Annotated in this window: 52 protein-coding genes and 1 other RNA gene (1 of these 53 cut by a window edge); 39 read left to right on the top strand and 14 right to left on the bottom strand. The window is 61.2% G+C overall.

What is annotated here, in order from left to right; translation table 11 throughout:
• Window positions 1-796 carry the 3' portion of a phospholipase D-like domain-containing protein gene (locus ACKVY0_RS02440; protein WP_409213202.1) on the top strand. Its footprint begins 470 nt before the window's first position, so the window shows 796 of its 1,266 coding nt (coding positions 471-1,266); its start codon lies beyond the left edge, outside the window; its stop codon occupies window positions 794-796.
• A gap of 289 nt (window positions 797-1,085) precedes the next feature.
• Entirely contained in the window at window positions 1,086-1,340 is a 255-nt protein-coding gene (locus ACKVY0_RS02435) for a hypothetical protein (protein WP_409213196.1), read from the top strand.
• 192 nt (window positions 1,341-1,532) lie between these two features.
• Here ACKVY0_RS02435 and ACKVY0_RS02430 read toward each other — a convergent pair whose 3' ends face one another.
• The 4 genes from ACKVY0_RS02430 to ACKVY0_RS02415 all read right to left on the bottom strand — a co-directional run bounded on the left by ACKVY0_RS02430 (window position 1,533) and on the right by ACKVY0_RS02415 (window position 6,945).
• Window positions 1,533-2,480: an alpha/beta hydrolase fold domain-containing protein gene (locus ACKVY0_RS02430; RefSeq protein WP_409213195.1), complete on the bottom strand. Its 948-nt coding sequence runs from the start codon at window positions 2,478-2,480 to the stop codon at window positions 1,533-1,535.
• A 274-nt stretch (window positions 2,481-2,754) separates the two neighbouring features.
• Entirely contained in the window at window positions 2,755-4,581 is a 1,827-nt protein-coding gene (locus ACKVY0_RS02425) for a phosphoenolpyruvate carboxykinase (GTP) (RefSeq protein ID WP_409213194.1), read from the bottom strand.
• Window positions 4,582-4,651: 70 nt separating this feature from the next.
• A complete protein-coding gene (locus ACKVY0_RS02420) occupies window positions 4,652-6,229 on the bottom strand; it encodes a GDSL-type esterase/lipase family protein (protein ID WP_409213193.1) in 1,578 nt (525 codons plus the stop codon).
• 2 nt (window positions 6,230-6,231) lie between these two features.
• Complete coding sequence (locus tag ACKVY0_RS02415; protein ID WP_409213192.1) at window positions 6,232-6,945, bottom strand: SGNH/GDSL hydrolase family protein; 714 nt, start codon at window positions 6,943-6,945, stop codon at window positions 6,232-6,234.
• A 109-nt stretch (window positions 6,946-7,054) separates the two neighbouring features.
• Here ACKVY0_RS02415 and ACKVY0_RS02410 point away from each other — a divergent pair, with 109 nt between their 5' ends.
• A complete protein-coding gene (locus tag ACKVY0_RS02410; RefSeq protein ID WP_409213191.1) occupies window positions 7,055-7,690 on the top strand; it encodes a DUF1080 domain-containing protein in 636 nt (211 codons plus the stop codon).
• Window positions 7,691-7,778: 88 nt separating this feature from the next.
• Window positions 7,779-8,939 carry a M48 family metalloprotease gene (locus tag ACKVY0_RS02405; protein WP_409213190.1) on the top strand — a complete coding sequence of 387 codons (1,161 nt, stop codon included), beginning with the start codon at window positions 7,779-7,781 and terminating at the stop codon, window positions 8,937-8,939.
• Window positions 8,940-8,946: 7 nt separating this feature from the next.
• Here ACKVY0_RS02405 and ACKVY0_RS02400 read toward each other — a convergent pair whose 3' ends face one another.
• Window positions 8,947-10,770: an ATP-binding cassette domain-containing protein gene (locus tag ACKVY0_RS02400; RefSeq protein WP_409213189.1), complete on the bottom strand. Its 1,824-nt coding sequence runs from the start codon at window positions 10,768-10,770 to the stop codon at window positions 8,947-8,949.
• A 76-nt stretch (window positions 10,771-10,846) separates the two neighbouring features.
• On the opposite strand from ACKVY0_RS02400, the gene ACKVY0_RS02395 reads away from it, so the two are divergent.
• The gene (locus tag ACKVY0_RS02395) at window positions 10,847-12,388 is read left to right on the top strand and encodes a hypothetical protein (RefSeq protein ID WP_409213188.1); all 1,542 of its coding nucleotides are present in this window, start codon (window positions 10,847-10,849) and stop codon (window positions 12,386-12,388) included.
• 40 nt (window positions 12,389-12,428) lie between these two features.
• Window positions 12,429-12,845 carry a phosphoribosyl-AMP cyclohydrolase gene (hisI, locus tag ACKVY0_RS02390; protein WP_409213187.1) on the top strand — a complete coding sequence of 139 codons (417 nt, stop codon included), beginning with the start codon at window positions 12,429-12,431 and terminating at the stop codon, window positions 12,843-12,845.
• Between the two features lie 23 nt (window positions 12,846-12,868).
• Here hisI and ACKVY0_RS02385 read toward each other — a convergent pair whose 3' ends face one another.
• Genes ACKVY0_RS02385 through ACKVY0_RS02375 form a run of 3 tightly spaced genes read right to left on the bottom strand, consistent with a single transcriptional unit; the run spans window position 12,869 to window position 15,069 of the window.
• Complete coding sequence (locus tag ACKVY0_RS02385) at window positions 12,869-13,066, bottom strand: hypothetical protein (RefSeq protein ID WP_409213186.1); 198 nt, start codon at window positions 13,064-13,066, stop codon at window positions 12,869-12,871.
• Between the two features lie 24 nt (window positions 13,067-13,090).
• Window positions 13,091-13,879: a hypothetical protein gene (locus ACKVY0_RS02380; RefSeq protein ID WP_409213185.1), complete on the bottom strand. Its 789-nt coding sequence runs from the start codon at window positions 13,877-13,879 to the stop codon at window positions 13,091-13,093.
• A 50-nt stretch (window positions 13,880-13,929) separates the two neighbouring features.
• Entirely contained in the window at window positions 13,930-15,069 is a 1,140-nt protein-coding gene (locus ACKVY0_RS02375) for a hypothetical protein (protein ID WP_409213184.1), read from the bottom strand.
• A gap of 135 nt (window positions 15,070-15,204) precedes the next feature.
• Between ACKVY0_RS02375 and ffs the strand changes: the two genes are divergently transcribed.
• The 16 genes from ffs (at window position 15,205) to ACKVY0_RS02295 (ending at window position 35,280) form a co-directional block, all read left to right on the top strand.
• Window positions 15,205-15,299, top strand: an RNA gene (ffs, locus tag ACKVY0_RS02370) — signal recognition particle sRNA small type.
• Window positions 15,300-15,378: 79 nt separating this feature from the next.
• Window positions 15,379-16,173: an indole-3-glycerol phosphate synthase TrpC gene (trpC, locus tag ACKVY0_RS02365; RefSeq protein ID WP_409213183.1), complete on the top strand. Its 795-nt coding sequence runs from the start codon at window positions 15,379-15,381 to the stop codon at window positions 16,171-16,173.
• 183 nt (window positions 16,174-16,356) lie between these two features.
• Window positions 16,357-17,049: a 30S ribosomal protein S2 gene (rpsB, locus tag ACKVY0_RS02360; protein WP_409213182.1), complete on the top strand. Its 693-nt coding sequence runs from the start codon at window positions 16,357-16,359 to the stop codon at window positions 17,047-17,049.
• 22 nt (window positions 17,050-17,071) lie between these two features.
• Window positions 17,072-17,668 (top strand): translation elongation factor Ts, encoded by a 597-nt coding sequence (gene tsf, locus ACKVY0_RS02355; protein WP_409213181.1) that lies wholly within the window; start codon window positions 17,072-17,074, stop codon window positions 17,666-17,668.
• Window positions 17,669-17,746: 78 nt separating this feature from the next.
• Window positions 17,747-18,475 carry an RNA polymerase sigma factor gene (locus tag ACKVY0_RS02350; RefSeq protein ID WP_409213180.1) on the top strand — a complete coding sequence of 243 codons (729 nt, stop codon included), beginning with the start codon at window positions 17,747-17,749 and terminating at the stop codon, window positions 18,473-18,475.
• A gap of 27 nt (window positions 18,476-18,502) precedes the next feature.
• A complete protein-coding gene (locus ACKVY0_RS02345; protein ID WP_409213179.1) occupies window positions 18,503-22,159 on the top strand; it encodes a protein kinase domain-containing protein in 3,657 nt (1,218 codons plus the stop codon).
• A 115-nt stretch (window positions 22,160-22,274) separates the two neighbouring features.
• Entirely contained in the window at window positions 22,275-23,678 is a 1,404-nt protein-coding gene (locus tag ACKVY0_RS02340; protein ID WP_409213178.1) for a right-handed parallel beta-helix repeat-containing protein, read from the top strand.
• An 18-nt stretch (window positions 23,679-23,696) separates the two neighbouring features.
• Window positions 23,697-25,757: an RCC1 domain-containing protein gene (locus ACKVY0_RS02335; protein ID WP_409213177.1), complete on the top strand. Its 2,061-nt coding sequence runs from the start codon at window positions 23,697-23,699 to the stop codon at window positions 25,755-25,757.
• A gap of 505 nt (window positions 25,758-26,262) precedes the next feature.
• Window positions 26,263-27,327: a 3-deoxy-7-phosphoheptulonate synthase gene (locus tag ACKVY0_RS02330; RefSeq protein WP_409213176.1), complete on the top strand. Its 1,065-nt coding sequence runs from the start codon at window positions 26,263-26,265 to the stop codon at window positions 27,325-27,327.
• Complete coding sequence (locus tag ACKVY0_RS02325; RefSeq protein ID WP_409213175.1) at window positions 27,324-28,313, top strand: bifunctional heptose 7-phosphate kinase/heptose 1-phosphate adenyltransferase; 990 nt, start codon at window positions 27,324-27,326, stop codon at window positions 28,311-28,313. The genes ACKVY0_RS02330 and ACKVY0_RS02325 overlap by 4 nt, the downstream gene beginning before the upstream one ends.
• A gap of 1 nt (window position 28,314) precedes the next feature.
• Window positions 28,315-28,902 carry a D-sedoheptulose 7-phosphate isomerase gene (locus ACKVY0_RS02320; protein ID WP_409213174.1) on the top strand — a complete coding sequence of 196 codons (588 nt, stop codon included), beginning with the start codon at window positions 28,315-28,317 and terminating at the stop codon, window positions 28,900-28,902.
• A gap of 21 nt (window positions 28,903-28,923) precedes the next feature.
• Window positions 28,924-30,276: a flippase gene (locus tag ACKVY0_RS02315; protein WP_409213173.1), complete on the top strand. Its 1,353-nt coding sequence runs from the start codon at window positions 28,924-28,926 to the stop codon at window positions 30,274-30,276.
• A gap of 221 nt (window positions 30,277-30,497) precedes the next feature.
• The gene (locus tag ACKVY0_RS02310) at window positions 30,498-32,057 is read left to right on the top strand and encodes a hypothetical protein (RefSeq protein ID WP_409213172.1); all 1,560 of its coding nucleotides are present in this window, start codon (window positions 30,498-30,500) and stop codon (window positions 32,055-32,057) included.
• A complete protein-coding gene (locus ACKVY0_RS02305; protein WP_409213171.1) occupies window positions 32,050-33,174 on the top strand; it encodes a glycosyltransferase in 1,125 nt (374 codons plus the stop codon). The genes ACKVY0_RS02310 and ACKVY0_RS02305 overlap by 8 nt, the downstream gene beginning before the upstream one ends.
• Window positions 33,175-33,201: 27 nt before the next feature.
• On the top strand, window positions 33,202-34,365 hold the full coding sequence (locus ACKVY0_RS02300; protein ID WP_409213170.1) for a glycosyltransferase: 1,164 nt from the start codon (window positions 33,202-33,204) through the stop codon (window positions 34,363-34,365).
• A gap of 180 nt (window positions 34,366-34,545) precedes the next feature.
• Window positions 34,546-35,280, top strand: coding sequence for a class I SAM-dependent DNA methyltransferase (locus ACKVY0_RS02295; protein WP_409213169.1), 735 nt, complete (start codon window positions 34,546-34,548; stop codon window positions 35,278-35,280).
• A 130-nt stretch (window positions 35,281-35,410) separates the two neighbouring features.
• On the opposite strand, the gene ACKVY0_RS02290 is transcribed toward ACKVY0_RS02295, so the two are convergent.
• Complete coding sequence (locus ACKVY0_RS02290; RefSeq protein ID WP_409213168.1) at window positions 35,411-36,382, bottom strand: glycosyltransferase family 9 protein; 972 nt, start codon at window positions 36,380-36,382, stop codon at window positions 35,411-35,413.
• A 50-nt stretch (window positions 36,383-36,432) separates the two neighbouring features.
• Between ACKVY0_RS02290 and ACKVY0_RS02285 the strand changes: the two genes are divergently transcribed.
• From ACKVY0_RS02285 to ACKVY0_RS02235, 11 genes are all read left to right on the top strand, one after another.
• Window positions 36,433-37,227: a class I SAM-dependent methyltransferase gene (locus tag ACKVY0_RS02285; protein ID WP_409213167.1), complete on the top strand. Its 795-nt coding sequence runs from the start codon at window positions 36,433-36,435 to the stop codon at window positions 37,225-37,227.
• Window positions 37,224-38,189: an exosortase/archaeosortase family protein gene (locus ACKVY0_RS02280; RefSeq protein ID WP_409213166.1), complete on the top strand. Its 966-nt coding sequence runs from the start codon at window positions 37,224-37,226 to the stop codon at window positions 38,187-38,189. The genes ACKVY0_RS02285 and ACKVY0_RS02280 overlap by 4 nt, the downstream gene beginning before the upstream one ends.
• Window positions 38,186-38,899 (top strand): exosortase-associated EpsI family protein, encoded by a 714-nt coding sequence (locus ACKVY0_RS02275; protein ID WP_409213165.1) that lies wholly within the window; start codon window positions 38,186-38,188, stop codon window positions 38,897-38,899. The genes ACKVY0_RS02280 and ACKVY0_RS02275 overlap by 4 nt, the downstream gene beginning before the upstream one ends.
• Window positions 38,896-39,693 (top strand): ATP-dependent sacrificial sulfur transferase LarE, encoded by a 798-nt coding sequence (gene larE / locus ACKVY0_RS02270; protein WP_409213164.1) that lies wholly within the window; start codon window positions 38,896-38,898, stop codon window positions 39,691-39,693. Before ACKVY0_RS02275 ends, larE begins: the two co-directional genes overlap by 4 nt.
• Window positions 39,694-39,765: 72 nt before the next feature.
• Window positions 39,766-40,554 (top strand): nickel pincer cofactor biosynthesis protein LarB, encoded by a 789-nt coding sequence (larB, locus tag ACKVY0_RS02265; RefSeq protein ID WP_409213163.1) that lies wholly within the window; start codon window positions 39,766-39,768, stop codon window positions 40,552-40,554.
• A gap of 81 nt (window positions 40,555-40,635) precedes the next feature.
• Window positions 40,636-41,088: an IS200/IS605 family transposase gene (gene tnpA / locus ACKVY0_RS02260; protein WP_409213162.1), complete on the top strand. Its 453-nt coding sequence runs from the start codon at window positions 40,636-40,638 to the stop codon at window positions 41,086-41,088.
• 264 nt (window positions 41,089-41,352) lie between these two features.
• Entirely contained in the window at window positions 41,353-42,783 is a 1,431-nt protein-coding gene (locus ACKVY0_RS02255; protein WP_409213161.1) for a phenylacetate--CoA ligase family protein, read from the top strand.
• Between the two features lie 26 nt (window positions 42,784-42,809).
• Entirely contained in the window at window positions 42,810-43,055 is a 246-nt protein-coding gene (locus ACKVY0_RS02250) for a hypothetical protein (RefSeq protein WP_409213160.1), read from the top strand.
• Window positions 43,056-43,071: 16 nt separating this feature from the next.
• Window positions 43,072-43,512, top strand: a complete 441-nt coding sequence (locus tag ACKVY0_RS02245; RefSeq protein WP_409213159.1) for an aspartyl protease family protein — start codon at window positions 43,072-43,074, stop codon at window positions 43,510-43,512.
• A 2-nt stretch (window positions 43,513-43,514) separates the two neighbouring features.
• Window positions 43,515-45,653 carry a bi-domain-containing oxidoreductase gene (locus ACKVY0_RS02240; RefSeq protein ID WP_409213158.1) on the top strand — a complete coding sequence of 713 codons (2,139 nt, stop codon included), beginning with the start codon at window positions 43,515-43,517 and terminating at the stop codon, window positions 45,651-45,653.
• A complete protein-coding gene (locus tag ACKVY0_RS02235) occupies window positions 45,653-47,485 on the top strand; it encodes a heparinase II/III family protein (RefSeq protein ID WP_409213157.1) in 1,833 nt (610 codons plus the stop codon). The genes ACKVY0_RS02240 and ACKVY0_RS02235 overlap by 1 nt, the downstream gene beginning before the upstream one ends.
• Before the next feature lie 68 nt (window positions 47,486-47,553).
• Here the strand turns inward: ACKVY0_RS02235 and ACKVY0_RS02230 are convergent, their stop codons facing one another.
• The 5 genes from ACKVY0_RS02230 to ACKVY0_RS02210 form a co-directional block, all read right to left on the bottom strand.
• On the bottom strand, window positions 47,554-49,182 hold the full coding sequence (locus tag ACKVY0_RS02230; protein WP_409213156.1) for a peptide ABC transporter substrate-binding protein: 1,629 nt from the start codon (window positions 49,180-49,182) through the stop codon (window positions 47,554-47,556).
• Between the two features lie 198 nt (window positions 49,183-49,380).
• The gene (locus ACKVY0_RS02225) at window positions 49,381-49,719 is read right to left on the bottom strand and encodes a hypothetical protein (RefSeq protein ID WP_409213155.1); all 339 of its coding nucleotides are present in this window, start codon (window positions 49,717-49,719) and stop codon (window positions 49,381-49,383) included.
• 80 nt (window positions 49,720-49,799) lie between these two features.
• On the bottom strand, window positions 49,800-50,654 hold the full coding sequence (locus tag ACKVY0_RS02220) for an ABC transporter permease (RefSeq protein ID WP_409213154.1): 855 nt from the start codon (window positions 50,652-50,654) through the stop codon (window positions 49,800-49,802).
• Window positions 50,651-51,571: an ABC transporter permease gene (locus ACKVY0_RS02215; protein WP_409213153.1), complete on the bottom strand. Its 921-nt coding sequence runs from the start codon at window positions 51,569-51,571 to the stop codon at window positions 50,651-50,653. The genes ACKVY0_RS02220 and ACKVY0_RS02215 overlap by 4 nt, the downstream gene beginning before the upstream one ends.
• Window positions 51,568-52,344, bottom strand: a complete 777-nt coding sequence (locus tag ACKVY0_RS02210) for a creatininase family protein (protein WP_409213152.1) — start codon at window positions 52,342-52,344, stop codon at window positions 51,568-51,570. The genes ACKVY0_RS02215 and ACKVY0_RS02210 overlap by 4 nt, the downstream gene beginning before the upstream one ends.
• Before the next feature lie 75 nt (window positions 52,345-52,419).
• Here ACKVY0_RS02210 and ACKVY0_RS02205 point away from each other — a divergent pair, with 75 nt between their 5' ends.
• From ACKVY0_RS02205 to ACKVY0_RS02180, 6 genes are read left to right on the top strand one after another with little or no spacing between them, the layout of a single operon-like run.
• Window positions 52,420-53,745, top strand: coding sequence for a c-type cytochrome domain-containing protein (locus ACKVY0_RS02205; protein ID WP_409213151.1), 1,326 nt, complete (start codon window positions 52,420-52,422; stop codon window positions 53,743-53,745).
• A gap of 5 nt (window positions 53,746-53,750) precedes the next feature.
• On the top strand, window positions 53,751-54,107 hold the full coding sequence (locus tag ACKVY0_RS02200) for a hypothetical protein (protein ID WP_409213150.1): 357 nt from the start codon (window positions 53,751-53,753) through the stop codon (window positions 54,105-54,107).
• Window positions 54,104-54,472 (top strand): CoA-binding protein, encoded by a 369-nt coding sequence (locus ACKVY0_RS02195; RefSeq protein ID WP_409213149.1) that lies wholly within the window; start codon window positions 54,104-54,106, stop codon window positions 54,470-54,472. Before ACKVY0_RS02200 ends, ACKVY0_RS02195 begins: the two co-directional genes overlap by 4 nt.
• A gap of 38 nt (window positions 54,473-54,510) precedes the next feature.
• Entirely contained in the window at window positions 54,511-54,705 is a 195-nt protein-coding gene (locus ACKVY0_RS02190; protein WP_409213148.1) for a hypothetical protein, read from the top strand.
• A gap of 52 nt (window positions 54,706-54,757) precedes the next feature.
• On the top strand, window positions 54,758-56,029 hold the full coding sequence (gene dgt, locus ACKVY0_RS02185) for a dGTP triphosphohydrolase (RefSeq protein WP_409213147.1): 1,272 nt from the start codon (window positions 54,758-54,760) through the stop codon (window positions 56,027-56,029).
• Between the two features lie 54 nt (window positions 56,030-56,083).
• Window positions 56,084-56,785, top strand: coding sequence for a hypothetical protein (locus ACKVY0_RS02180; protein ID WP_409213146.1), 702 nt, complete (start codon window positions 56,084-56,086; stop codon window positions 56,783-56,785).
• Window positions 56,786-56,938: the final 153 nt, after the last annotated feature.

Below are 56,938 nucleotides of genomic sequence, written 5' to 3'. Positions count from 1 at the left end.
CAACAACCGCACACACCGCAAACTGCTCGTGGTGGATGGCCGGATCGGATTCACCGGGGGCGTGGGCATCGCCGATCAATGGACTGGAAACGCGGAGTCGCAGGACCATTGGCGTGACTCTCATTATCAACTTGAAGGCCCGGCGGTGGCACAGATGCAGGCGGCCTTCGGCGATAATTGGATCAAGACCCGGGCCAAGGTTCTCCTGGGTCCAGACTACTATCCGCCTTTGCAGCCCATTGGGGATTCACTGGCGCAAGTGTTCAAGAGTTCGCGTGGCGAAGGCAGCGAAAGCGTGCGCCTGATGTATCTGCTGTCCATCGCATCAGCGGCCAAAACCATCCGCCTCCAAGCCGCCTACTTCGTGCCGGACGACCTGGCCATTCAGACTTTTATCAGCGCACGCAGGCGCGATGTGAAGATTGAAATCATCGTGCCCGGCCCGCACACGGACGAGCGCATCGTCCAGAGCGCCTCCCGCTCCCGCTGGAACAATCTGCTGGATGCCGGGATCGCAATCTACGAATACCAGCCCACAATGTACCACTGCAAGGTCATCATCGTGGATGATGTGTGGGTTTCGGTCGGCTCGACCAATTTTGACGATCGCTCCTTCCGCCTAAACGACGAGGCAAACCTGAACATCTACGATGCCGCATTCGCCGCCGAGCAGGTCAAAATTTTCGAAACAGACAAGCTCAAGTCGCGCCTGATGACGCGCTCGGAGTTCAAGAACCGGTCCGCAATCGGGAAGTTTTTCGACGAGATCGCAGGAACGCTGCGCCGCCAGCTTTAACCGGCGCCGCCGGTGCGCGCCCACCGTAACGATTTGAAAGCAAGGCCGCCGAGTGGGTGAACACCCCATTGTGACCACCCAGGGTCGCTCGCCTATACTCAGCGATGAACAACCACTCGGGACCATCGGATTCAGCCTGGATGGCAACGTCGGTGCCCGCACTTGCCGAACACGAACAGGCCGATGTCTGTGCCGTGAGCGCAGGCATCGCAGGACTGACGACCGCCCAATTGGAGCATTCGCAACACCACCTAACTAAATGAAACCAAAACAGCCCCCCGCCCCAACCGTGAAAAACCAAACACCGAAAGAGACGGTGCCTGCCCTGCCAAAAACAACCGCGAAAAACCTAACACGCAAAGACGTGGCCAAGGTTTCAGCGGGCAATATCCAGCCGTTGGATACACATGCGCATCCCATGGCCCGGGACTCAAAGGGCCTGGGGTCGCGCACCGAAATCCGCGCGCAGGTGCCGCGTGTTCCTGCACCGCGCCAATCCCTCCGCCCCGTGGAAAGAAGTGGCCAGAAGCGGTCGCACCAGTGATGCGGATCAGGCGGGAGAATATATACCTCGCATCATCAAGATTTGGGAGTCCCGGGCCTTTGGAGTGATGGCGGGATGGAGTTCTGCATTCCAGCACTCCACGACTCCACGACTCCACGACTCCGCAGTAAAGATTCACCAATCATGGTGACGTTGGGTATATCAATGTTACACGCCAGATTTCAGGGAGAGTCACTTCCTCAGCGTCGTGATCAAGAACTCCGCGATGTTCTTGTGCTTCACGTTTGGGGCACCGGGAAAAGTAAGTTCGCATTCGGTGCCGAGGGCCTGGCAGTGCTCCTGGAGTTTGACGCCGTAGTTGGCGGTGTGGGTGGGGTCTTTTTGCTCCTGGCCGATGGCGGGGGCCGATGAGTAGTAGAGATAGACCGGCGGATCGTCCTTGGAGACGAGTTCATAAGGCGAGTACATCTTGATCCACTTCAGCACGGACTCGCGCTTCTCCAAGAACTCGGCGAAGCGGGTGTCGCGGGTCTTGCGTTCGTTCGGGTCCATGAAACCGAAGGCGTGGCCGCCATAGCGGCTGTTCGGCGTCCATTCCTTGAGCTGTTTCGGGTCGAGCGAGGTCTGTGCGCCACTCACCGCCGCACACCAGAGGCGGGTGGATTCGCGGGCAATGAGATCGCTGCTCTTGGGATCGGCCATATCGTCGTGGAAGGCGAGGTAGAGGCTGCTGCACGCGCCTGCGCTGCCACCGCTGGCACCAATGCGCTGTTTGTCGATGTTCCACTCGCCCGCCTTGCTGCGCACGAACTGCAAGGCACGCGCTGCATCCTCCAGCGGCCACTGCACCGGCGGCATCACACCGGCAAGCTGCGCCTGCCAGGAGTAGCGGTAGTTGATGGAGACGACGGAAATGCCAGCGGCGAGACAGGCTGCGAGTTCGCCAGGATTGGCCTTGTCGCCCGCCACCCAGCCACCGCCGTGAATGAAGAACAGCAGCGGTGTCGGCTTACTGGACTCCGCCTTGTAGAAGTCGAGCACCTGCCGCTCATGCGTGCCGTAGGCCACATTCGCCTGCGTGGGCGCACGTTTTGGCGCGGGAGCCGGTTTAACCGCTGGAGCGGCGGTTTGTGCCTGCAATGAGGCGGCGAGGAGGAACGGAAGGAAGGCGAGTTTCATAATTGGGAGGACCATCAAACGTGAACTCTGGGCCATTTATACCAGACGGCTTGAAAGCGAGCACACCTCCGCGTTCTGGCGAACGCGGCCACCGTAGCCACGCTCGCCAGAGCGTGGATGGTGCGTGTTTTGCGAGGGCGCGGCCTCCATTCTCTGGCGAGAATGGCCACAGGCTGCTGCACGCGGCCACGGGCGTAGCCACGCTCGCCAGAGCGTGGATGGTGGCTGTTTTGCGAGTGCGCAGCCTCCAATCTCTGGCGAGATTGGCTACGATTCACATCCGGCAGATTAGCAACTCGCGCTCGTAGATCAGCTCTTTGGGGAGATGAGACTTCAAATCGAGGAAAAGCTCTTCGTGGGAGAGGATCTCGGCACGCCAGGCGGCGCGGTCGAAGCGTTGCAGCTCCTCGAACTTCTCTTTGGGGAAATCGAGGCCCTTCCAGTCGATGTCGGCGTAGTTCGGCACCCAACCGATGGGCGTTTCCTTCGATTTACCGTGGCCGTTCGAGCGATCGACGATCCATTTGAGCACACGCATGTTTTCACTGAAGCCGGGCCAGAGGAATTTGCCGTCGGCGTCTTTGCGGAACCAGTTCACATGGAAGACACGCGGCGTTTCGCTCAGCGTGCGCTGCATGCTGATCCAGTGGCGGAAGTAGTCGCCCATGTGGTAGCCGCAGAACGGCAGCATGGCCATCGGGTCGCGGCGCACCTTGCCGATGGTGCCGGCGGCGGCGGCGGTCATCTCACTGCCCATCGTGGCGCCGATGTACACACCGAAGCTCCAATTGAAGGCCTGAAACACCAGCGGCATCGTGGTGGCACGACGTCCGCCGAAAATGATCGCGCTGATGGGAACGCCTTCCGGCTTTTCCCAATCAGGATCAATCGTGGGGCACTGCGAGGCTGGTGCGGTGAAGCGCGAGTTCGCGTGCGCAGCCTTGACACCTTTCTCCTTCGCGATTTCGGGCGTCCACAGGTTGCCCTGCCAGTCGGTACATTTGGCAGGCGATTCATCCGTCATGCCTTCCCACCACACGCCGCCATCGGGCGTGAGGGCCACGTTGGTGAAGATGGTGTTCTTCCGCAGCGAGGCCATCGCGTTGGGATTCGTCTTATCGCTCGTGCCCGGAGCAACGCCGAAAAAGCCAGCTTCAGGATTAATCGCATGCAGACGGCCATCCGCGCCGGGTTTGATCCACGCGATGTCATCGCCCACGGTCCAGATCTTCCAGCCTTTCTCGATGAAGTACTGCGGCGGGATGAGCATGGCGAAATTCGTCTTGCCGCAGGCGCTCGGAAACGCGGCGGCGACATACGTTTTCTTCCCCTTCGGATCTTCGACGCCGAGGATCAGCATGTGCTCGGCCATCCAGCCTTCATCGCGCGCCATGGCTGAGGCGATCCGCAGCGCGAAACATTTCTTGCCCAGCAAGGCATTGCCGCCATAACCGGAGCCGTAGCTCCAGATCTCACGCAACTCGGGGAAGTGAACGATGTACTTCTCCTTGTTGCACGGCCAGGGCACATCCTTCTGCCCTTTTCTGAGCGGCGCACCGACACTGTGCATGCACGGCACCACGCGCTTCTTCGATTTATCAATCATCTCAAACACCTTCTTCCCGATGCGCGCCATGATGCGCATGTTCACCACCACATACGGCGAATCGGTCAGTTGCACACCAATCTGAGCCATCGGCGAATCAATCGGACCCATGCTGAAGGCCAGCACATACATGGTGCGGCCCTTCATGCAGCCGTTGAAGAGCTTGCGCAGCTTCTCCTTCATCTCAAACGGGTCCATCCAGTTGTTCGTCGGGCCAGCACCACCTTTGGAGTTGCTGCAAATGAACGTGCGCTCCTCCACGCGTGCCACATCACTCGGATCAGACTTCGCGTAGAAGCAGCCGGGCCACTGCTTCTCGTTCAGCCGGGTGAAAGTGCCTGCATCCACCATTTCATTGCACAGGCGGTCGTACTCAGCCTTAGAGCCGTCCACCCAGTGAATTTTATCCGGCTTGCACAACGCGGCCATTTTGCTGACCCAGCGCTGAAGGTGAATGTTCTTACTGAGGGGTTTCGGGGAAGTTATTTTGGGCATTGGCAGGACGCGTGATTGGCGCAGCCCATAGACGCGGTTTCCGTGCCAACTGTCCACTGCGGATGCCGCCTCACTTCAGCGGCACATCCTGCCCTGCGGCCCAGAGAATGGCGCGGGGAATGAGGTGTTCGAGGCCGGGCGTGTTTTCAGGATGCGGGCTGGAGATGAAGACGCGGCCTTTGCCGAAACTGCCGACAGCTTGTGCCGGTGAATTCACCATGACGCCGACGGGGGTGCCATTCTCCGCGATTTCGCTGCGAAACAGCGCCACGGGCCGATACGGTGAAATGTCGGTGCGATCACCCGGCTTGATGATGGGGCCATTGGCATAGCGCACTTTGAAAAGGCCGCTCACCTCACCCAGCAACGGTTTTCCATCCGGTGTGATCTCCATGTCCATGAAGCCGCGGCCTCGTGCCCACTTGGATGACACGGTGCTGGCATTGAGAATGCCGAGGCCCCAGGAAAAATTCGAGCACGCGAGATACGCACCCGCGCAGATGCCGCAGTAGCCACCGCCGCTGCGCACAAACTCGCGCACGTTCTTCAATCCGGCCTCACCGATGCTTTTCGACTGCTGCGAGGCGGTGCCACCGGAGAAAACGACCACATCGAACGGCTTCAAGTCGATGCTGCCCATCTGCTCTCCCGGGATGCGTGTCACCTGCGCCTGCGGCAATGTCTTGAGCACGTTGATCACGTTGTTGATGCCGTCACTGGGGGCACCCTTGCCATTAAAAATGCCCACCTTCACCGCCCTCGGTGCCACCGGCGGCGGCACGATGGTTTTGCGGCCGTTGATGTCCGGTGGGATAACGAAGGTCGTGGCTTTGGGTGCAAGTGAGGCGGCAATCGACTTCGCCACCTGCTGGCCCATGAGTTCGTAACCTTTGGCGTTGAAGTGAACATCCTGCGCATTGGCAATGCCTTCAAGCTGTGGCGTGAGGAAGGCGTGGAGGTCGTCGATGGCGACGCCGTGCTTCTGCATCACACGCAGGGCGATTTCGTTCTTCTCGGCGATCTGCGTGACGATTTCGGGGCCGTCTTTCGTGTCGGGCGGCACCGGCGTGGTGGTGGCGAAGATGAGCTTCGCACCGGTTTGCTTCATGCGGGCGATGAGAGTCTCAAGACGCTGCTCGTAATCGGCAGCGGGCGTTTTGCGGTCGTGGATGCCGAAATTGAAGTGAATCACGTCCCATTTGCCCGCACCGAGCCAGATGTCGATTTTCTTCACGCCATTGGCCGTGGGGCCGCAGTTTTCCGGGGCACGATGCACGTTGGCTTTGCCCGCCATGGCCTTGCGCACATCGAGCGTGTAGCCGCGTGAGATGGAATCGCCGATCAAGAGCACGCGGGGCAGCTTGGAATCATCCTGCACAAAATCCCAGGCGTTGGATTTGCCCGCGATCTTTTCGGCTTTGTGAATGGGCAGGTAGAACGCGTTGCCGAGATTCTGTTCCAGCACGGTTTCCCACGCTTGCTGGTCAGCAGGAAGCTTCGCTTTCCAAGCCTGGTAGCGCTCATCAACGATTTTGTCCGCCGCCGCCTTCTTCGCGGCGGTTTCAGCGGCGTTAGTGGGCTCATTCTGCGATTTGACCTGGGCGTTGAGCAACGCGGCGGACGCGAAAAGGAGGACCAGCGGCTTCATGCTCACTTCTTGGGCAGATATTCAGTGATCACAGCAGCGACCTTTTGAGCGAGATAGCCATAACCTTCGGGCGAGAAATGCACGTTGGCGGGAAGCTGCATGTGCAAGAGCTGTTTGAGGGCGTGAGCGCGCAGGTCGTCCGTCGGAATGCCAGCGGCGGTCATCACACGGGCGGCAGCCTCGTTGTATTTCACCTCATCACCTTGAACACGGCCATCAGAACCGGCTGGCACCGGCGTGGTGTCGCACCAGATGAGCTTCGCGCCGGTGGCCTGCATCGTTTTGACGAGTTCGGCGAGGTTCTTCTCATAATCGGCCAGCGGCACCTGGAGATGCGAGCCGGGCGCTTTCGGATCGGCACGCTTCGAAGGATCTTCGGCGATGTATTTCAAGTCGTGCAGGCCCCAGTTGAAATGAATCACGTCCCACTTCGATTCGCCGAGCCAGGCCTTGATGTTGGCGAGACCGTTGGTCGTCGGGCCGCCGTTCGTGGGGATGCGATGGACGTTGGCCTTGCCCTTGAGCATCTCGCGCACGTCGAGCGTGTAGCCCATCGAGATCGAATCGCCGATCAACAAGACGCGTGGCAGACCAGCAACGTCCTCGACCTTCACGAGCGAGGGTTGCGGTTTGCGCTCACGTTTGACGGGTGCTTTGGGGGCATCGGCAGCGAAAGTCGCTGAAGCGAGCAGAGCGAGGATCAGGATGGATTTCATAAGGCGGGATAGAACGTGGCGGTCGCACCAGAATATCGCTCGAATGAAAAAGATGCTGGTAACCTGGATTGTCTCGCGTTTGATGCTCCACATCCATCCAATCCCAGCCATGCGCATTCTCCTCGCCACTCTCGCCCTCACTTCGTTCGTCTCTGCCGCCGAGCCAGTTCACCTGACGCTCGCTGATTTCACCAACCTGACGGGCGAAGCGCCATCCGGCGGCTGGACGACCGAGGGCGACAACACGATTCATCTCGTTGGCAAAGGCGGTGGCAATTTGATCTCCAAAAACGAATACACGAACTTCGAACTCGAATGGGAATGGAAAGTCGGTCCCAAGGGCAACAACGGCATCAAATACTGGGTCACCAAAATCGGCGGCAAGGAATGGCTCGGCATCGAATACCAGATGATCGACGACAGCGGCCATCCTGACGGCCTCAAGGGCGGCTCACACACCACCGCGTCGATTTACGACATCAAGGAACCCGCCAAGGACAAAGCCTTGAAGCCCGCTGGTGAGTGGAACACGAGCAAGATCATCGTGCAGGACGGTAAGATTCAGCATTGGCTCAATGGCGCTCTCGCCTGTGAGGCAGACACCACGACGCCTGAATGGAAGGAGCGCATCGCGAAGAGCAAGTTCAAGAGCAAGGAAGGCTTCGCTCCTGGCCAAGGCAAGATCATGCTGACCGAGCACGGCGACGAAACGTGGTTCCGCAACATCCGCCTCAGCGCGAAGTAGTCCGAGCAAAGTAGTTATAACTTGAGCTGTCTGGCCTTCCACATGGATGCCAGCTTGCACAAGCTTTGCCGCCGACTAAGCCGTCGGGGTGCTTCATCCTGCCGTTCTCTCACTCCTGCTGGTCATCGCCAGCGCTCTCTACAGCTACCTGCTGATGTGGCTCACGCTGCGACCATGGCGGCTGGCACGCAACGAACACTGGACCGAGCGGGCACGCTGGCTGTGGATGGCACGCGTCGCGCGATTTTTTGTCTTCCTCGGGGCGGTGGCCATCGGCACGGCCGTGTGGCTGGAGCAGCGGAATGATGCGCATATGCTGCCGATCGCGCTTGCCGTCATGGCCGGTTACTTTGCCGCATCGTTCCTCATCGACCGCCGCATCGAGCCGCGTTACACGCTGCGCTTCTGGCTGAGCCTGTTGTTCTGGAAGATAGGCATCATCTACGCGCTGGTGGGAACGGTGGCGTGGACGGCCTACAGCACTTCGGTGAATGTCACCGGCACCGACTGGCTGCGCATCGCCGCCGCTGCAGTGGTCATGAGCGTGATTTACTCCGGCGTGTGGCTGTTGCTGCTGCCCAATCGCGACAAGCAGCCGCAAACGCCACGCCTGCGGCAGATTGTGGACGAGGTGGCGGCGCAGGCCGGACTCGGGCCGGCGCGGGCGTGGGTGGCGGAGTCGGTGACCGCCAACGCCGTGGCCTTCATGTTCATCCGCAGCATTGTGGTCACTTCGCGGGCGATGGAGGTGCTCAATGACGATGAAGTCCGCACGCTGGTGCAGCATGAGATGGCGCATTTGCGTGAATCATTGGCCGTGCGCTGTGCCCGGCTGCTGGGCGGACTGAGCTGGCTCGGTTTCGCCTTCACGCGGCCCGTGGTTCATCGCATCGACTTTCTCGGCGTGTTCTGGATTTTTCTCGGCGTGATGCTGGTGCGGAGATTCACGCAGAATGTGGCGAAGCGGATGGAAAACCGTGCCGACTCGATGTCCGCGACAAACGACGATGAAGGTCCGGTGTATGCACGAGCTTTGGAGAAACTCTACGAGGCGAATCAAATGCCCGCCGTGATGAACAAGCGGCTGGTGCATCCGCATCTCTATGACCGCATGACCGCCGCCGGTCTCACGCCAGACTATCCACGCCCAGCACCGCCGCCGAAGCGGCACTGGACAAGTCTGGCGGCGCTGCTGCCGCCGATGCTTTGGTTCTTCTGGCTGGGGTTCCGCTCCGCTGGAAAGCTCTAAACAAAGATCACGAATCCCACTGGCTGCGCTGCACGCCGACGAGGGACATGCTGAGGCCGACGAGGACGTGGACGAACAGCACGAAGCCGGCGATAGCGGGCGTGACGAGCGTGGTGTCGGTCACCGCACGCACGGCATCATAGAACGCGGTGCTGCGCATGCTGGTGAGGCTGCCGCTCCAGCTCCAGAACGCGGCGATGAGCGGCTGCACCCAGTTTTCCAGCCAGTCCGGCAGCGTGAGCACGGCGCCGGAGAGCGGAAGCTGAAAACCGACGAGGTAGATGCACAGGATCGTGGCCTTCTCCGGCGTCTTGCTCATGGCGGAGATGCCAAGGCAGATGCTCGTCATGGCGGCGGAGGCGAGCGTGAGCAGCGCCAGCTTCACGACCAGATCTCCCGGCAGCCCTCCCACGACCATATCGACGAAGAAGCCCATCCATAAACTCTGCGCGAGCACGAAGAAGCCGAGGAAGATCACCTTGCTGCCCACATACGCGAAGGGATGCAGCCCACCGAGTTTTTCACGCTCCAGAATCAGACGCTCGGACGCGATCTCGCGCGCGGCGTTGTTGCTGGCCATCAGCGTGACCAGCACGACCTGCAGCATGATCAAACCAGAGACGAGTCCGCCAGCCTTGAGCTGCTCTTGCTGATACTTTTGCTGGTTCACCATTTCGACCACGACGTTGGCATCCTGATGCGAGGAAAGTGCTCGCAGCGGCTTGATGCCGTCGAGCGCGAAGATCACCACGAGCAGCGGAAAGCCCAGCAGCATCGCCAGATGCAGCCACACCTGCGCCTTGTCGCGGCGGAAGATCGTCCAGCGCCGCCGCAGCAGCTCGACCAACTGCGTCGGCAGAGACGGCAGCTCGATGGGCGGAAATTCATGGTGCTCGATGGCATCGGGCTCAGACTTCTCCTCGTCCGCGACAGCACGCCCTTCACGCACCGTGGTCCTGGACGGCCCGCTGTTCTTGGCCGCCGCTTCATCCTCCGGCAGCACGCGTTTGCCATCGAAACCGTGGCGCTTGTAATACGTGTCGCGGTGCTTTTCCCAGGACTCCTGCCAGTCCGTGTTCTTGCGCTCCGTGAGCTTGAGATAGACCTCCTCGGGATGCTCGGCGGCAAAGTAATGCATCATCGACTTGGGCGGCCCGTGATACGCCAGCACGCCCTGGTACATCACCATCACACTGTCATAGGCGTCGAGGCTGGCGAGACTGTGGGTGACATTGACGACGACACGCTTGGGATGCCCACGCGACAGCACGCGCAGCAGGTCGGTGATCTCACGCTCCGACTTTGGATCGAGACCGCTCGTGACTTCGTCGCACAGCAGCAGGCATGGATCGGTGACAAGCTCCAGCGCGAGACCCAGGCGGCGTTTCTGACCGCCCGACAGCACCTTCACCTGCCGGTCCGCCAGATGCGTGAGTCCGGTCACTTCGAGAATGTGATCCAGCGCTGGAATGAAATCCTCCGTCCGCGCCAATTGCGTGCGCAAGGTCATGGCGCTGGCGATGCTCTCTTCCACCGTCAGCAGATCATAGGCCACGCTGAACTGCGGCACATAGCCGAGATCACCGGGATGCAGATCTTCCTCGTCGCTCAGATCGCGACCATCCCAGTGCAGCCCACCGGCGGTCTGCTGTAGGATGCCGGTGATCACCTTGAGCAGTGTCGTCTTGCCGCAGCCGGACGGCCCCACGATCGCCACCAGATGCGCCGGCGGCACGTTGAAATTCACCTCCCGCAGGAGAAACAGCGAGTTGTTTGGGCCCGGCTCGCCCGGACCATCGACTTCAAGACAAACGTTGAGTGCTTTGAGCATACAGGTTAAATAAGTAGCTGAAACTAGGCCGGAGACCGCCGCTCTGGCGATGAAAAAATTCAACCCCACCGATAAAATGCAACGCCGCACCCGCCCCAGCGCCAGCCGCCGCCCTTCCTCACCGCTGCGCTGGCTGTGGTGGCTGGCAGGCCTGCTCATCGTCAGCGGCATCATGCTCGTGCTGCTGGCTCCCACGCTGGTCACCGGCTACATCCGCTCGTACCTGCGCAAGGATGACTTCCACCACAAAGCCGAGGAAATGATCGCCGCGAAACTGGGCGGCAGGGCACGCCTCGCGCCGATCCTCTGGAACGACGACACCGCCACGCTCACCGATCTGTCATTGGAAACCGGCCGCGGCTGGAGCGTCGATGCCGGTGGCATCCGTGCCGCGCTCGACTTCGGTGCCATCCGCACCGGCTCCTGGCGCATCCAAAACTCGGGAGCAGATGATCTCACGCTACGCCACACCGCCACCGCACCCGGCGACGACCCAGCAGGCGAGTCTGCGGCGCAAATCGAAGCAGAAGCAGAGACTGAATCCGTCCCGTCCTTCCTCCGGCGCTACATTCCCAACAAGACTGAGTTCAGCGGCTTCGACGTGCAGCGCTTCTACTTTGAAAAGAACGCCTGGAAAATCGCCGAGACCCGCCTGCATCTCGGTGAATGGAGCAGCGGTGAAAAGTCCATGCCCGCCAAGCTGACCGGCGGCACACTGCAAACGCCCTTCCAACCCCCGCAGCAAAAAGAACCGCTCAAACTCGACCTCACCCAGGCCACGCTGCGCCTCAGCCGCGAGCAACTGCTGCTCAGCAACGCCACCCTGCGCTGGAAGCAGGGTGCCGAAGCCACGCTGCGCGGCTCCTTGAAGCATGACAGCGGCGCGTGGCAGGCCTTCATGCATGCCACGGCCGTCCCGCTCGATGAATTCCTCGATCCCGCGTGGCAGCAGCGTCTCTCCGGCAAGATCGAGGGCGACCTTGATGTGTCCGGCACACGCAACGCCCCGCCCGCCTGGAAGGCCGACATCACCCTCAAAAACGGCGCGCTGCAAGGGCTGCCCATCCTCGAAAAGCTCGTCACCTACACCAACACCCACCGCTTCAGCCGCCTCGTGCTCGACCTGTGCAGCGCCACCTTACGGCCGCAGGGAGACGCCCTGCGCATCGAGAACATCATCGTACAATCCAACGGCCTCCTGCGCATCGAAGGCGCGCTGACCCTCCAGGGCCGCAACGTGACAGGGGATCTCATGGTCGGCGTCACGCCCGAAACTTTGAGCAGCATTCCCGGCGCCAGCAGCCGCGTGTTCGTCGAGACCAATCCCACCGGCCCGCCCGGCCTGCAATGGACGCGTGTCCGCATCGCCGGCACGCTCGACGCGCCGCAGGAAGATCTCAGCTCACGCTTGATCGGTGCCGCCGGCATGTCCCTGCTGCTCGACAGTCCCGGCCAAGTGCTCAACCAAGGCACCGAATTGCTCAAACCCGTGCTCGGCGAAGACGCCGCCAAACTGCCCGGCAAGGTCATGGAAGGTGCCGGTGGCATCCTCGAAAACGGCCTCAAGACCGGTACCGGCATCCTCAAGCAGGTGCTACCGGTGTTTCCGGGGAAATGAGGTGGTTGCACGACGAGGATGTGCCGCTAGCATGCGCCCCATGTCCGCTCCAGCACCCATTTCGTTCGCCGCCCGTGAATCGAAGCATGCCATCGAAGAAGGCCTGCTGTTTGCCCCGAAGTTCGACGAGCATGGCCTGATGCCAGCGATGGCGGTGGATGCAGAGAGCGGTGCACCGCTAATGCTGGCCTACATGAACGAGCAGAGCCTCAAACTGACGCTGGAACTCGGCCAGGCGGTGTACTGGAGCCGCAGCCGCAACGAACTCTGGCACAAGGGCGCGACGAGCGGCGAGTTTCAGGAGATCATCGACATCCGCACGGACTGCGACCAAGACGCCTTGGTTTTACGAGTGAAACAGCATGGTGGCGGCTGCTGCCACACAAAACGGCCCACCTGCTTTTATCGCGTCGTAAAAACGGCGGATGGTGAAGCGTTCCTGGAACCGGTGAAGTAAGAGCCGACTGCGACCGTTTCAACTCAGCGGCTGCCCGGCAGCATGTTGCCATAGCGGGCGTTGCCCTCCCATGAACGCGGACGGTTCCATGGGAGATTGCTGTACTGGCTGCCATCCGGACCCACGACCTTTTTGCGCTGCGGTTCGTCCGAAGTACAGGAAACCAAAGAACAGGCGGTTACCGCCACCAGCAGCAGGAGTTTGAGCAGACGTGTTTTCATCGTCGTATGCAATACCAGCCCCGATCAGTTCTGCACCAGATTTTCGAGGATCACCCGGTCTCCAGGCATGATCACCTGACCGTTGACAACGGCATCCGTCACAATGCTGGCCATGGTGTTGGCACCATCGACGGCCATGACGCTGACCTTGCCCACGGTCAGCGCACCACGGGTGACGATCAGCTTGGTGTCCTGGGTGAGGCCAGTGGTCTTGCCAGCGTCGATCACCACGAAGCCCCAATCATAGTTCACGGCAATGATGCGGGAGGTCAGGCTGTTGCGCTCAAAGTTTTTGCGCCGCTCCTCGATTTTGTGAGTCACTTCATCGAGACGCTTCTGCACACCGGCGATTTTCTCCTCCTCAGCGACCACTTCCTTCTTTTTGGCCTCGGCCTGGCCCTCAAACTCAAGCTTCTCCTTCTTCATGCGATTGATGTCTTCGGCGATGGTCTCCGGCTTCACATCCTTGGGGAAATTTTCCATCAAACCGGCCAGTTCCTGCTGCTTTTTGACCTTCACATCAAGCTCTCCCTGCATGCGCGTGGCTTCGCTTTCTGCCTGGGCCAGCTTGTTTTTCTGCGCCTTCAATTTTTCATCCTCGATGTCGCGCTCACCCTGCACACGGGCGATGTCGGCCACCAACTGGCCGACCACGGCAACCACCTTTTTCTCCGTCTGTTTTTCAGCGACAATGCTGGCATTGATGCCGGCGATATTGATGCGCACGGCGGCAAATTCACGCCCGTTTTGATAGGCAAAGAAGCTGGCGACGAGGATCACGACAGCGCTGAGAATAAAGAGGACTTTGGTCATGGGAAAAGGGAGTCGAGGGACGTTTGCAGAAGAGATGGTTCAGGCCACGATCAAGGTTTAGCCGGAGGTGCGGCACCAAAGGGATCCGCCGTGCTGGGCGGTGTGGCACCACCAGCCGGAGGAGTCGCGGGTGCGCCGCCCGCAGGAGGTGTGGCCGCCGGAGGAGCACCAAAGGGATCAGCTCCCATCGCAGGAGCCGCGGCAGGCGCAGGTGCGGCGGCAGGAGCGCCAAAGGGATCGGCGCCCATCGCAGGAGCCGCAGCGGGTGCGGCAGGAGCCATGCCACCAGCGGGAGCACCGAATGGATCCGCTCCCATCGCAGGAGCAGCAGCGGGTGCGGCACCACCAGGAGCCACAGGTGCGGCGGGGGCTCCGGGAGCAGCGGCCGCAGCAGGGCCTTTGTCAGCCTTGGCGCTCTGTTGAGCGGAAGCGACCACAAGGTCGCCAGGGCGAAGATGTTCGCCCTCCGCAAGACTGCCTTTGACCAGATCGGCCACGGAGGAGTTTTGCTCCACATTGCGCACCTTGAGCTTGGCGACGACCTCTTTGCCGCGCTTCACTTCGAGATCGGCGTTGGCAAACACGCCGCCGCCGTTGCCCTTGTTGAGCACCACGAAGCCCCAGTCAGTGAAAGACTGGGCGACTTTGGCGGTGAAATCGTCATCCACGATGCCACGGCGGCCACGGGTCTCACGCTCTTCGGCCGACTTGGCGGCGTCAGTCAGGTTTTTGACTTTCTCTTGGGCGGTGGCCAGATGCTGGCTCTGATTCGTGAGCGCTGATTCCGCCGCTGCACGGTCTTTTTTAATCGTCTCAATCTGGGCCAGCAGGGCCTTAATATCACCGGCCTCCGCAATCTGTTTTTCCAGATCATTCACGACCTTGGTGATCTGATCGAGATTTGTCTTTACCACAGCCAGCTCCTGCTCCTTGGCCTGGGCCTTGGCCGCGGTGTCCACCACCGCAGTCTTCGCGGTTTCCAGCTCTGTTGTGGCCGTCGCGAACTGGGTTTCGCGATTTTTCTTCGCTTCTTCAGCCTGTGCGATATGCGCCTTCTCGTCAGCGAGGTTCTGGGTGGCGTGCTTCTCGCGGTTGCGCTCTTCAACGAGCGTTTTCTGGTTGGCCCAGGCGAAATAGCAGGCGGTGCCGAGGCAAACGGCGGAGAGAGCAGAGAGGATTTTCCAGACCATACAAAAGGGGATTTGAGAATTAGAACCTAATTTTTACCGGAAGTGACAGGTTTCGACAACACCAATTTTCGGGCATTTTGCCGCCGGGGTGGAATCCCGCTTGTGCCGGACGGAGCCTGCGGCTAGAACAGGCGGCGTCAGGGGCCGCGGATGTTCAGCTTGCGAACCCCGCCAGGTCCTGACGGAAGCAACGGCAGCCTGCCTGTCCATGTCGCGGTTCCCTGGCACCCTCGTTTTTTGGCAAAATGCCGTGTTTTCATGTCACGCGAAGGTTGCACAAGCTTGCAGCGCCGCCACCATGCGCGCCCCATGAACAAGCTGGACGAAATCATCGCCCACAAGCACACCGAACTGCAACGCCTGCTGCCACGCACGGAAAAACTCCGCGCCGCCGCCGCCCTGCGTGACGATGTGCGCTCTCTATATGATGCCCTGCGTGCCGATCCCACGCGCCTGAGCATCATCGCCGAGGTCAAACGTGCCTCGCCCTCCGCCGGCACCATCGCCGCCGACTTTGACCCGCTCACCATCGCCCGTGGTTATGAGAAAGCCGGTGCCAGCGCCATCTCGGTGCTCACGGACGAAAAATACTTCCAGGGCCGCCTCGATTACCTCACGCTCATCCGCGAGCAGCTCGACATCCCCTGCCTGCGCAAGGATTTCATCATCCACGAGGCGCAGATCTTTGAGGCCGTCGTCGCCGGTGCGGACGCCATCCTGCTCATCGTCGCCGCCCTCGACCAGCCCACGCTAGAGCACCTCCTCGAAGTCGCCCACACCTTCCAGCTCGACGCCCTCGTCGAAGTCCACAACCTGCCCGAACTCGAACGCGCCCTCGCCACCGATGCCCGCATCATCGGCGTGAACAACCGCAATTTGAAGAGCTTCACCGTCGATCTCGCCACCACGGAGCTGCTCGCCGAGGAAGTGCCGGACGACATCATCCTCGTCGCCGAGAGCGGCATCAAAACACCCGCTGACGCCATGCGCCTCGCCGCAGCCGGGGCCGACACGCTCCTCGTGGGCGAAACCTTGATGCGCAGTGCCAACATCCTTGTCGATCTGCCCGCCCTGCGTGCGCCGACATCGGGGCGGCTCGAATGACGGTTCGGGAGCGAAAAACCGCTTGCCGCAGCAGAGGTTGCCGGTAACATCGCGCCCCTTTTGCCGGGCCATGTTGGTCAGGCCAAAGGGTTCAACCTCAAGCCCGATCAACCGGATCAGCCCTCGTGGCTGAGCGTTTTGCACTCCAAAACGTGCGGAAGACAGGCACTCTCATCCAAATACATGTCAACACAGATCCTCGCCGAGCTCGTCGAAGCCGGAGTCCATTTCGGACATCAGACCAAACGCTGGAATCCCAAGATGAAGCCCTTCATCATGGACAAAAGAAACCAGATCTACATCCTCAACATCGAGGAGACCGTCAAACAGATCGACAAGGCCGCCGATTTCCTGGCCGACCTCGCCCGCAAAGGCAAAAAAATCCTCTTCGTCGGCTGCAAACGCCAGGCACAGGAAGCCGTGAAACAGGCTTCCGAAGCCTGCGGCCAGTTCTACGTCAACCATCGCTGGCTGGGCGGCACGCTCACCAACATGGAGACGATCAAGAAGAGCATCGCCCGTCTCAACTACCTTGAGGACATCGACAACAAGCCTGAGGTCAAGCTCATGTCCAAGAAGGAGCTGGCCAGCCTCAACCGCGAGCGTATCAAGCTCGAGCGCAACCTGCGCGGCATCCGCCACATGGGCAAGATCCCTGACGCCGTCGTCATCGTCGATTCCGCCCGCGAGCACATCGCCGTGCATGAGTCCCGCCGCCTGAAAATCCCGATCGTCGCTCTCGTCGATACCAATGCCGACCCGACCATCATCGACTATCCCATCGCCGCCAACGACGACGCCATCCGCTCCATCCGCATCATCCTGCAGAAGCTGATCGACCCCGTCATCATCGCCACCGCCGAAGCGAAGAAGTAACCTTTCACCCCACTAACTGAACATGGCTGAAATCTCCGCTAAACTCGTCATGACCCTGCGTGAAAAGACCAACGCAGGCATGATGGAATGTAAAGCCGCCCTCAAGGAAGCCGACGGCGACCTCGAAAAGGCTGAAACCATCCTCCGCAAGAAAGGCACCATCAAGGCCGAGAAGAAGGCCGACCGCCAGACGAAGGAAGGCATCATCGCCTCCTACATCCACATGGCCGGCCGCATCGGTGTACTCATCGAAGTGAACTGCGAGACCGACTTCGTCGCCCGCAACGAAAACTTCCAGGCACTGGTGAAGGACATCTCCCTCCACATCGCCGCCTCCAGCCCCCGCTGGATTCAGCGCAGTGAAGTGCCGGAAGCCCTCATCGCCACCGAGCGTGAAATCGGCATGGACCAGGTCAAGGGCAAGCCCGCCAACATCGTCGAAAAGATCGTCGATGGTAAGGTGGACAAGTTCTACGCCGATAACTGCCTCCTTGAGCAGCCCTTCATCAAGAACACCGACGTCACCGTCGGCGACTTCGTCAAAGGCAAGATCACTGAGCTGGGCGAAAACCTCGTCGTCCGCCGCTTCACCCGCTACGCGGTGGGCGGAGATATTTGACCCTCAATTTAGCTTTGATCCTTTCAAAGGGCGGACGTAAGTCCGCCCTTTTTGCATGATCCGCGCCATTGCAGCCGCATGAACGAGAGAAACTACACCCGGGCAGGCCAGTTCCCCGACACGCCATGGACGCAGGTGCGCATGGCCGGCGGGCAGGACACCAAGGCGCATGATTCACTGGAGGTACTGTGCCGCCTGTACTGGGCGCCGCTGTATGCCTACGCCCGCCGGCATGACATGCATCCGGCGGAGGCGGAGGACGTGACGCAGGCGTTCTTCGCGCATCTGCTCGAAGACGACACGATCAAGAACGCCGACAGCGAAAAGGGCCGCCTGCGCTCCTACCTGCTCGGCGCGATGAAGCGCTTCATCTCCAACTGGCGACGCGCGGAAATGACGGCGAAACGCGGCGGCAGGCTCCAGCGCGTGGATTTTGACACCACCGAGGTTGAAGCGGTGTGCGCGCAGCAGGGCGATGGATTGTCGCCGGATGCGTTCTTTGAACGACGCTGGGCGGTGGCGCTGCTGGATCATGCGTTGAAGGATCTGGAGCAGGAGCAGGCGAACAGCGGCAAGGGTGAGCAGTTCGCCGTGCTCAGTGAATTTTTGCTCGTACATGGCAAAGACGCACAGCATGCCGACGCGGCGGTGAAGCTCGGCATGAGCGAAGGCACGGTGCGCGTGGCCGTACATCGGCTGCGGAAACGGTTTCGTGAGCGGGTGCGCGAGCATGTGACCGCCACCGTCGGCAGCGCCGCCGACGTGGATGATGAACTGCGGCATTTGATGAGCCTGTACGGTAACTGAACGCCCTCATTCGTTAAGCCTTCTTGTATGCCTGAGTGCGACATCTGCCACACCCCGCTGGAACAACGCGGCACCCGGAGCTTCTGCCCCGCGTGCCTGCTGCGTGAGATGATGGGCGATGAAGACGGCGAAGTGGATGCCGAGGCGGAAACCGTCATCACGCCAGCACCGCCGTCCGGCACCATGCCGCGCCTGCCGCGCTACAGCATGATCGAAAAGCTCGGCGAAGGCGGCTTTGCCAACGTATATCGTGCGCAACAGCGTGAACCGGTGCGGCGCGAGGTGGCGGTGAAGGTGCTGAAGCCGAATGTGGCGACTTTCAATGTGCTAGCTCGGTTTGAGGCGGAACGGCAGACGTTGGCGCGCATGGAGCACCCAGGGATCGCGCGCTTGTGGGATTCCGGCGTGACGATGCACGGACAGCCATTTTTTGCGATGGAACTGGTGCGCGGCGAGCCGGTGACAGCTTACTGCTCGCGCTACGAGCTGGATTTGCGGCAGCGCTTGGAGATTTTCATCTCGATCTGTGACGCGGTGCAGCACGCGCATGAAAAAGGCGTGCTGCATCGTGATTTGAAGCCGTCGAACATCCTGGTGGCTGGTATTGGCAGCGAGCGTGAGGTGAAGATCATCGACTTCGGCATTGCGAAGGCATTGGAGGTGACGCCAGAGACGGAGGAGGACAGTCGCATGACCTCGATGCACCAAACGGTGGGCACGCCGGGTTACATGAGCCCGGAGCAGAGTGCTTGGGGTGCGCATCTTGTGGATGCGCGGTCTGACCTGTATGCGCTGGGCGTGGTGCTGTATGAGCTGATCACGGGCTTCACGCCGCTACAGATCGAGCGGCGGGCGAATGAGGAGGCGCGGCACCGCCCGCATGCAATGCACATCACGGCTCCGTCACGTCTGCCGCAATCCCTGTTGCTGACGAAGACGGATAAGCGTGATCTGGACGCCATCGTGCTCAAGGCGTTGGAAACCGATTCCGCACGCCGCTATGCGAGCGCGGCGGCCTTCGCCGATGATGTACAGCGCCATTTGCGTGATGAGCCGGTGCTAGCGGGTGAGAAGTCGTGGACGTATGTGATGGAGAAGTTCACCCGGCGGCACAAATCCTTCGTGATCAGTAGCGCGGTGGCTTTGCTGGCCATCTTGGGTGGCTGCACGGCGAGTACGATCCTTTATTTGAAGGAGCAACAGGCGCGGACAAAGGCGGAGCAGGTGCAGGGTGAGCTGCGGCGCTCACTGAGCCGGGCGGACTTCGCCACGGCGCAGCGCTATAAACAGGAGGGGGATTACCAGAGCGCGGTGGCCTGCCTGACGCGGGCGCTGCGGCATGATGCGGCATTTGGCCCTGCAGCAGTGGATTTACAGATGCTGCTGACGCAGGAGGACTCACCCCAGCCAGCGCGTGCGGCGATCCCGCTGGACCCGGCTTGGGGTGAGGTGGCGGACGGCGCGGTGTCTGCGGGTGGGCTGGTGCTGGCCGTGGTGTTTAAAACGGAGCAGGCGCGGCGGCTGATGTTGTTCCAATACATCGAGGGCGCTTGGCAGCGGCGTGAGATCGAGCTGAAAGCACCGCCACTGCATGTGGCGCTGGCTGCGAGTGGAAACTTCCTGGCCATCGCGGATGAGGCGCAGCAGGTGCGGCTGATTTCCGTCACTGGGGAGACTCCTGAGCGCGAATGGCATGCGCCGCAGCCGGTGACGGCGTTGGTACTGTCCATCCTACGCGGTGTGGCGACGGTGGGCTGCCAGGACGGCACGGTGTGGCTGATGCGTGAGCAAGAATCATCACCGCCAAGGCAGGTCGGGCGTATCACAGGTGCGGTGACTCATTTGAGCATCGGCACGCAGGAAAACTGGGTCTTCGCTGCGGGAACTTCTGGTGAAGTGCATCGGCTCATTTTGGCGGATGCGGGTAAGGATATGCTGCTGCTGAAATTACCCGCAGCGGTAACTGCGCTGGCTATCACTCAGGGTCCAGGCATCGTGGCAGCGGGTGATCAACTCGGAAATGTGGCCTGCTACCGTGGTGAAGGCGTGACGGCGATGCCGGTGACCAAGCTGCACAAAGCGGCGGTGACCGCGCTGACACTGATGAACAATGGCACGACGCTGATCTCGGCTGGCGGGGCGCGTGACCTGCGGGTGCGCTGGTATGACATGACGACGCAGGCGAATGTGAAGCCGCCGTTTGAGTCTGCGGGTGCGGTGCGGCGGATCATGGTCAGTCGTGGCACGGAGGAGGCGCTCATCGTCAGCGCGGACTCCTCCGTGCGCGTGTGGCGGCAGGCGGGTGATGCGGCGATGACGATGCGTAAGCCCCAGCGCGCCCGTTTTGTGGCCATGAGCGCTACGGGCCGCTGCATGGCCGTGCAGCGTGATCTCGGCACCGCGCTGGAGGTGCTGATGCTGTCCCAGCATGCCACGCTGGGGGTCATGCTGCATCCCGGCGGCGGCAGCTATGTGCCGGTGACGCAGGACTTGGCAGCCGCCGCATTCACGACCCAAGGCAACACGCTAGTAGCAGTGGATGAGCTTGCCAATGCCGTGCTGTGGGATGCGTCACGCGCGGAGTTGCAGGGTGAAGCACGCTGGAAAAATGCCGCCCTGTGCCTCATGCAGCCGACCAGTGGCCCCATGCTAGCTGCGCTAAAGGATGGCTCACTCATTGAAGTGAAAACGGATGGCAGTGAGCCCGTCGTCCGCGTGCCTGGCATGCCTGATGTGCCGTGGGTGCTCGGCGCGATCTCGGCGGATGGCCGCGCTGCGGCCTGGGCCACGTCAGCGCCGGAAGCGCAGTTAGCATGCCGTCTGCGGGTGTGGTGGGCGGAGGGTAACCGCACGGAGGAGTGGCAGGTGGAGCGGCTCTCCGCGCTGGCAGTCTGCGCAGTGAACCACGTGGTGGGTGCGGGTTTGGGTAATGGCCATGTGCGAGTGATGGCGAGTGGTGATACGCGCCTGAGCTACCTGCCGCTGCATCAGAGCCGCGTGACCTCGATGGCTTTCTCCGCGGATGGACGTGCGCTGATCACCGCCTCCACGGATGGCACGGCGGCGGTGTGGAATGCACGCTCACTCACTCCGCTGACCGGTCACTTCCGGCTGGGTGACGACGTTTTGAAATGCACCTTCAGTGGCGACAGTCACCGCTTTGCCTGTGCGACGGAAAATGAGGTCGTGGTGGGTGATGTGGCGGCGCGGGCACTGTATGGTCATCCGTATTTCCTGCGTGGCTTTGGCGGTGCGCTGACGCTCAATCACACGGGCACTCGTTTGGCCTACAACCTCAATAGTGGCGAGGTCATCGTGCAGGACATCCCCGTAGCACCGGAGACGCCCGCGCCGGAGTGGTTTCTACAAATGGCGGACACCTATGTCTCGCGGCGGATGACGACGGAGGACGCCATCGAGCTGCGGGAGCATCCAGGACTCGCGGCGCTGCGCCGCATCGTGCCGCAGACGGAGAAAGCGGACGCGTGGAATGTGTTCGCGAAGTGGCTATTCACCCACAGCGGTCAGCGCCAGCTCACGCCGTGGTCCGCGCTCACGCTGGAGGAGTACCTCGCCGCGCTCAATGCCCGGCCAGGCATCGCCACCTCATTTGAGCGGCGGCGGCTGAATCCCTTCCGCTATCGCGAAAAGGAAAACAGCGGTGCCAGTGATCCGCCTCCTTGAGGCCCCAGAGCCCTGCACCGCGAGTGATGGTGAAAAAACACCTCGCGGAGTGTAACTCATCACCCGCACTTGGTGAGAAGGATGGATGCACAGGTCAAATAGCCTCCATTCATCCATGAAAACCACGTCCATCCTCCGCAGTGCTTTCGCCGCTGCCACATTGCTCCTCCCAGCTCTCGCTTTTGGCCAGGGCCAGCTGAATCCGCCGACAGCGGTCTCGCCTTACCCGAATGAGCGTGCGCTGACTCCCGGCGGCATTCCCACGCCCTCCATGAAGACCCTCATGCAGATCGACTCCGGTGAGCACATCCCCAGCCGCGACACGAGCAATGCAAATCTCAATGGCTCGCTCGGCTACTACCTGCTGGCCGCACCGGGGCGCTACTACCTCACGGAAAATCTAGCCCTGCGCATCCTCATCACCTCCGACAACGTCACGCTCGACCTCGGTGGCTTTGAGGTGGTGTACCCTGGCGCAGGTGCTCTCAATGCCATCGAGGCCCAAAGCGGCGTCGCTGGCACGGTCATCCGCACCAAGGTCATCAACGGCCGCGTGCGCGGCGCGTGGCAGATCGGTGTGAAGCTCGGTGACGACAGCGTCGTCAGCGGTGTGGACGTCTCCGCCATCACCAACTACGGCATCAAAGTCGGCAATGACAGTCTCGTGCATCAAAGCCGCGTGCGCGGCCCATGGACCGGCCCGCAATCCGGCGGTCCAGGCATGCACAGCGGCATTTATGCCGGCGAAGCCAGCGTCATCACCTCCTGCACCGCCACCGCCATCGCCGGCATCGGCATTCAAGGTGCGGACAATGTCCGCGTGAGTGACTGCACGGTGAATTACGTGGCCGGTTGCGGCATCGTCACCTCACACTGTGGCACGGTGGCAGGCTGTAGCGTGCGCACTTGCGGCGTCACGGGTTTTGATCTGAACCAAGCCAGCACCTTGATGAATAGCACCGCCACTAACTGCGGCGGTGCTGGCGTCCACATCCGCAATGCCTGTGCTCTCACCAACGTGACCAGCCGCAGCAACATGAGCCACGGCTTCCTCGTCGAAAACATCGCCCCGCCGAACTCGCCGGCCGTCCCAGACAACGCCACCAACTTCATCCAATGCGTGTCCCAGAGCAACACTGGCGACGGCTTCCGTGCGACGAGTGACTGTAGTTTCACCCACTGCACGGCGGAGAAAAACGGCACACCAGGCGTGCTCGGCGGCCTGCCTGCTTCGGGTGATGGCTTTAAGTTCACCGACAAGTGCCGGGTCACCAACTGCGTGGCCAATAACAACGTGAGGGATGGCTATTTCGGAAACACTGGCAACACCATCGACCAAAGCTCAGCCGCCTCGAACGGGGCCTATGGGGTGGAAGTCGCCAGCGATCAAAATGTGGTCACGCGCAACACCTTCCGCAGCAACACCACCGCCCCCGTGCAGCCCGCACCGGCCAACGGCATCGCCCCACTGCAGACTGCCTTCGGTGCTACCAATCCCTTCGCCAATTTCTCACTGTAACCTTCATTTTTGACCGCCATGAACACACACACGCTACTCGCCGCCCTGTGGCTCGGCTCCACGGCGGTCATTCACGCAGCGCCCTTTGGTTGGGGTTCGAATGCATACGGCCAGCTTGGAAATGGGAGCACGACGGATACCAATGTGCCCGCCGCAACGATGACAAGCGGCGCTCTATCAGGTAAAGTGCTCACCAAGATATCGACAAGCGAATACAACGGCACCACGCACACTCTTGTGGTCTCGTCTGATGGACAGATATTCGCTTGGGGCAGAAACGATAGCGGCCAGTTAGGTGATGGCTCGACGGTCGATCGGACAAGCGCTGTCGCCGTTGACATGTCAGGTGTGCTCTTTGGGAAGACTGTAGTGGATGTCGCGGCTGGGGGCGGATTCAGCCTAGCGGTCACGTCAGATGGCTCGATATATTCATGGGGAAACAATTCCGTCGGCCAGCTTGGTGATGGCACCTCGACAGTGCGTCATGTGCCGGTAGCCGTGGACATGACGGGCGTTCTCTTCGGCAAAGTCGTCAAATCCGTCAGCGCTGGCAGTGTGAGTGCCGCTGCGCTGACTTCGGATGGCTATGTATTCACTTGGGGAAGAGGCATTGATGGTCAGTTGGGCAACGGAACATCTGGGAGTAGTCTTGTCCCTGTGGCTGTTGATACCACAGGCGTCTTGTCTGGAAAAATCGTGACTTCGATTAGCATGGGAAGTTTTTTTTGCCTCGCTGTAGCCTCTGATGGGAAGGCTTTCAGTTGGGGCTTGAACGTTAGTGGAATGCTTGGCGATGGCACAGCGACAGATCGAAATACACCCGTCGCAGTGGATGCTTCAGGTGTTCTCTCCGGCAAGAATCTAGTAGCCGTCGGCGCAGGTAGAGAACACAGCTTGGCGGTCTCATCCGACGGGCTTGTGTATGCTTGGGGATATGGAGGTGATGGAGAAATGGGCAATGGCTCGGCGACCGGTTTCAACCTTTCCCCTGTGGCGACGGACATGTCGGGTGCCATGTCAGGGAAAGTCGTTGTGGCAGTCTCGGCAGGCTCATCATTTAGCCTAGCTCTAACGTCCGATGGAGAGCTATTTTCCTGGGGACAAAACGGGAGTGGTAATCTCGGGGATGGCACGACGACAGAACGACACGTCCCTGTGGCGGTTGATATGACGGGTGCGCTACTAGGCATGTCTGCCACCTCTGTCTCTGCGGGCTTTGGCCATGTAGTCGTCCTCGCATCCCCATCCACCAGCACCATCACCCCCGCCTGTCGCTTCAGCTACGCGGCCAATTTCGGCTGGCAAAACTGGCGCTGGAGTGCGGTTTCACCCGCTGCGCCTGCCATCGAGTCCGCCATCCTCCACGGTAACGTCTATTCCGCCAACGTCGGCTGGATCGACCTCGGAGATGGCACGCCGACCAGTGGCATTCGTTACAGCCAGACAGGCCAAGACTACGGCGTCAATCACGACGGCGCAGGCGCACTCACCGGCTATGCGTATGGAGCCAACATCGGCTGGATTCGCTTTGCGCAGACCTGGAACTCCCCGCCACGCGTCAATCTCACCACCGGTGCCCTCAGCGGCTATGCCTACAGCGCCAACTGCGGCTGGATCCACCTCGGCAGCCTCAAAACCCGCATCAGCACCGGCGCAGACAGCGAAGTACTCGCTGGTGGCGGCACGGGCGACGGCATCGCCGACAGTTGGGAGCTCGAACGCCTCGCCGCCGCCGGCCTCGGCAGCAATTTGAACCTGCTCGGCTACTCCGCCAACGCCGACTACGACGGCGACGGCATCAGCGACTACAACGAATACATCGCCGACACCAATCCCTTCAGCGCTGGCAACCGCCTCGCCGTCACCGACTTCACCTACAATCCCGCCACCGGCGACATCGACCTCGACTGGACCGGCAGCGACCGCCGCGCCTTCACCATCTATTACAGCACCGATCTAACAAGCTGGGCACCCATCGGCAACGTGCAAACCGGCGGCTCCGTCTCACTCACTCTCGGCGGACCTTCTACCCCGCATCTGTTCTTCAAGATCGGTGCCGCTCTGCCGCTCACACAGTGATGGCAAACGCCCAAGTTTCGGGGCAGCACCCTGCGAGAGCTACGGCGTGGTGCTGCCTCCAAGAATTTCAAACCGAACATCAAGCCTGGCACGCCGCCAGGTGGACTCGGTTCAAAGCAGATTTGGGTTAGGAAGCCAGAATTCCCCAACTCCAGCCCCTTCCTGGCCTCACAAAGCCAGATATTTAGCTTTGCTAAAATACCCGCATCATGCCAAATTTCCGTAATTGGCATATCGACTATGCGTGCCCCCCCCACGCCCAGCCCCTCATGCCTGCGTCCTGTGCGCACCCCAATCCCATCGATTCGCCGGTGGTGCCTGAACCCTGGGCACCAAGGGCGGCAGCGTGCTGCAAACCTTCGCCAAGGCGGTCAAAACGCCCTCGCTTGACCTCTTGACCACTCCTTGACGCCTTGACCGCTTCCCGTCAAAACTCGCAACTTTCAGTTTCCTCCCGGCCAGAATCCTCCATCCTGCGCGCCCGCTTTTCGCCCCCAAATTTGCCGTGAGTCTTTCGCACCCCACTGACGACCTCCGCGTCGCTGAAATCCTGCCGTTGATCCAGCCCGCCCTGCTCATGCATGAGTTTCGCCTGGGGGAGCTTGAATCCGCCTTCATCGAAGACTCCCGCAAGCGTGCCGAGGCCATCCTCAATCTCAAAGACGACCGCCTGCTCGTCGTCGTCGGCCCCTGCTCGATCCACGACACCAAGTCCGCGCTCGAATACGCTCAGCACATCATCGCAGCACGGCAGAAGTACGGCACCGATCTGGAGATCGTCATGCGCGTCTATTTTGAAAAACCGCGCACGACCGTCGGCTGGAAGGGATTCATCAACGATCCGCACCTCGACGGCAGCTTCGACATCAACAGCGGCCTGCGGGGCGCCCGTGGGCTGCTCCTCGAACTGACCCAACATGGCGTTCCTGCCGGCACCGAGTTCCTCGACGTGATCACACCGCAGTACATTGCCGACGTCGTCGTTTGGGGTGCCATTGGGGCTCGCACGACCGAGAGCCAGGTGCATCGCCAGCTTGCCTCCGGTTTGTCCATGCCCGTCGGCTTCAAGAACGGCACCGATGGCGGCATTCAGGTCGCGCTCGATGCCATCGAGGCCGCCAAAGGCCAGCATTGCTTCCTGTCCGTGACCAAAGACGGCGTCGCTGCCATCGTGAACACCAAGGGCAACAACGCCTGCCACGTCATCCTGCGCGGTGGCAAAGGCGGCACGAATTTCGACGCCGCATCGATCAAGACCGTCGCCGATCAACTCACCGCACGCGGCCTGCCCGCCAGCGTCATGGTCGATTGCAGCCACGGCAACAGTTTGAAGGACTATCGCAAGCAACCCGTCGCCTCCGCATCCATCGCCGAGCAAATCAGCGCTGGCAGCAAAGCCATCACCGGCGTCATGATCGAAAGCCATCTCGTCGAAGGCCGCCAGGACACCAAGCCTGGTCAAGCCATCACCTACGGCCAGAGCATCACCGACGCCTGCGTCTCCTGGGAAACCACGGCAAGCATGCTCGATCAACTCGCCGCCGCCGTCCGCGCCCGCCGCAGCAAATGAACTTCACCCGCAACTGCCTCGGAAGCCTCGCGAAGTGCCGCATCCTCGTCGTGGGCGATGTCATGCTCGATCATTTCATCTGGGGCCACGTCCGCCGCATCTCGCCCGAAGCACCGGTGCCCATCGTCGAGGTCACGCGTGAAGAATTTTATCCCGGCGGTGCCGCCAACGTCGCCCGCAACATCTCGCCCTTCTCGCCGCACACCCATCTCATGGGCCGCGTTGGCAAAGACATGCCCGCCGACAAACTCCGCGCACTCCTGATCGAAGACCAGGTCGATCCCGCACCGCTCCTCGTTCACGCAACCCTGCCCACGATCTCCAAAGCTCGCGTCTCCGCCCGTCAGCAGCAGATCGTCCGCGTCGATCGCGAAAAACTGCTGCCGCTGACCGACGACGAACTCGCGGAGATCGAGAAGCGTCTGCGCCAACTGGCACCTAACCTCGACGCCATCATCCTCGAAGACTACGGCAAGGGCTTCATCACCGAGAAGCTCATGCAGTTGGTCGCCAAGATCGCCGCCGAGCACAAACTCATCGTCACCGTCGATCCCTCCCCGCGCAATCCCCTGCCCTGGTCTGGCGTTTCGCTCGTGAAACCGAACCGCCTCGAAGCCTTCGCCGCCGCCGGACTCGAAGACCACCTGCTGCCCGAAGCTCCGCTCGAAAACAAAGAACTCCTCGAAGTCGGCCGCGTCCTCCTCGCCAAATGGAACGTCGCCAGCGTGCTCGTCACCCTCGGCGAGCAAGGCATGATGCTGTTCGAGCGTGACAAAGCCCCGCATCACATCCCCACGCGTGCGCGTGAAGTCTTCGATGTCTCCGGCGCAGGCGACACCGCCATCGCCCTGCTCACACTCGCCCTCGCCGCCGGATTCACGCTTCAAGACGCCGCCGAGATCTCCAACCACGCGAGCGGCATCGTCGTCGGCAAGCTCGGCACCGCCACCTTGACGCCCGACGAGCTGCTGGCAGCCTTCGCATAACATGAGCACCGATTTCTCCTCTCTTTTCAAAACGCACCTCAGCGAGCATCAGGACGCCATCGCCAAACTCAGTGCGATGAGCGATCAAATCGCCCCGCTGGCCGACGCGTGGCTCACCGCGTTGCGCAATGGCAAAAAAATCATCTTCTTCGGCAATGGTGGCAGCGCCGCTGATGCACAGCATCTCGCCGCCGAACTCGTCGTGCGTTATCGCATCAATCGTCCCGCTCTCGCCGGCCTCGCCTTGACCACCGACACCTCGATCCTCACCGCGCACAGCAACGATTTCGGCTACGACACCGTGTTCTCGCGTCAGATCGAAGCCCTTGCCCAGCCCGGCGATGTCGTTCTCGGCATCTCCACGTCAGGCACGAGCAAGAATGTCCTTCTCGGCCTCCAAGCCGCCAACGCACGCGGTTGCATCACCATCGCCTTCACTGGCGAAACAGGCGCGGATTGCGCCGCTGAAGCCAAATTGAGCTTCAAAGCGCCTTCGGCGGTCACCGCCCGCGTTCAGGAATGCCATCTCCTCATCGGGCATCTGCTCTGCGACATCGCGGAGCAAAGCTTCGCGGCATCAAGCTCGTAGGCGCGTTCGCCAGAACGCGAAATGTCACGCACTCTGGCGAGTGCGCCTACCATCAATCCAGTCGCGTCCTTCATGGCCGCCGGCAGTCACATCCTCCAAACGCTCTCGCTGGCGACGACGCTGCGCATGGCACGCTTGTTGTTGAGCCTCGCGCTGACCTGCGCGCTCGCGCGTCATCTCGGCGGCAGCGGTTTCGGCCACATCGCCGTCGCCATGGCGCTGGTTTCGATCCTGCTGAGTGTCGGCGAACTTGGCTTCGCCCGCTACACCGTGCGCGAGTTGATGAAACCCGGCAGTGATCAGCCAGCCGTGCTCGGAATCACGATCACCGCACGCTTCATCGTTTCGGCGGCACTATTCGTCGGTCTCATCGCCTGGACCGGCTGGCGCAAACCCGAAGGCGCGTTGCTGCTCATCGTCTATGGCACGCAACTCCTCACCAATCCCGCCACCGAGACACTCGCATGGCTCGAAGCCCACGGGCGCGTTGCCAATGCCGTCATCGCGCAATTCATCGGCTTCATCATCAGTGCCGTCTGCATCGCCATCGGCATCTGGAACCATGCGCCGCTGTGGTTTTTCGCGTTGACCTATGCGCTCGAAGGCTGGGTCTTCATCGCCCTGTGCTGCTTCGTATTCTGGCGTCATGGCGGTCGTATTCTGCCGCGTGCCTTCACGTTTCAGCGCGCCTTCGCTCTCGTCAGCCGTTCCTGGCCCGAACTCGCCTCCCAGGCCGCGCTCATCCTGCTGTTTCGTCTCGACACGATGATGATCCAATGGCTGCGCGGCACTGAAGAAGCCGGCATCTATGGCGCAGCGGTGCGTGTCTCCGAAATGGCCTACTTCATCCCCGGCATCCTCGCCACGCTGTTTCTGCCGCGTTTGATGGAAGCCCGCCAAAACAACACGGCACTGTATGAAAAACGCGTGGTCGATTACCTCTCCACCTCCGTCATTTTCGCCGTCGCCGTCGCCGCTGGATTGCTCATCCTCTCGCCCTGGATGTCCACCGCCTTCGGCAGCGAATTCGCCCGCAGCAGCGAAATGCTCCGCGTGCATGCCTGGGCCTTCATCCCATTCGCCGTCGGCATCGCCCGCACGCAAATCCTCACCGCCGAAGATCGCCTCGCCGACAATCTCACCTCCGTCATCCTCGCCGTGGTCATCAATGCGTGGCTGAACATGGAATGGATTCCCAAGCACGGCGGCATCGGTGCCGCGTGGGCCACACTCGTCTCCTACACGCTCGCGTGGATCATCTGGACCTACTGCTCCCCCGATTTGCGCCGCCACGTCTCCGGCTTCATGACGCGCACCTTCGTTGGCCTGCCAAGGTTCACGCTCGTGCGTGTGCGATCACTCCTTCATGTGTGACGTCAGCCTGCTCGTCGAGATCGGTTGAGAATGACGAATGAGTAAATCCGAATGACGAACGAAGCCCAAATGCCGAAATCCAGCCCATGACACAGCTTCGCCATTCGAGCTTCGTCATTCTTTCGTCATTCACAAATTCGTCATTCGTCATTTGCCCGCTCGCTCAAGTTCCAGCGCAGACTCGCTCCTGACCCGCCTCTCCACCTCCCTTTTTCTCATCCATGCAAGGCAAGGCATTCATCATCTTCCTCGGCGGCCTCGGTGCCGTTTACGTGCTGCTCTCAGTGCTGCTTAATGGTGGTAACTCCATCGGCGCTCTCGCCCAGTTCCTCTCCATCGGCTCCTGCATCCTCGCCATCGCGCAACCACGCGTCGCGCTCTACCTGATGGTCATTTTCGCCGGTTACAGCGACCTGCTGAAGCGCATGATGGTCTTCGACGGTCACGTCACCATGAACGACGTCATGTGGGTGCGCGCGCTGTGCCCACTCACGCTCGCCGGCATCTGCCTCGGCACGCTGGCACGTTCATTGCACGACGGCAGCCTGCATCAGCGGCGCAAACTCATCTCCCTGCTCGTCTGCATCCTGGGCTTCATCGTTTCAGTCGTCTCCGCCTTGCGCAGCGGCGGTGGCTTCAATGCTGCCGCCACCCAGCTCGCCGACGGTGCCGCTTACATGTTCCTACTGTTCGTCGTGCCCTGCGTCTTTCGCACACCGGAGCAAATCATCGCCTTCATCAAATACTGCCTCATCATTTTCATCCCGGTGGCGCTCTACGGCATCAAGCAGCAGATCTTCGGCCTCAGCGACTTTGAAATCGAGTACCTGCGCTCCGGTCTCACCGTTCTCTCGAAACACCTCGACGACGTGCGCCCGCGCCCCTTCTCCACGCTCGTGGACAGCTCACCCTTCGGCACCAGTTGCGCCATCTGCGCCTGCCTCGCCCTCATGGTGCGCCGCCATCATCGCGACACCGGCACGCGCACCTGGGGTATGATGAGCTTCGTGCTCTTCGGCATCTTCGTCGCCGGTTGTGTCGCCAGCATGACCCGCTTTGCCAATCTGAACTGGGCCCTGCCGCTGCTGCTCCTGCCCGTGCTGCGCAGCGCCCGCGGCACCGCTGCGCTCTATGCGACGGTCACCACCATGTTCTTCACCGCGTGCATCTTCGCGCAGGATCTCATCAATGGCGTCACCAAGCTCACGCTCTGGGCGCTCGAAAACTTCGGTGGCACCGCCATCGGTGAGCAATTCGCCCGCTTCTGGACCATCTGCGACCGTCTCGAAGGCATGCACGACCTCGCGCACAATCCGCTCATGTGGACCATGTTCGGCTACGGCACCAAAGGCGCTATCGACATGCACGAGGCGCACATGGTCGCCAGCCATGACCTCATCTCCAACCTGCTCCTCGAGATCGGCTGGCTGCCGCTCAGCCTCCTCCTCATCCTCGCCGCGCTCGCGCTGCATTCCTTCCACCGCAGCGTGCTCAGCCTGCGCGGCACGCCCACCTTCAGCATCTGCCTGTGGATGATCGGCATCGAGTTCGGCCTTCTCGTACACAACGTCTTCGCTGGCAACGTCACCTCCACCTTCCCGGTGAACTTCTTCTGCTGGTTCATCGCCGGCGCTTTGAACGCCTGCATCATTCATCAGGAAAGCCTGCGCGTGAAACAACGCCTGCCATCAAAACCAGCGCCGCAGCCAGTACATCTACATCATCCATCCTTCGCTCGTGCCCAAACCGTGCCGTTCAATCGCACCCTGCCACATGGCTGATTCATCCCAGCTCGTCGTCCTCGCACCCTACGCCCTGCGCGACTGGAGCGGCAGACCGCGTCGCTTCCTCGATCCGGCACCGATGCCGTTTCGCAGCAAAGCCCTCGTCGGTGCGTGGTTTCAAAACGACGAGCAGCTCGAACGCGACTACCACCGTCGCCAGCGCGGCACCGTACGTCGCATGGCCGACGCGTTCCGCCTCATCGCACAAAACTACACCACGCTGCATCGCGCCCGCATGATCTACTGCCTCGACGGCATGCATTACGCGATCCTGCTCATGCTGGCGCGTGCCGGATTGTTCCGCACCGAGGGCAAAATCATCCGCCGCGTCGCCTTCCACGACACCGCATGGCAAAACCTCGCCACAAAACTGCACAGCGCCCCTGCCGCCTTCCAAATCGAGTGCATCACGCACGAGCAATTTGCCTCCGCCACGAGACACCTCGGCGCACATCGTATCATCTCGCGTCCGTGGAAGATCGACACTGGCTGGTTCCAGCCCGCGCCTGATGCGCTGCATCTCCGCGCCTTGCTGCCCGGCAACATCAGCCGCGACGAGTCCATCGTGCCCCCACTGCTTCACAGCGGCATCTCCATCACACGCATCGCCCGTTCGGACTCGCTGCACGCCCGTTTCGCCGCCGAAATCGCCGATCCGCGCTTCGAACTCGTGACCAACGCCTCGCATCGCGAATACCTCGAACATCTGCATGCCGCGCCCGCTGTTTTGCTACCCATCGTTCCCTGCGACGGCTCCGCCGGCCTCACCGCCGCCTTGGAAGCCATCGCCGCTGGCATCCCTGTTCTCGCCAACCGCAGCATGGGCCTCACCGAACTCTTCGCCGAATGCCAGTATCCCGTGCCGATGCTCAACAACCTCGATCCCGCCGCCTGGGCGCAGGCATATCGTCAAATCGAGGAGCAGCACGAATCCGCCGAATTCATCGAAGAACTCGAAGTCTCACGCAAACTCCTGCTCAAACACCACCGCATCCTGCCTGCGGGCGACGATTGGGCGCAGATATTCACCGAGGCGTGTACGGAGGCGAACGATCCAAGTGCTCAGTGCTCAGTGCTCAGGTTCAAACATAGCGCACTGAGCACTGAGCACTGAGCACTGAGCACTTTTTCTCGCTTTCACATGCCGCCTCCGCCACGCCTGCTGCTCATCAGCCATGCCTACGCCGCGCTCGAAAACCGCAAGAAGCTCCAGGCGCTCGCCGCGCATTTTGATCTCGTCTGCGTCACCTCCACCATCGAGCAACGCACCATCCTTGGCCGCCCGTCCTCCGACTTCGACAACGACAGCGATGCCGATACACGCAACTACCAGCTCATCCGCCTCACACGTCGCGGCAGCAGCGACACCACCTTCCGCTACGCCGGTCTCGCCAGTGTCATGCGCTCACGCCGCTTCGATGTCATCCTCGTCGAAAACGAACCTTGGGCCGTCATCTGCTGGCAAACACGCTTCTGGAAGTCCTTGCTGCAACGCCACGCCCTCTTCGGCGAATTCACCTGGGAAAACGTCGAACGTCCCGGCTGGAAAGGCCTCGTCCTCGCTTGCATCTACCGCGCCATGACGATGACGACCGATTTCATCATCGCGGGCAATCAAGCCGCCGCCAAACTCGTGCAACGTCGCGGCGCACGCTCCAACAACGTGCTCGTCGCGCCGCAACTCGGCGTCGATCTCACCAATCATCAGCCCGCATCGTCCGCTGAGCGCCGCGAACTGCGCAAAGCCCAAGGCCTGCCTGAAAACGCCTTCATCATCGGCTACTGTGGCCGTTTGACCGAGGAGAAAGGCATCCGTGAATTGATCGCAGCCTGCGACGAACTACAAACCGTCCATCTCGCCCTGCTCGGCTCCGGCAAACTCGAATCCTGGCTCAAAGAGCAGTCGCAAACACGCTGTTGGCTTCACCTCCTGCCACCACGTCCACACTTCGAAATTCCCAGCTTCCTGCGCTGCCTCAATGTCTTCGTGCTCGGCAGCAAACCCGTCCACACGATGCAGCTCTGCTGGGAAGAACAGTTCGGCCACGTCCTCATCGAAGCCATGGCCTGCGGCGTCACCACCATCGGCTCCAACAGCGGTGCCATCCCCGAAGTCATCGGCCACGACGAGGCCATTTTCCCGCATGGCGAAGCCAAATCGCTCGCTGAATGCATTCGACGAGTGATGAACGACTTCACGCTCGCTCAAAGTCAGCTCGAACGCACTCGCAAGCTCTACACGCATGACGCCGTCGCTGCACAGTGGGCCTCGTTCATCCAGCAACAACTCGCCCGCGCAACGTAGGCCGGATGTGTTTGGCGCAGACAGCACCCGCCAAACATCCTCGCCCCCTTCGCCAAACTATCCGGCTCTGGATCGTCCGCGCATCCTGCCACACACACCAGCCGGATAGTTCGGCGAACACGGCTCATCAAACAAACAACACCCCACGCGCCGAACACATCCGGCCTACTTCCTCGCCGCATGAGCACTTACCGCGACATCCTCTATCGCAACTACTCCGCCTCCTTCGGCGAGCAGAAAGCCCTCGATGCCAGCGTGCAGCACGCCCAATACGAGGCCACTTACGACGCCTTGCCGTCGAATCGCGATGCCCTCATCGCCGATCTCGGTTGCGGCAAAGGCGAATGGCTCGGCTGGATGGCCGCCAAAGGCTTCACCCAACTCACCGGCGTTGATCTCTCGCCATCCGATCTCGCCATCGCCCGACAAAACGATCCCGCACGCACTTGGATTCAGGAAAACGTCATCACCTTCCTCGAATCCCAAACCGCCGCCTTCGATCTCCTGCACGCGAAGGACATCATCGAGCACTTCACCAAAGACGAATTCATCCGCTTCCTCACCGCCGCCAAAAACGCGCTCAAATCCGGCGGCGAGCTGTGGCTGCTCACCTTCAACGCGCAGAGCCCGCTCTCATCCGCCATTCGCTACGGCGACTTCACCCACGAAATCGGCCTCACCCCCGCCAGCATGGCCCAGTGCCTACGCGCCTGCGGCTTCAAGCACATCTCCGTTCAGGGCCGCCACTACTGCTCCAAGTCCACCAGCGGTCAGATCCGTCGCGTCCTCGGTCAAATCATCTTCCAACTCTCCCGCCTGCTTCTGAAAATACGCCACGGCGATGCGCCGAAGGAACGCGCCATCGACCTGCACTGCACGCAGCCCGACTTGTTCACGATGGCGGTCAAAACGTAGGATGGGTGTGGCGACAGCCCGCCCGTCTGTCAGGGCACCGCACAACCCGCCACGCTCCCAAACCGCCGGGCGGTTCGGCGAAGATGGCCATTGGAAGAAAGCCGCCGCAATGCCGCTGAACACACCCAGCCTACATTGCCCGCACCACCCGCTCATGCACCGCATCCACGGACCAGCGATTCAAGCACGCCATCGGCGCTTGCAGGTTCAAGCAGCGATTCGCCGGCTTCGTGGCACTGTCACACGGCTGGCAGCTCAAGCGCGGCTCACGCAGCAATTCAAACCGCTCTCGATGCCACTCCGGATCCCAACGCGGCGAAGATGGCCCGATCAAAATGACTCCCGGCGTGCCACACGCCGACGCGATGTGCATCGGCCCCGAATTGTTGCCCACAAACAGCTTCGCACCCGCGATCAGACGAACCAGTTCATCGAGCGAGTTTGTCTTCACGCGCTGCACGGCCCCGCTCAATCCCGTCTCATTACCTTGATCAATCCAGCGCACTGCATGCGTCTCCGCCAAGCGGTTTGCCAGCTCCACGAAGCTTCTCATCGGCCAACGCTGATACTCACGGCTCGCACCGGCATGAATCACGATCGCACCCGATTCATCGCGGCCAAAGGCACTCAAATCCGGCGCAGGCATGACCAACGGCAGTTTCGTCAGCAGTCCGGCGATGCGCCAGTTGTGCGAAGCGACCGATTCTTCCCCCAACACCGCCTCACGATGATGCAGCAGCGCGTTCAGCCGCACATGCGGCGTCTGCGGCCCCACACTGACCTTCGCGCCACTCAATCTAGCCAGCAGATGCGCCACGTTGCCCTGATCATCGCCGAGCAGACACGCGTCCGGCTGCAAAGCCCGCAACTCAGCCGCCATGCGGGCCAGCCGCCACGGCTGACGCCACGCACCGTTGAACTTGGCCGTTTCAAACACGCGCAACTCCACCTGCGGGCAGCAGACTTCATACAACCGCGCCGCCGTTGGACTCGTGAGCGCCACGATGCGCCAGTCGGGATGCGCCGCCACCAGCGACTGCACGACAGGCAGAAACACGACGTTGTCGCCGAGTTGGTTCACTTTGAAGACGAGCAGCGTCATGCGTGCGCAACCCTTCCATCAGCCACGATGAACACGCAACGACTTGTGTCATGAGCGCCGCCCCCGCATGTCCCGCATGTGATGTCGCTGCCGAAGCCAATTTAGGCAAGGCGGGCGTGTGCCACCTCTGGCGCTGCGCCTGCGGCCTTGTCTTTGCCGACCGCGCCACCTGGCGTGATCCGTACTCCGACAAAGACTACTACGATCCAGCGCATCAACCGGAGGAGCACTACCCGCTGCAAGTCACCGCCACGGAGCGAGATCGCATCGCCACCGTGCAGCGTTTCACCCAAACAGGCCGCCTGCTCGATTTCGGCGGCGGCATCGGCCGCACCGCACTTGCCGCGCATGCGGCAGGTTTTTCCGCCATCGTGCTCGAAGACAGCCACAAGGCCGTGAGCGATGGCAAAACGCATCATCCCGAGATCGCGTGGCTCGAAAGCAAAGCCATCCCCGACAGCATCGCTGACGGCAGCCTGGACGTGATCACTCTGTTTCATGTGCTGGAGCATCTGACCGATCCACGCGCCTCCTTGGCCCAGATTCATCGCAAACTAAGCCCTGGTGGCCTGCTGGTGATCGAAGTGCCGAACTGGGGCAGCCACATGCGTCGTCTGCGCGGCTTGCACTGGCAGTTCGTGCTCGATCATCATGTGAACCACTTCACTGCGGCCAGTCTGACCCGTTTGGTGGAGAAAATCGGCTTCAAGCTCGGTGCCGTCGAGTTCCGCCGCACCTTTGCCGTCAACGAAACTCAAGGATGGAAGGAGCCGCTAAAGCAACTGCTGTGTCTGCTCGGTTTCGGCGACATCCTGCGCTGTTCCTTCTTCAAGTCCGCCGCATGAATCGCAAGCACCTCATCTCGTGGATCATGCTGGCAGTCAGCCTCGTGCTGCTGATGGCCGTACAGCCGTATGCGGCTGGTTACGGCCACTTCCGCCGCACGATGCTTGCCGAGCTGCTCATGCAGTGGAAGGACGCGACGTGGCAACATGGTGCATTGCTGCCGTTCATTGTCGGTTATTTGCTCTGGCGGCGGCGCAACGAGGCCGCGCAGCTTCCTGAATCATCCAGCCGCTGGGGCTTCGTGCTCATCGTGTTCGCCCTGCTGCTCTACTTCGCCGGATTCCGCGCCAACAACTTCTACTGCGGCTATGCGGCCATGATGACCTTGCTCGCCGGTGCATCGCTCTGGCTGGAAGGCGCTCAGAGATCACGTTTGCGGCTGTTTGCGTGGTTGATGCTCGGCTTTCTCTGGCCGCTGCCGTTTCTGGAGGAGAATATCGGCTATCAGATGCGGCTCATGATGGTGAAGACGACCGGCGTCGTGCTGAATGCCGTCGGTGTCGATGCGCTCGTGTCTGGCACCGCACTGCAATCCATGCCGAACCTCGAATTTGGCCGGAAAGCCGGTGAATTGTTCAGCGTGGGCATCGCCGCACCGTGCTCAGGCATGCGTTCGCTGTTTGCGCTGCTCGTGGTCGGTGCGCTGTTCAGTTATTTCCGCCAGCGGGTGATGTGGCGCAGATTCGCGCTGTTCAGCACGATCCTGCCCATCGCCATCGTGGCGAACATGGTCCGCATCCTTGTGCTGATCTTCGCGGCGATGATCTTCGGCCAGAACTGGGCCATCGGCGACGTGGAAAAGGAAGTCTCCGCCTTCCACGAAGTCACCGGCATCGTGGTCTTCCTCGTGGCGCTAATGCTGCTGCAATCCGCCTCCTGGCTACTGAACCGCCTGTGCAGCGGCCTCGGCTTCAAACGCTCACGCACCATTTCGCGTCAGGTCGTCTCCTCCGTGTCATGATCACCCGTGCCTTCATTCTTTTCGTGCTCTGCGGCATGACCATGCTGCTGTGCCAGTTCTCGCCGCAGGCAAAAGGGGGCAATGAAGCGGGCGTGCTGGCTGAACTGCCGATGGTCGCTGGCAGTTTCGTCGGCGAAACCGAAGCCCCCAGCGCTAAAGAACGCGAACTGCTGCCCGCCGACACGATCATCGTTAAGCGAGCTTACCGAACGCCGGGGCGTTCGGTGGAAAATCGTGATCTCGCGCACGCCTCGCTCGTCATCGCCGGCAACGACAGCCGCAGCATCCATCGCCCCGAAGTTTGCCTCGATGGCCAAGGTTGGACGATCACCGATTCCCGCGTGCGTGAGGTGAAACTGCTCTCCGGCGAGACTCTGCGCGTGCGCGATCTCGCCATCGAACGCGAGGTGCTGCTTGGCAATGGAACCAAGCTGCCATTGCGTGCGCACTATGTTTATTGGTTTGTCGGAGCGGATGTCAGTACGCCTAACAATCTGGATCGACAGCTTCTCAGCCTGCGCGACAGCGTCCTGCGCAACGTGAACCACCGCTGGGCCTATCCCTCCGTCATGGCACGGGTGACTGACAACCTCCCGCCGCAGCAAAGCGGCGAACGACGCCGCACCGACGCAGAAACCGTCGAAATGATCCTCGCGTTGATCCGCAGCCTTGCCCCGCGCTTTCAGAAGGATTTGATGCCGCCCACATGATTCAAAAGCTCTATGCTCATCTTCAGCCCTTGGGCCGCGTCGCCGTGGCCTATTCCGGCGGTGTGGACAGTACGCTCGTGCTAAAGGCCGCGCTGGATGCACTGGGGAGTGAAAATGTCGTCGCCCTGCTCGCCGTCTCGCCCAGTTTGCCGCAAAGCGAGAAGGCTGAGGCCATCGCGCTGGCAAAACAGCTCGGTGCCAGACTTGAACTGCTGCCGACGGAAGAAACCGACGATCCCCAATATCAAGCGAACGCCCCCAACCGCTGCTACTTCTGCAAAGATCACGTCTATCGTGCCTTGCGGCAGTTTGCGGAGCAACACGGCATCGCCCATGTGCTGGATGGCATGAACGCCGAGGACACGCTCGATGTGCGCCCTGGCCGTGCCGCAGCCCGTGAACTGAAAATCATCAGCCCGCTGCATGATCTCGGCTTCAGCAAGCAGGACGTGCGCGAAGCGGCGAAAGCACTCGGCTTGCCGAACTGGGACAAGCCCGCCGCCGCCTGCCTCGCCTCCCGTGTGCCGTACGGCACGAGCGTGACGCCCAAGCTGCTCTCGCAGATCGAACGCGCCGAGGCCGCGCTGTTTGATCTCGGCTTCCGTGAGCTGCGCGTGCGCCACCATGGCGATGTCGCGCGGCTGGAGGTGCCCGAGGCCGATTTGCTGCGTGCCTTGCAGCAGCGCGAGGGAATCACCGCCGCGTTGCGTGGAGTCGGTTACACCTACGTCACGCTTGATCTCGCTGGTTTGCGCACCGGCAGCATGAACGAAGTGCTCAAAGCCCGCTCGTAGCTTGACTCTCCAGAGTCGAGTCTGATGTCCGACGTTTCATCCCGACTCTGGAGAGTCGGGCTACATCACCCTATGAACGAATCCAAACTCCGCGAACTCCTAGCTCAAGTCAGCGAAGGCAAGCTGCCGCCTGATCAGGCGTTAGGACGCCTGCGCACGCTGCCCTTTGCCGAAGCCGGCCAGGTGCTGGCCGACACACATCGCGTGATCCGCCAGGGCTTTCCCGAAGCCGTGTATGCCGAAGGCAAGTCGCTCACCCAAACGACCGATGCCCTTACCGCACTCGTCGCCGCGCATAGCTGCGCGCTCGCGACACGCGTGACGCCCGACATGGCCGCGCTGCTGCTCCAACGCTTCCCCACCGGCAGCTACGATGGCGTTTCGCGCCTGTATCGCATCGGGCAGATGGATCGCCTCTTCAAAGCGTCTCCTGTGGCCGTCGTCTGCGCCGGCACCTCCGATCTGCCCATCGCCGAAGAAGCCGCGCAGACCCTGGAGTTCGCGGGAATGAAGGTGAATCGCATCACCGATGTCGGCGTCGCCGGTTTGCATCGCCTGCTCGCGCGACTCGATGATTTGCGCAGCGCCAGCATTGTCATCGCCATCGCCGGCATGGAAGGCGCACTGCCCAGCGTGCTCGGTGGTCTCGTCGCAGCTCCAGTCATCGCCGTGCCGACCAGTGTTGGCTATGGCGCGAATCTAAACGGCATCGCCGCGTTGCTCACCATGCTCAACTCCTGCGCCAGCGGCCTCACCGTGGTGAATATCGACAACGGCTTCGGGGCTGCGGTCGCCGCCATGCGCATCCTCCACCTCACGGCCCGGCCTGAAAGGCCGCAGGAGCCCAGCCCAGGGTTGTAAACCCTGGGTAGCTTGGACGAACGACGACTCGCGCTCTGAAAGAGCGCAGGAAAACTGCCCCGCTTCCCCACGCGCCGCGTCATGGCCCAGTCGCTCGCCAAGATTTACATCCACCTCATCTTCTCGACGAAGAACCGCGAACGCACGATCCCGGATCATCTTCGTCCCGCTCTGCACAGTTACATGGGCGGCATCTTGCGTGACCTCGGGTGCGCCGCGATCGAGATCAACACCGAGCCCGATCATGCGCACGTCCTCTTCCTTCTCGTGCGCACAGCCGCTTTGAGTGATGTGGTTGGAAACCTGAAAAAGGGAGTTACGAACTGGCTCCACGAGCAGGATCAAAGCCTTCGAGGCTTCTACTGGCAGAACGGCTATGGAGCCTTCTCTGTCAGCCAGTCAGCGGTGGCGGAGGTGCGGCGCTACATTCAAGGGCAGCACGAGCATCATCAGAAGCTCACGTTTCAAGACGAGTTCCGTGCCTTCTTGAAGCGTTATGAGGTGGAGTTTGATGAGCGCTATGTGTGGGATTGAGAGCTTTCCTGCGCTCCTTCAGAGCGCCCGACTCGCGCAACGCGATGACCCAGGGAATCGCTCGCATAGGCTCGTTCACCCCTGGGCTGAGTTCCTGAAGCCTTTCAGGCTTCAAAGCATCCGTGCTCGTGTTGAATTGATGCCAAGTCTCAACGTCCTGCCTGAAAGGCAGGTGAAGCCCAGCCCAGGGTTGAAAACCCTGGGTAACTCGTGCGCGCAACACCTCGCGCTCTGAAAGAGCGCAGGAAGACAACCTTCCATCCCATGTCTCTCGAAGACACCCTCTATCCGCTGCTCAAGCTCTACGAAGCAGCGCCGCAGCCGGTCAAATCGCTGGCGGGCCATGCATATCGCGCGATCCCGGCGTCCTTGCGTTATGGATCGGCCTACACGCGGTTTCAAAACGAGGCGCGAGAGGTGGAAGCGTGGGATGCGGAGACGATTCGGCGGTATCAGGTCGCGGCGTTGCGGGATTCATTGATCGCAGCAGCGAAAGCGCCGTTTTATGCGGAGCGCTTCGCGGCCTGCGGCGTTGATCCGGCAAAGTTTGAATCGCTGGAGCAACTAGCGGACTATCCGCTGCTGACAAAGCAGGACCTACTGCTGCATCGTGAGCAGATGGTGAACCCGGAGTTCACGGCGAAGCAGCGGCTCTACATCACCACGGGCGGGTCGAGCGGCGTGCCAGTCGGTTTTTATCTGCACAAGGGCGTGAGCCGTCCGAAGGAACAGGCTTACCTCGAAGCGCAGTGGTCGCGGCGCGGGTATCGTATCGGCGATCGCGTGGCGGTGATTCGTGGCGGTGTCACATCAAGCAAGGCACGCGGAGGCATCAGTTACTTCGATGCAACGCGGAACTGGCTCATCCTGTCCTCGTATCACCTCACGGCGGAGCGTCTGCCGGAGTATGTGGCCGCCCTGAACCAGTTTCGCCCTCAGCACCTGCATGCGTATCCGAGTGCGGCGCTGATGCTGGCGCGCGGACTGGAGCAGGCGGGCTTGAAGCTCGATTTTCCGCTCACCTCGCTGCTCTGCGGCTCGGAAAAGCTCACGGCGGAGTCGCAGCAACATTTGGAGCAGTTTTTCGGTGCCCGTGTCTGCCACTGGTATGGTCACAGCGAGCGTGTGGTGCTCGCCGCGCAGGGCCGCACGTCGAATCATCTGCATTTTTGGCCAACCTACGGCTTCGTCGAGTTCGGCGAGGCGAATGCGGACGGCCATCGTGAAATCATCGGCACCTCGTTTCACAATCACGTCATGCCGTTGATTCGGTATCGCACCGGCGATTACTGTAGCCCGATTCGCCAGAATCGGGAGTCAGGGGCCGCAGACCCGACTTTGGCGAGTCGGGCTACATGGCCTGCTGTCGAGGCCGTGGTGGGCCGTGACTACGAGTTTCTCGTCAGTGCCACTGGTCGCCGCATCTCGCTGACGGCGGTCAACATGCACGACAACATCTTCGATGGCCTCCTGGCCGTGCAATTCTTCCAGGAACGCCCCGGCGAGGTGGAATGCCGCTTTCAATCCGGCCCGCAGTGGCACAGCAGTCGCGCGGAGGCGATGCATGCGGGCTTGCTGAAGAAGCTGGGCGATGATTTCACGCTCACGTTGCGAGAGGTGCAGGAAGTGGCGAAGACGAGCGCGGGGAAGCACAAGTGGCTGGTGACGGCCTTGAACCCAGCGCTTGACGGCTGAACCTTCGCAAGAACATTGGAGTCATCATGCAAGTCGCTGACAACAGGACCAACAAGGCCGCCTACGAAGCGCAACTGCCGAATCTGCGGCAGCGCTATCCGCTAGGCCACTTTGCGGTATTTGCAGGCGCGGCGCTCGTGGGCGCTTATCCCAGCTATGGCGAGGCCTTGCGTCACGGCTATGAACGTGCCGGGAAGGCTGACTTCTTCGTGAAGCAGATCACCCAGAAGGAAGAAGTGCAGCATGTGGCGACGCCGTTTGCCGTCGCGTAATGCAATGACGTTCCCCTTGGTCAACGGCCTGCCGCTTGTGGATGTGCGCATCGGGCACAGCGACGCCCATCGTGAGCAATGCGAACGAAACCTCGACCCCGTTCCGCCCGACATCCAAGTCAAAGCCTTGCTCGATACCGGCGCATCCATCACCGTGATGGATGCTGACATCGTGCGCCGATTGAGGCTGCGGGATCGTGGTGTCTGCCGCGTCCGAGGCTTTGACGGCAGCCTTCATGCCGACCCCGCTTCACGCGAATACCTGAACTATGACATCTCGCTGACCATCCCGGACGCATCAGGCACATTCGTCGTGCGAATCGGCGATTTGCAGTCAGTGGGCGTGCCGATGGGCTGCGATGACTATCAGGTGCTGCTGGGGCTGGATGTTTTGAGCCGATGCACCGTGACCTTGAGATTTGCCGAAGGGGAATTCGATATTGTGTCGGCAGCTTGATCATGAAACAACTCGCCCAATACCAAGACGGACGCCTTGAACTCCAAGACGTGCCTGCGCCGGTGCCGCCGCCGGGAGGGATTCTGGTGCGGACGACGTGTTCGGTGATCTCGCCGGGGACGGAGCGCATGAAGGTGGAGCAGGCGCGGATGTCGCTGCTGCAAAAGGCGAAGGCGCGGCCGGATCAGGTCAAGAAAGTGATCGACACGGCGAAGACGCTGGGCTGGAAGGCGGCACTGGAGAAGGTTCGCAACCGGCTCGAATCGCCGACACCGCTGGGTTACTCGGCAGCGGGCGTGGTGGTGGCGGTGGATGAGTTGAACTCGCGCTTTCGTGTCGGTGATCGTGTGGCCTGCGGCGGCGCGGAGTGCGCGTTTCATGCGGAGATGATCGCGGTGCCGGATCTGCTGGCGGCTCCGATTCCCGAAGGCGTGGAGGACTGGCAGGCGGCTTACACGACGCTGGCGTCCATCTCGATGCAGGCGGTGCGACAGGCCGAAGTGCGGCTGGGAGATCGTGTGATGGTCATGGGCCAGGGACTCGTCGGCCTGCTGGCGACGAGTTTGCTGAAGGCCTCCGGCGCTCGTGTGCTGGCGGTGGATTTTGTTTCTTCGCGGCTGCAAACGGCGCTGGCGATGGGTGCCGAGCGGGTGGTGAATCCGGCGGAGACGAAGGTCGAGGATGTGGTGCGTGAGTGGACGAACGGCCACGGCGTGGACGCGGTGATCATCTGCGTGGGCGGCAAATCGAGTGGTCCGGCGGATCAGGCCATCGCGTGTCTGCGCGATCGTGGCGTGATGGTGATCACGGGCATTTACGATGCGGAGCTGTCCTGGAAGACGGCCTACATGAAGGACATTCAGGTGCGTTACTCGCGCAGCTATGGTCCTGGTCGCTACGACCCGCAGTATGAGTGGGGCGGGAAGGATTACCCCATCGGCTATGTGCGCTGGACGGAGAACCGGAACTTTGAAGCGTGTCTGGAGCTGATGCGCACGGGACAGCTTGATTTGAAGCCGGTGACGACGCGACGGGTGGGGTTTGAGGGTGTACTCGGGGTTTATGACCAGCTTGAAGGCGAAGTGGGGGTCGTGATCGAATACCCAAGTGCTCAGTGCTCAGTGCTTAGTGCTCAGAAAGAGCACGAACATGGAATACTGAGCACTAAGCACTCAGCACTGAGCACTTTGTCTTCCGCTTGTTCGTCCCTGGATGTCATAGGTGCCGGAAACTTCGCGCGGACGATGCTGCTGCCCCAGGTGAAGGGGAAAATCACGCTCGGCACTATCATCAATGCCACCGGGCTCAGCGCTCGGCATGTGAAGGAGAAGTTTGGCTTTGCGATGGCAGAGACGGATGCGGCGAAGGTGTTCGAGAGCACTGGCAACGCGGTGATGATCGGCACGCGCCATCATTTGCATGCGCCGCTGGTGTTGAAGGCGCTGCAAGCCGGGAAGCACACGTTTGTGGAGAAACCGCTGTGCCTGACACGAGAAGAACTGACGCAGATTGATGAAGCGATGAGTTCGAGCAACGGCAGCGTGATGGTGGGCTTCAACCGCCGCTTTGCTCCGGCGACGGTGGCGATGATGCAAACGCTGCAAAACATTCCGGGACCGAGGACGCTGGCGCTTCAGGTGAACGCGGGCGCTCTGGCACCGGATCACTGGTATGCGAACGTCGAGGAAAGCGGCGGGCGGGTGCTGGGCGAGGCGTGTCACTTCTTTGACTTCGCCTGCCATGTGCTCGGCCGGCCGGTGAAGGTGACGGCGCAGACGGTTGGCAGGCCGCAGGTGCCGGATTCGGTGACGGCGCAGATTGAGTTCGCGGATGGATCGTCAGCACAGGTGATTTACTCGGCGGAAGGCGACTCGGCGTTTCCGAAGGAATCGTTGCGTGTATTTGCGAGCGGCGCTGTTATAGAGTGCGAAAACTTCATGCGGCTCTCCATCTTCCAACGACGCAAACAGACAGTGAAAAAATTCTCCTCCAAAGGCCACGCGGAGGAGATGGCGGCCTGGCTGGCCTTTTTGAAGGGCGAGGCGAAGCATCCACTGCCCTACGAGCAGTCGCGGCAGAGCATGCGGCTGACGTTTGCGGTGCTGGAGTCGATCCGCGAGGGAAGGACGATCAAACTGTGATGAAGACCGCCTGGTATGTTCAAAGACTGCGTGCGATGAGCGCGGGTGAGATCGCGCACCGCGTGGCGGAGCGCCTGGGACGGCTGAACGAGGCCGCGAAGCTCAGGAAGATCGCGCGCAAGGCGTGGGACGGCACGTTCACGGATTATCCGAAGCTGCCGTGGCGTGAACGTGTGCCGCCGGAGTTGCGCAAGCAACTAGCCGTGGATGCGGAAAAGCTGATGCGCGGCGAATGGGAGTTGTTCGGCTGGAAAAACGTCGAGGTTGGTGCGCCGCCGTGCTGGCATCGCGATGCGACGCTGGGTGTGGTGATTGATCCCGACACGCCGTCGCGAAAGCTCGATCATCGTCATCTGGAGCACGATGCGGACGTGCGGGCGATCTGGGAGATCAACCGCTGGTCGGAAATGACGCGCATGGCCATGCACAGCGCGCTGAATGGCGATGTGCATGCGATCCGCGTCTCGCAGCTCTGGCTGGAAGACTGGTGCGACCGCAACACACCCTCCCACGGCATCAACTGGACCAGTCCGCTGGAAGCGGCGCTGCGGTTGATGAACTTCTGCTGGTTCGACGCGCTCGTGCGCGGCTGCAACGACCCCGAACTGGCCCGCCGACAGGATGAATTGACCGCCCGCATCGTGCCGGTGCATGCTTGGTGGATCTGGCAGCGCAAATCGTTTGGTTCCTCGGCGAACAACCATCTCATCGGCGAACTGAGTGCGCTGGTGATGGCGATCACACGCTGGCCGGCGCTGGCGCGCATGATCTGCCCGGCACAACGCGTGTGGAAGCTGCTGGAGCGCGAGATTTTGCTTCAATTCGCGCCAGATGGCGGCAACAAGGAGCAGGCGCTGCATTATCACCTCTTCGCGTGGGACATGGCCTGGCATGCGGGCATGGCGGCGGATGGATTGAGTGGAGCTGTGCTCGAACGTCTGTGTGAAGCGGCACAATTCTTCGTCGATGTCACGGAAGCGCCCGAGAGCTGGGACTTTGGTGATTCGGATGATGCACAGGTGCTGCCGCTGGCCTTGAAACGATCCACCGCGGCAGCGGAATTTCGCGGGTGGCTACTGGGCAAGCCGGAAGGCACTGCGTTGCGATTCTGGCTGGGTGAATCGCCGAAAGGCGTGCGATCAGCGATGCGCAACAAGTGGCTGGTGCATGCGGAAAGCGGGCAGGCGATCTGGCGTGATGCACGTTGGACGGTGCGTGCCGATGCATCGCCGCTCGGACTTGGCAGCATGGCGGCGCATGGGCACCTCGATGCGCTGCATGTCTCGCTGTGGTTTGAACAGCATGCACTCGTCATTGATCCGGGCACGGGCGCTTATTACGGCCACCCGGCGCTGCGCACACTGCTGGCCGCATGGGAGGCGCACAACGGCCCGGTGCCGGTTTCAGGCCGCCAGACACCTGAGCGTGTGGGTGCCTTTCTGTGGATGAAACATCATGCGGTGCCGGAGCTGGAAGTCAGCCATGACATCTGCGTGATGAGCTTCGCCTGCGAAGGACAGCATGTGCAGCGTGCCGTGCATGCCGCGCAGGGTTATGTGGAGATCTGCGACGAGGTCGGCACCAAAGCATCGCATGTAGTGACGTGGCAGCTTGCTCCCGGCTGGCGCATCGAGCAGCAGCGGAAGAACGGCTTCGTCTGCACGCATGACGAGAGCGCTCCGGTGCATGGCACGCTGAATGGCGATGACATCGAGGCATGGGAGATCGTGGAGCGCGAAGCCTCGCCGCATTTTCGTGAGCTGGTGGCATCGCAGGCCGTGAAGGTCACGTTCAAAGGCACGCTGACGACGATCTGGCGCAAGACGGGGTGATTGGAAGACTGAGTTGAACACAAAACGGGCGCAGGAGAATCTCCTGCGCCCGTTTTGCTTTGGTGGATTCAAGGCACCAGCCTCACCGCCTTGTAGCAGCGATGCTCCAGCAGCGAGGGCAGCAGGCCGTGGACGCTGGGGTGGACGAGGTAGGAGCGAACGTACCAGTAAATCGGCAGGATCGGTGCTGCTTCGAGCATGTGGGCCTCGGCTTCCTGGAGGGTGGTGAAGCGTTTGGCGGGATCGCTTTCGAGGAAGCTTTGGGAGAGGAGGGCATCGTAGCGTGAGCTGCCCCAGCCGGTGTTGTTGTTGCCGTCGCCGGTTTTCCAGAGAGCGAGGAAGGTGGAGGGGTCGAGGTAATCACCGACCCAGCCGGCGCGGCAGACATCGTATTCGAGTTTGCGCATGGATTCGAGATAGACGCCCCAGTCTTGATTGAGGACACGGGCGGGGATGTTGAGATGCTGCTTCCACATGGACTGCACGGCCTCGGCGATGGTGCGATGGGATTCGAGGGTGTTGATGAGGATGTCGAAGCCGGGGAAGTTTTTGCCGTCGGGAAAGCCGGCTTCGGCGAGAAGCTGGCGCGCGGCGACGGGGTCGAAGCGCATGACGGCAGGTGTTTGATAACCGATGCCGCAACCGGGCGGGGTGAGGCCAACGGCGGGTTTTTGGCCGGCGCGGAGGATGTTGCGGCAGATGGATTCACGGTCGATGGCGAGGGCGAGGGCACGGCGGACCTTGGGGTTGTCGAAGGGCTTCCGGGTGGTGTTGATGCGGTAAAAGTAGGTGGTTAAAGCTGGCTCGTCTTGATAAAAGTCGGGCATGGTCTTGCGGTAGCCGGGGATTTTGGCGAGCGGGACTGTGTTGGTGAGATGGAGCTGGCCGTCGAGGAAGGCGCGCTCTTCCGTGGTGTCGCTGACGATGGGGATGAAGGTGACGCCGTTGAGTTTGACGCTGGCGGCGTCCCAGTAGTGCGGGTTGCGCACGGTTTCGACGGCTTGATTGATGCGCCAGCTTGAGAGCACGAAGGGGCCGTTGCAGACGAGGTTGCCGGGACGGGTCCAGCGCGTGTTGCGGTCGGTTATTTTGCCATGTTTCTCGATGGCGTGCTGCGGCACGGGGAACCACGAGTAGTGCTTGAGCATGCTGGGCAGATACGGAGCGGGACCAGCGAGGGTGATCTGCAAGGTGAGCGGATCGAGGGCTTTGACGCCGACTTGCGTGAAGTCGCTGAGCTTACCGGTGTGATAGGCCTCCGCATTGAGCATGGGGTAGAGCATGTTCGCGTAGTCGGCCCCGAACTGCGCGGTGAGGATGCGGCGGTAGGCGTACACGAAGTCTGCGGCGGTGACGGGCGTGCCGTCGCTCCATTTGCCCTGCGGCTGAAGTTTGAAGGCCCAGGTGGTGAAGTTGTCGTGGGTCCACGAAGCGGCGGCACCAGGGCCGTCGGCGTCAGGATTGTCAGGAGAAGGTGCGACGAGGCCCTCGAAGATGGCGTGGAAGATATGGTGCTCCGGCTGGCCGGTGGCGAGCTGGGGATCGAGCGTGCCGGGCTCGGTGCCGTTGCCGATGAGCAGAATGCCAGCGCGGGTGGCGGCGGCGATGCGCTGGGGGCGATGCGTGCGAACGTGATGAAACCACGCGATGCCGCCGAGGAAGAGAATGAGGAGGAGAGCACGAACAAGCCAGCGCATGACGGCGAACATGACACGCGGGCAGGTGTTCGTGCAACTGGAGTGGTGGTGTAACGGAGTCATGACAGCACTCTGCCCATCCATCACTTCACGACGCCAACACTCCGCGGCATCGTTCCCCGACATGCGAACGCAGAACGGCCCCGCTTTGTGCAAGCGGGGCCGCGTGGGACTTTCAGAACTCAGATTTCGACGCTACTACCTGCCGAAACCGAAGCTGAAACTGATGCCGCTGCGAGGGCGGCTGTAGCCGGGATTGTAACCGGGGCGGTAGCCGCTGTAACCGCCGTGGTTGTGGCCGCTGTAGCCGGGATTGTAGCCGTAGCTCGGCTGCCGAGGTGCCTGCGTGACCCACTGGCCGACAGGGCGGCCACAGTGGTCGTAGCCGACGATTTGATAAACGGCGATGATGGGCGTGCCGCAGGAGGTGTAGCCGACGACACGGGTCTGGCCGCAGGAATGGTCAGCTTTGGCGGTGGAGGGGGCTGCAAAACCAAGAACAGCGGCTGCAGCGACAAGGGAGAGGATGGCTTTCATATGTGTGTGGAATTTGTTTCCGCACATTGTGACGAGGCCGCCGCACACCTATTCAGTCGCCGTGAAATATTTTTTCACGCCTACTGCTGCGACATCGACTTGGGATCGAACGCATCACGCAAGCCATCGCCAAGAATGTTCAGCGCGAGCAGCGTGGCGGAGAAAAAGAGGCCGGGATAGAGCAGGAGCCAGGGGTAAGTTTCCATGGCGTTGGCTCCTTCACGAATGAGCACACCCCAGCTCGCATCCGGCGGCTGAATGCCGAGACCGAGGAAGCTGAGCGCCGCCTCCAGCAGCATGACGCCTGGCACCATGAGGCTGGAGTAGATGATGACAGTGCCGATGACATTCGGCAGCATGTGCTGCCACAGAATGTGCCAGAAGCCTGCACCGCTGGCACGCGCGGCAGTGACGAACTCGAGATTCTTCAACGCCAGCACCTGCCCGCGCACGACACGCGCCATCGTGAGCCATTCCACGGCACCGATGGCGACGAAGATGATCCAGAACTCACGCCCGACGATGACCATGAGCAGGATGACGAAGTTGATGAAGGGAAACGGATACAGGATGTCCACGAGGCGCATCATGGCGGAGTCGAGCTTCATGCCGGTAAGGCCGGCGATCATGCCATAGATCACGCCGATCATGGAAGCGACCGCCGTCGCGAGAATGCCGACCTCCAGCGACACACGACCGCCATGCAGGATGCGCGTGGCGATGTCGCGCCCAAGTTGATCCGTGCCCAGCCAGTGCGCCATGCTTGGTCCTGCGGCCTTGAGTTCGAGATCCTGCTGATCCTGCGTGTAGTGCGAAAGCATCGGGCCAAACACACACAACAGCACCAGCAGCACGAGGAAGCCGAGTGCGATGGCATTGATGCGCTGCCGCATGAGGCGACGCCAGGCGGCGCGCATGGGAGATATGCTGCTCATGCCTGGAGACGGATGCGCGGGTTGAGCCAGGCCTGTAGGATGTCCACCAGCAGGTTGAAACCGACGATGAGCGCGGCGTAAAAGACGGAGATGGCTGTGGCGAGGGCGTGGTCGTTGTTGACGGCTGCTGCGATGAAGAACTGGCCGAGTCCGGGCAGTTGGAACACCGTTTCGACGATGAACGAGCCCGTGAGCAATCCCGCCGCCGCAGGGCCAAGAAAGTTCAACACGGGCAGACAGGCAAGTTTCAACGCGTGGCGGAAGATGATGGCGAAACTGCCCGCACCTTTGGCTTTGGCCGTGCGGATGAACTCCTGGGCCAAAGTCTCACGCAAGCTGCCGCGCGTGAGCCGGGCGATGTAAGCGCTGTAGATGATGCCGAGCGTGATGGCGGGCAGCACCCAGTCGGTGGTGTCAAACCAGCCCGAAGTGTTGAACCAGCGCAGCTTGAGGCCGAAGAACATCGCGATGAGTGGCCCCAGCACCATGCTCGGCGTGCAGATGCCGAGTGTGGCGGCGAGCGTGCTGCCGCGATCTTCTAGCGTGTTCGGTCGCAGCGCCGCCAATGCACCCAGCGGCACGCCAATGCCCAACGCGATGAGCAATGCCGGGATGGCGATGGCCGCGGAAACGGGAAATCCAGACGCGATCACTTCATCCACCGTGCGGCCCGCAAAGAGGTAGGACTCTTCAAAGTCGAATGTGGCGTAGTGGACGAGATGCCGCCAGAGCTGCACCGGCCACGGTTGATCCAGGCCGTAGTGCGCCATCTTCGCCGCCATCGCCTCGGGTGAAATGGCTCGCTCACTGCGAAACGGGCCGCCAGGTGAACTTTTCAGGATCGCAAACATCACGCAGATCACCGCGAAGATCACGATGATGCCCTGGATGCTGCGGCTGATTAAAAAACGGATCATTTCGACTTCTCGTAAAGATCCGCAATGTCCGCCTTCGCGAGTTCGATGAGGTAGGTCGCGATTTTGGCACCGAGAGCCTCGAAGTAGCGTTTCCCTTTTTCGGCGGTGCTGTGCTGCGGATCGCCGGAGCCGGTGTCGTTGGTGGCTTTGGACCACGCACGCTGTGCCCAGGCCCATTTTTCGTTGATGGCTTTGAGTTTCCAACGGTTGTCGGTGCCGGGCCCCCATTCGGACTTCGGCAGCACCAGATTGGGATGCAGATGCAGGAGGAGGCTGGTCTCGCGTTCATCGGCGTGGTCACCGACAATGTTGAAGATGTCGTCGCCTTTGACGGCCTGATACCATGAGACGGTTGAGAGAAACATCTTCGGGTGCTTGGCCTGAAGCTCGCGCAGCATCTGGCGGAAGTCGTTGCCGCCGTGGCCGTTCATGATGACGAATTTCATCACGCCGACGCCTTCGAGGCTGCTGATGATGTCTTCGAGCACCATCATCTGCGTGGTGGGATTCATGTTGATGCAAAACGGCACATCAAGCTGGCCGGTCTGCACGCCGAAGGGCATGTTTGGCAGGATGCCGACCTTCGCTCCCGCCTCCCAGGCGATACGACCGGCCTCGGCGGCGATGGCGTCGTTTTGCAGCGAGTCGGTGGCGTAAGGCAGGTGCCAGTTGTGCGCCTCCGTGGCGCCCCACGGCAGTACGGCGGCCTCATAGCGCGTGGCTTTGACGTGTTTCCAATTCGTTTCGGCGATGATCCAAGGTCTCGGGCTCATGGGGTGAGGCTAAAGAGGTAAACGGTTGATGCAACGCTCGACAAACTCGGCCACAGCAGGCGTTTCTTTCCGCCCATGTTTCGCGTCCTGATGTTTCTTTGCCTCACTGCCACCGCTGCGGCGGAGGTTTCGTTCTCGAAGCAGATCGCCCCCATTTTGGTGGAGCAGTGTGTGGAGTGCCATCGGGCGGGCAAGGTGAAGGGCAAGTACCGGCTCGATACCGTGGAGATGCTGCTGAAGGCGGGTGACAGCGGCACGTCGCCGGTTTTGGCCGGCAAGCCTGACGAGAGCGAGTTGTATCGCCTGATCGCGACCCACGAGGAAGACGATCGCATGCCGAAGAAAGCCGATGCGCTGCCAGCGAAGGAGATGGCGCTGATTCGCGAGTGGATCGCCAGCGGGGCAAAGGTGGATGTGGCGGACAAACAAGCGACGCTGAGTTCGATCTTGCCTGATCAAGCGAAGACGGCAGCCCCGCCGAAGTATCCGCGACCATTGCCAGTCACGGCGCTCGCTTTGAGTCCCGATGGCGACACGCTGGCGTGCAGCGGCTATTTTGAAGTGACGCTGTGGGATGTGGCGACGGGAAAACTGAAATCACGCATCGGCGGGATGCCGGAACGGGTGCTGGCGCTGGCGTGGGCGGCGGAAAATCAACTCGCCGTCGCGGGCGGCGTGCCGGGACGATCAGGCGAGGTGTGGACCGTGAATCCGGCGCAACCGGTGGAACGGAAGCGCATCATAACCTCGCGCGATTGCGTGCTAACGCTGACAGCGAGCCGGGATGGCAAAAGTTTGGTGACGGGCGGGACGGATAACACGCTGCGGTGCTTTGAACTGCCCGCGATGAAATTGAATTGGCAAATCGAGCCGCATGCAGACTGGATCATGGCGGTGGCGATTTCGCCGGATGGCTCATGTATCGCCACCGCAAGCCGGGACCGCACGACGCGGCGCATCGACAGCACGAACGGCGAGATCGAAGCGACGTTCACGGGGCATGAGTGCGCGGTGTTGAGTGTGGCTTTCAGCCTTGATGGCAATGAATGCATCAGCGGCGATGCAGAGGGCGAAATCCGGCGCTGGGATCGCCATGGCGATGCGAAGAAGGACAGCAGTATCCGCCCGAGCGGCCGCACGGAGGTGCTGGCGGTCGATTTTATCGACGCCGTGACACCGGTGGCGGCCACGGGCAACGGCATCGTGAGTTCGATGGATGCGAAGGCACGCAAGACGAAGGACAAGCTCACGCGGCATGCAGATCGCGTGAACGTGATGGTGGTGCAGCGCATCGACAAGACCACGCGCCTCATCACGGGCTGCCATGACGGCCGGGTGCGCATCACGGAGCTGGGAAAGCCGGAACCGGTGTTGAATTTCATCGCTTCTCCGGGATGGTGAGCGCCATGTTTGAATCACGCACCGAACCGCTCGCACCACGTCACGCATTCCTGCGGCGGATGGCGACTTTTTTTGGCCTGGCCTTCGTGGTGGCGGTGGCGGCGCTGGGGGTGGGTGTGCTGGGCTATCATTTCTTCGCCGGATTCGGCTGGATCGACAGTCTGCTGAACGCCTCGATGATTCTGGGCGGCATGGGGCCGGTGGGGGAGATGAATTCGGATGCGGCGAAGCTGTTCGCGTCATTTTACGCCTTGTTCAGCGGGCTGGTGTTCATTTCGGTGATGGGCATCGTGCTGGCGCCGGCGGCGCATCGGGCGCTGCATCTGTTTCACCTCGACGAACAAGACCTCAATAAATCATGAGCACCGAGCGCGTCGTCATCGTGGGAGCCAGTGACAATCCCGAACGCTACAGCCACCGGGCGCTGCTGCTGCTGCGTCAGCACGGCCACCAGGTGGTGCCGGCACACCCGAAACTGGCGGAGATCGAGACGATCCCCGTGGTGGCGGATTTGAGCCTGATTTCCGGCCCAGTGGACACGGTGACGATGTATGTCGGCGCGGCGATCTCGGCGGGATTGCAGGACAAGCTGGTCGCGCTGAAACCCCGCCGGGTGATTTTCAATCCTGGCGCTGAAAATGCGGTGCTATCAAAAGTTTTGGAAAAAGCCGGAATTGCCTGCGTAGAAGCCTGCACGCTGGTGCTGCTGAACACGGGGCAGTTTTGAACACGCCGCCACGCCAGTAGTCTTATCTCCGCAATCCCATGCTCGAAATCCAAAAGGACAAAATCTATGAGCGCAGCCGCCTGCGGGCGAAGGGCGTGTCTGACGAGGAGATCAAGCAGGTGCAGCAGTTGCCCTTCAAACCCGCCTTTGTGGAGGGGAAACGGAAGAAACGTGCCGCAAACTCAGATGACGAAGTGCCGACAGGGCAGTTCTCGTTTCGTCGGCGTGGGTGAGCAGCGGTCTTGCCCGCCTGCCATGACCTGCTAGCATCGCGGCACACCACGCATGCCCGCGAACCGCTTTTACTCCTCCTTCGACTTCGAAACACTCGATCCGCGACCCCAGCACCAGGGCGAATATCGGAACGCGTTCCAGATTGATCGCGACCGCATCATCCACAGCAGCGCGTTCCGCCGCCTGCAAAACAAGACGCAGGTGTTTCTGTCGGGCGAGTATGATTTCTACCGCACGCGGCTCACGCACAGCATCGAGGTGGCGCAAATTGGCCGCAGCATCTGCGCGTGGCTGACGCAGCAGAGTGATGCGCTGGGTGACGACTGCTTCATCGACCCCGATCTCGTCGAAAGTGCGTGCCTCAGCCACGATCTCGGCCACCCGCCGTTCGGCCACGCGGGTGAGCGCACGCTGCACAAGCTGATGGAGCCGTATGGCGGCTTCGAGGGTAATGCGCAGACACTGCGCATTCTGACGCAGACACTGTTCAGCGAAGGCCGCAACGGCATGAACCCCACGCGGGCGCTGCTGGATGGGGTGCTGAAATACAAAACCCTGCATGCCGAGGCGGCTGGGGCTAAGAATCACTACCTTTACAACGATCAGGAACGCTGGCTCGATTTCACCCTCGGCGGACAGGCCTTTCCGCTGGAACTGACGCCTGGCAAGACGCGCAACGGCTTCAAGAGTATCGAATGCCAGATCATGGACTGGGCGGATGACACGGCCTACTCGCTCAATGACATCGCCGATGGCATCCACGCGGGATTCGTCAATGTGCAGCGACTGGAGCGCTGGGCGGAGGAACAAACGCTCAGCGATGCCGACAAGGCCGATGTGGCCTTCCTGAGCAAGGCGATGCGTGAAAATCGTGTTGAAGGACGGTTAAACCGTCTCATCGGCGAGTGCATCCGGGCCACGAAGCTCGTTCCGAACGCGAATTTCCTCAGCACCAGCACGCGCAGGCATCAGTTCACCCTGGAGATTGATCCCGCGCAACGCCGCCGGGCCGATCTGCACAAAGAAATCGCCCTGGATCTGGTTTTCCTCAGCCCGCAGCTCCAGCAGCTCGATCACAAAGCCGACTTCATCCTCAAACGCGTGTTCGAGGTGCTGCACGAGCGCTACATCGAATCGGTGCAGCCCAAAGGACTGCACCTCATGCCCGCCAGCATTGAAAAGCAGATTCAAGCCGCCGAATCGACCAGCGAACGCGCCCGCCTCGTCTGCGACTGGATCGCCAACATGACGGATCACTTCGCCTTCCGCACCTACCGCCGCCTCTTCGACGCCGACTTCGGCTCGATCACGGACTTTGTGTGACCCGCTCAACGCTCTTGAATGCCCACGAATTCTCCAGCGCCATTCCCTCCCGGCATGTTCCCGCCCACGGCATGGAGCATGGTGCGCCTCGCCGTCGCAGAAGGTCAGCCTGGCGCGGACCAGGCGCTGGACGACCTCTGTCGCCTTTATGAACGGCCCATCATGGTCTTCATCCTCCGCAGCGGCCACCCACCGCATGCCGCGCAGGATTTGAAGCAGTCCTTCTTTGAGCACCTGCTCACCAAAAACGCCTTCGCCGACGCCAGCGGCCTCAAAGTGAAGCTGCGGGCCTTTTTGATCACCAAATTGCAATCCTTCCTCATCGGCCGCCACCGCCACGACATCGCGGCCAAGCGTGGCGGCGGGAAAGTAGCCAACATGGCCGACCTCAGCGAGACGCAGGCCCTTTTGGCCGAGCCCGTCGATGACCACACGCCCATCATCGCCTTCGAGCGCCAGTGGATGGAGACGCTCGCCACCAACGCCATGCAGGCACTCCGCGCCGACTACACCCAGCGCGGCCACGACGATCTCTTCAAAGCCCTCGCACCCTTCATCACTGGCGGCAGCGATCAAACCCTCGCCGCTCTCGCCCTGAAGCTCGACCGCCCCGAAGGCACCCTCAAAAGCGACATCTCCCGCCTCCGCACCCGCTGCCAGAACCTCATCCGCGAGCAAATCGCCACCACGCTCGACGATCCCACGCCCGAAAACATCACAGCCGAGCTGCGGGAACTGATGAGCGCACGGTCTTGAAACTTTTTCTTCACGCAAACTGCAACGGGTGCATCGCCGGAATGATGTATAGGCCTGATTAAAAACAGTGAAAAATACCGCTGTACTCCATAGTGGTTATATGCCTTATAGTGAGGATGGAGTTAAACATCAAGCCTCTCAGCGACACGGACG

The organism is Prosthecobacter sp. (assembly GCF_046154365.1).
Taxonomy (GTDB): Bacteria; Verrucomicrobiota; Verrucomicrobiia; order Verrucomicrobiales; family Verrucomicrobiaceae; genus Prosthecobacter.
Note: the sequence above shows the minus strand (reverse complement) of the source record. Positions and strands in the feature narration are given on the sequence as shown.

Coding starts and splice junctions, on each gene's coding strand:
- ACKVY0_RS02430 (WP_409213195.1), bottom strand. CDS start 2,480: ATGAAACTCGCCTTCCTTCCGTTCCTCCTCGCCGCCTCATTGCAGGCA.
- ACKVY0_RS02425 (WP_409213194.1), bottom strand. CDS start 4,581: ATGCCCAAAATAACTTCCCCGAAACCCCTCAGTAAGAACATTCACCTT.
- ACKVY0_RS02420 (WP_409213193.1), bottom strand. CDS start 6,229: ATGAAGCCGCTGGTCCTCCTTTTCGCGTCCGCCGCGTTGCTCAACGCC.
- ACKVY0_RS02415 (WP_409213192.1), bottom strand. CDS start 6,945: ATGAAATCCATCCTGATCCTCGCTCTGCTCGCTTCAGCGACTTTCGCT.
- ACKVY0_RS02410 (WP_409213191.1), top strand. CDS start 7,055: ATGCGCATTCTCCTCGCCACTCTCGCCCTCACTTCGTTCGTCTCTGCC.
- ACKVY0_RS02400 (WP_409213189.1), bottom strand. CDS start 10,770: ATGCTCAAAGCACTCAACGTTTGTCTTGAAGTCGATGGTCCGGGCGAG.
- ACKVY0_RS02395 (WP_409213188.1), top strand. CDS start 10,847: ATGCAACGCCGCACCCGCCCCAGCGCCAGCCGCCGCCCTTCCTCACCG.
- hisI (WP_409213187.1), top strand. CDS start 12,429: ATGTCCGCTCCAGCACCCATTTCGTTCGCCGCCCGTGAATCGAAGCAT.
- ACKVY0_RS02385 (WP_409213186.1), bottom strand. CDS start 13,066: ATGAAAACACGTCTGCTCAAACTCCTGCTGCTGGTGGCGGTAACCGCC.
- ACKVY0_RS02380 (WP_409213185.1), bottom strand. CDS start 13,879: ATGACCAAAGTCCTCTTTATTCTCAGCGCTGTCGTGATCCTCGTCGCC.
- ACKVY0_RS02375 (WP_409213184.1), bottom strand. CDS start 15,069: ATGGTCTGGAAAATCCTCTCTGCTCTCTCCGCCGTTTGCCTCGGCACC.
- trpC (WP_409213183.1), top strand. CDS start 15,379: ATGAACAAGCTGGACGAAATCATCGCCCACAAGCACACCGAACTGCAA.
- rpsB (WP_409213182.1), top strand. CDS start 16,357: ATGTCAACACAGATCCTCGCCGAGCTCGTCGAAGCCGGAGTCCATTTC.
- tsf (WP_409213181.1), top strand. CDS start 17,072: ATGGCTGAAATCTCCGCTAAACTCGTCATGACCCTGCGTGAAAAGACC.
- ACKVY0_RS02350 (WP_409213180.1), top strand. CDS start 17,747: ATGAACGAGAGAAACTACACCCGGGCAGGCCAGTTCCCCGACACGCCA.
- ACKVY0_RS02345 (WP_409213179.1), top strand. CDS start 18,503: ATGCCTGAGTGCGACATCTGCCACACCCCGCTGGAACAACGCGGCACC.
- ACKVY0_RS02340 (WP_409213178.1), top strand. CDS start 22,275: ATGAAAACCACGTCCATCCTCCGCAGTGCTTTCGCCGCTGCCACATTG.
- ACKVY0_RS02335 (WP_409213177.1), top strand. CDS start 23,697: ATGAACACACACACGCTACTCGCCGCCCTGTGGCTCGGCTCCACGGCG.
- ACKVY0_RS02325 (WP_409213175.1), top strand. CDS start 27,324: ATGAACTTCACCCGCAACTGCCTCGGAAGCCTCGCGAAGTGCCGCATC.
- ACKVY0_RS02320 (WP_409213174.1), top strand. CDS start 28,315: ATGAGCACCGATTTCTCCTCTCTTTTCAAAACGCACCTCAGCGAGCAT.
- ACKVY0_RS02315 (WP_409213173.1), top strand. CDS start 28,924: ATGTCACGCACTCTGGCGAGTGCGCCTACCATCAATCCAGTCGCGTCC.
- ACKVY0_RS02310 (WP_409213172.1), top strand. CDS start 30,498: ATGCAAGGCAAGGCATTCATCATCTTCCTCGGCGGCCTCGGTGCCGTT.
- ACKVY0_RS02305 (WP_409213171.1), top strand. CDS start 32,050: ATGGCTGATTCATCCCAGCTCGTCGTCCTCGCACCCTACGCCCTGCGC.
- ACKVY0_RS02300 (WP_409213170.1), top strand. CDS start 33,202: ATGCCGCCTCCGCCACGCCTGCTGCTCATCAGCCATGCCTACGCCGCG.
- ACKVY0_RS02295 (WP_409213169.1), top strand. CDS start 34,546: ATGAGCACTTACCGCGACATCCTCTATCGCAACTACTCCGCCTCCTTC.
- ACKVY0_RS02290 (WP_409213168.1), bottom strand. CDS start 36,382: ATGACGCTGCTCGTCTTCAAAGTGAACCAACTCGGCGACAACGTCGTG.
- ACKVY0_RS02285 (WP_409213167.1), top strand. CDS start 36,433: ATGAGCGCCGCCCCCGCATGTCCCGCATGTGATGTCGCTGCCGAAGCC.
- ACKVY0_RS02280 (WP_409213166.1), top strand. CDS start 37,224: ATGAATCGCAAGCACCTCATCTCGTGGATCATGCTGGCAGTCAGCCTC.
- ACKVY0_RS02275 (WP_409213165.1), top strand. CDS start 38,186: ATGATCACCCGTGCCTTCATTCTTTTCGTGCTCTGCGGCATGACCATG.
- larE (WP_409213164.1), top strand. CDS start 38,896: ATGATTCAAAAGCTCTATGCTCATCTTCAGCCCTTGGGCCGCGTCGCC.
- larB (WP_409213163.1), top strand. CDS start 39,766: ATGAACGAATCCAAACTCCGCGAACTCCTAGCTCAAGTCAGCGAAGGC.
- tnpA (WP_409213162.1), top strand. CDS start 40,636: ATGGCCCAGTCGCTCGCCAAGATTTACATCCACCTCATCTTCTCGACG.
- ACKVY0_RS02255 (WP_409213161.1), top strand. CDS start 41,353: ATGTCTCTCGAAGACACCCTCTATCCGCTGCTCAAGCTCTACGAAGCA.
- ACKVY0_RS02250 (WP_409213160.1), top strand. CDS start 42,810: ATGCAAGTCGCTGACAACAGGACCAACAAGGCCGCCTACGAAGCGCAA.
- ACKVY0_RS02240 (WP_409213158.1), top strand. CDS start 43,515: ATGAAACAACTCGCCCAATACCAAGACGGACGCCTTGAACTCCAAGAC.
- ACKVY0_RS02235 (WP_409213157.1), top strand. CDS start 45,653: ATGAAGACCGCCTGGTATGTTCAAAGACTGCGTGCGATGAGCGCGGGT.
- ACKVY0_RS02230 (WP_409213156.1), bottom strand. CDS start 49,182: ATGCGCTGGCTTGTTCGTGCTCTCCTCCTCATTCTCTTCCTCGGCGGC.
- ACKVY0_RS02225 (WP_409213155.1), bottom strand. CDS start 49,719: ATGAAAGCCATCCTCTCCCTTGTCGCTGCAGCCGCTGTTCTTGGTTTT.
- ACKVY0_RS02220 (WP_409213154.1), bottom strand. CDS start 50,654: ATGAGCAGCATATCTCCCATGCGCGCCGCCTGGCGTCGCCTCATGCGG.
- ACKVY0_RS02215 (WP_409213153.1), bottom strand. CDS start 51,571: ATGATCCGTTTTTTAATCAGCCGCAGCATCCAGGGCATCATCGTGATC.
- ACKVY0_RS02210 (WP_409213152.1), bottom strand. CDS start 52,344: ATGAGCCCGAGACCTTGGATCATCGCCGAAACGAATTGGAAACACGTC.
- ACKVY0_RS02205 (WP_409213151.1), top strand. CDS start 52,420: ATGTTTCGCGTCCTGATGTTTCTTTGCCTCACTGCCACCGCTGCGGCG.
- ACKVY0_RS02200 (WP_409213150.1), top strand. CDS start 53,751: ATGTTTGAATCACGCACCGAACCGCTCGCACCACGTCACGCATTCCTG.
- ACKVY0_RS02195 (WP_409213149.1), top strand. CDS start 54,104: ATGAGCACCGAGCGCGTCGTCATCGTGGGAGCCAGTGACAATCCCGAA.
- ACKVY0_RS02190 (WP_409213148.1), top strand. CDS start 54,511: ATGCTCGAAATCCAAAAGGACAAAATCTATGAGCGCAGCCGCCTGCGG.
- dgt (WP_409213147.1), top strand. CDS start 54,758: ATGCCCGCGAACCGCTTTTACTCCTCCTTCGACTTCGAAACACTCGAT.
- ACKVY0_RS02180 (WP_409213146.1), top strand. CDS start 56,084: ATGTTCCCGCCCACGGCATGGAGCATGGTGCGCCTCGCCGTCGCAGAA.